At 56.0% G+C, this 57,671-nt stretch carries 41 protein-coding genes and 1 riboswitch (1 of these 42 cut by a window edge); of the genes, 22 read left to right on the top strand and 19 right to left on the bottom strand.

The genetic code is table 11. From position 1 onward, the window contains the following. The 5 genes from OGV83_RS08905 to bcsE all read right to left on the bottom strand — a co-directional run. Window positions 1–1,272 carry the 5' portion of an aromatic amino acid transport family protein gene (locus OGV83_RS08905; protein ID WP_110493675.1) on the bottom strand. It extends 27 nt beyond the left edge of the window, so the window shows 1,272 of its 1,299 coding nt (coding positions 1–1,272); it begins with the start codon at window positions 1,270–1,272; its stop codon lies beyond the left edge, outside the window. A gap of 115 nt (window positions 1,273–1,387) precedes the next feature. Beyond that, window positions 1,388–2,584: a methionine gamma-lyase gene (megL, locus tag OGV83_RS08900; RefSeq protein WP_115181000.1), complete on the bottom strand. Its 1,197-nt coding sequence runs from the start codon at window positions 2,582–2,584 to the stop codon at window positions 1,388–1,390. 282 nt (window positions 2,585–2,866) lie between these two features. Beyond that, window positions 2,867–4,546: a cellulose biosynthesis protein BcsG gene (gene bcsG, locus OGV83_RS08895; RefSeq protein WP_049009740.1), complete on the bottom strand. Its 1,680-nt coding sequence runs from the start codon at window positions 4,544–4,546 to the stop codon at window positions 2,867–2,869. After that, entirely contained in the window at window positions 4,543–4,734 is a 192-nt protein-coding gene (gene bcsF / locus OGV83_RS08890) for a cellulose biosynthesis protein BcsF (protein WP_012135666.1), read from the bottom strand. Before bcsF ends, bcsG begins: the two co-directional genes overlap by 4 nt. Continuing rightward, window positions 4,731–6,290, bottom strand: coding sequence for a cellulose biosynthesis c-di-GMP-binding protein BcsE (gene bcsE, locus OGV83_RS08885; protein WP_071259270.1), 1,560 nt, complete (start codon window positions 6,288–6,290; stop codon window positions 4,731–4,733). The genes bcsF and bcsE overlap by 4 nt, the downstream gene beginning before the upstream one ends. A gap of 290 nt (window positions 6,291–6,580) precedes the next feature. Between bcsE and bcsR the strand changes: the two genes are divergently transcribed. The 9 genes from bcsR to OGV83_RS08840 all read left to right on the top strand — a co-directional run bounded on the left by bcsR (window position 6,581) and on the right by OGV83_RS08840 (window position 22,592). Continuing rightward, window positions 6,581–6,775: a cellulose biosynthesis protein BcsR gene (gene bcsR / locus OGV83_RS08880; protein WP_012135663.1), complete on the top strand. Its 195-nt coding sequence runs from the start codon at window positions 6,581–6,583 to the stop codon at window positions 6,773–6,775. An 11-nt stretch (window positions 6,776–6,786) separates the two neighbouring features. Next, window positions 6,787–7,539: a cellulose biosynthesis protein BcsQ gene (gene bcsQ / locus OGV83_RS08875; protein ID WP_012135662.1), complete on the top strand. Its 753-nt coding sequence runs from the start codon at window positions 6,787–6,789 to the stop codon at window positions 7,537–7,539. After that, window positions 7,536–10,142, top strand: a complete 2,607-nt coding sequence (bcsA, locus tag OGV83_RS08870) for a UDP-forming cellulose synthase catalytic subunit (protein WP_012135661.1) — start codon at window positions 7,536–7,538, stop codon at window positions 10,140–10,142. The genes bcsQ and bcsA overlap by 4 nt, the downstream gene beginning before the upstream one ends. Window positions 10,143–10,152: 10 nt before the next feature. Then, on the top strand, window positions 10,153–12,504 hold the full coding sequence (bcsB, locus tag OGV83_RS08865; RefSeq protein ID WP_286463447.1) for a cellulose biosynthesis cyclic di-GMP-binding regulatory protein BcsB: 2,352 nt from the start codon (window positions 10,153–10,155) through the stop codon (window positions 12,502–12,504). Window positions 12,505–12,507: 3 nt separating this feature from the next. Beyond that, entirely contained in the window at window positions 12,508–13,617 is a 1,110-nt protein-coding gene (gene bcsZ, locus OGV83_RS08860) for a cellulose synthase complex periplasmic endoglucanase BcsZ (protein WP_080750344.1), read from the top strand. Next, on the top strand, window positions 13,599–17,183 hold the full coding sequence (gene bcsC / locus OGV83_RS08855) for a cellulose synthase complex outer membrane protein BcsC (RefSeq protein ID WP_286463445.1): 3,585 nt from the start codon (window positions 13,599–13,601) through the stop codon (window positions 17,181–17,183). The genes bcsZ and bcsC overlap by 19 nt, the downstream gene beginning before the upstream one ends. Before the next feature lie 245 nt (window positions 17,184–17,428). Then, on the top strand, window positions 17,429–19,435 hold the full coding sequence (hmsP, locus tag OGV83_RS08850; protein WP_024131042.1) for a biofilm formation regulator HmsP: 2,007 nt from the start codon (window positions 17,429–17,431) through the stop codon (window positions 19,433–19,435). A 157-nt stretch (window positions 19,436–19,592) separates the two neighbouring features. Continuing rightward, window positions 19,593–20,879 carry a C4-dicarboxylate transporter DctC gene (gene dctA / locus OGV83_RS08845; RefSeq protein ID WP_012135654.1) on the top strand — a complete coding sequence of 429 codons (1,287 nt, stop codon included), beginning with the start codon at window positions 19,593–19,595 and terminating at the stop codon, window positions 20,877–20,879. A gap of 219 nt (window positions 20,880–21,098) precedes the next feature. Continuing rightward, on the top strand, window positions 21,099–22,592 hold the full coding sequence (locus tag OGV83_RS08840; protein WP_115181005.1) for a M16 family metallopeptidase: 1,494 nt from the start codon (window positions 21,099–21,101) through the stop codon (window positions 22,590–22,592). A gap of 86 nt (window positions 22,593–22,678) precedes the next feature. Here the strand turns inward: OGV83_RS08840 and kdgK are convergent, their stop codons facing one another. Continuing rightward, complete coding sequence (kdgK, locus tag OGV83_RS08835) at window positions 22,679–23,608, bottom strand: 2-dehydro-3-deoxygluconokinase (RefSeq protein ID WP_049011537.1); 930 nt, start codon at window positions 23,606–23,608, stop codon at window positions 22,679–22,681. Window positions 23,609–23,840: 232 nt separating this feature from the next. Between kdgK and pdeH the strand changes: the two genes are divergently transcribed. Together pdeH and OGV83_RS08825 are read left to right on the top strand one after the other, a co-directional pair. Further along, window positions 23,841–24,608, top strand: a complete 768-nt coding sequence (pdeH, locus tag OGV83_RS08830; protein ID WP_012135651.1) for a cyclic-guanylate-specific phosphodiesterase — start codon at window positions 23,841–23,843, stop codon at window positions 24,606–24,608. 121 nt (window positions 24,609–24,729) lie between these two features. Further along, window positions 24,730–26,787, top strand: a complete 2,058-nt coding sequence (locus OGV83_RS08825) for an AsmA family protein (protein ID WP_110493680.1) — start codon at window positions 24,730–24,732, stop codon at window positions 26,785–26,787. 59 nt (window positions 26,788–26,846) lie between these two features. Here OGV83_RS08825 and OGV83_RS08820 read toward each other — a convergent pair whose 3' ends face one another. The 3 genes from OGV83_RS08820 to OGV83_RS08810 form a co-directional block, all read right to left on the bottom strand. Then, window positions 26,847–28,169, bottom strand: coding sequence for an MFS transporter (locus tag OGV83_RS08820; protein WP_049011539.1), 1,323 nt, complete (start codon window positions 28,167–28,169; stop codon window positions 26,847–26,849). Window positions 28,170–28,471: 302 nt separating this feature from the next. Beyond that, complete coding sequence (gene yhjD / locus OGV83_RS08815; protein ID WP_012135646.1) at window positions 28,472–29,500, bottom strand: inner membrane protein YhjD; 1,029 nt, start codon at window positions 29,498–29,500, stop codon at window positions 28,472–28,474. A gap of 47 nt (window positions 29,501–29,547) precedes the next feature. Further along, window positions 29,548–30,447 (bottom strand): LysR family transcriptional regulator, encoded by a 900-nt coding sequence (locus OGV83_RS08810; protein WP_047460427.1) that lies wholly within the window; start codon window positions 30,445–30,447, stop codon window positions 29,548–29,550. Window positions 30,448–30,566: 119 nt separating this feature from the next. Between OGV83_RS08810 and OGV83_RS08805 the strand changes: the two genes are divergently transcribed. Further along, window positions 30,567–31,325, top strand: a complete 759-nt coding sequence (locus OGV83_RS08805) for an SDR family NAD(P)-dependent oxidoreductase (protein ID WP_110493681.1) — start codon at window positions 30,567–30,569, stop codon at window positions 31,323–31,325. Window positions 31,326–31,606: 281 nt separating this feature from the next. Next, a complete protein-coding gene (locus OGV83_RS08800) occupies window positions 31,607–33,196 on the top strand; it encodes an STY4199 family HEPN domain-containing protein (RefSeq protein ID WP_248622786.1) in 1,590 nt (529 codons plus the stop codon). Window positions 33,197–33,201: 5 nt separating this feature from the next. On the opposite strand, the gene OGV83_RS08795 is transcribed toward OGV83_RS08800, so the two are convergent. Next, a complete protein-coding gene (locus OGV83_RS08795; protein WP_012135642.1) occupies window positions 33,202–34,851 on the bottom strand; it encodes an alpha,alpha-trehalase in 1,650 nt (549 codons plus the stop codon). 427 nt (window positions 34,852–35,278) lie between these two features. Between OGV83_RS08795 and OGV83_RS08790 the strand changes: the two genes are divergently transcribed. Continuing rightward, window positions 35,279–36,673, top strand: coding sequence for a cytochrome-c peroxidase (locus OGV83_RS08790; protein ID WP_047460433.1), 1,395 nt, complete (start codon window positions 35,279–35,281; stop codon window positions 36,671–36,673). A 157-nt stretch (window positions 36,674–36,830) separates the two neighbouring features. Here the strand turns inward: OGV83_RS08790 and gorA are convergent, their stop codons facing one another. Continuing rightward, window positions 36,831–38,183 carry a glutathione-disulfide reductase gene (gene gorA, locus OGV83_RS08785; RefSeq protein ID WP_047460436.1) on the bottom strand — a complete coding sequence of 451 codons (1,353 nt, stop codon included), beginning with the start codon at window positions 38,181–38,183 and terminating at the stop codon, window positions 36,831–36,833. A 104-nt stretch (window positions 38,184–38,287) separates the two neighbouring features. Further along, window positions 38,288–39,130: a 23S rRNA (adenine(2030)-N(6))-methyltransferase RlmJ gene (locus tag OGV83_RS08780; RefSeq protein ID WP_012135639.1), complete on the bottom strand. Its 843-nt coding sequence runs from the start codon at window positions 39,128–39,130 to the stop codon at window positions 38,288–38,290. Between the two features lie 206 nt (window positions 39,131–39,336). On the opposite strand from OGV83_RS08780, the gene prlC reads away from it, so the two are divergent. Both prlC and rsmJ read left to right on the top strand, forming a co-directional pair. Next, a complete protein-coding gene (gene prlC, locus OGV83_RS08775) occupies window positions 39,337–41,379 on the top strand; it encodes an oligopeptidase A (RefSeq protein ID WP_286463443.1) in 2,043 nt (680 codons plus the stop codon). Between the two features lie 8 nt (window positions 41,380–41,387). After that, window positions 41,388–42,146, top strand: coding sequence for a 16S rRNA (guanine(1516)-N(2))-methyltransferase RsmJ (rsmJ, locus tag OGV83_RS08770; RefSeq protein WP_012135636.1), 759 nt, complete (start codon window positions 41,388–41,390; stop codon window positions 42,144–42,146). Between the two features lie 73 nt (window positions 42,147–42,219). On the opposite strand, the gene OGV83_RS08765 is transcribed toward rsmJ, so the two are convergent. Next, the gene (locus OGV83_RS08765) at window positions 42,220–43,422 is read right to left on the bottom strand and encodes an NAD(P)/FAD-dependent oxidoreductase (RefSeq protein WP_286463441.1); all 1,203 of its coding nucleotides are present in this window, start codon (window positions 43,420–43,422) and stop codon (window positions 42,220–42,222) included. A gap of 233 nt (window positions 43,423–43,655) precedes the next feature. Here OGV83_RS08765 and OGV83_RS08760 point away from each other — a divergent pair, with 233 nt between their 5' ends. Then, complete coding sequence (locus tag OGV83_RS08760) at window positions 43,656–44,159, top strand: RrF2 family transcriptional regulator (RefSeq protein WP_012135633.1); 504 nt, start codon at window positions 43,656–43,658, stop codon at window positions 44,157–44,159. Window positions 44,160–44,224: 65 nt separating this feature from the next. Here the strand turns inward: OGV83_RS08760 and nadS are convergent, their stop codons facing one another. From nadS to uspA, 4 genes are all read right to left on the bottom strand, one after another. Then, a complete protein-coding gene (gene nadS, locus OGV83_RS08755; protein WP_058668245.1) occupies window positions 44,225–44,512 on the bottom strand; it encodes a NadS family protein in 288 nt (95 codons plus the stop codon). Continuing rightward, complete coding sequence (locus OGV83_RS08750) at window positions 44,509–44,850, bottom strand: type II toxin-antitoxin system RelE/ParE family toxin (RefSeq protein ID WP_048902455.1); 342 nt, start codon at window positions 44,848–44,850, stop codon at window positions 44,509–44,511. Before OGV83_RS08750 ends, nadS begins: the two co-directional genes overlap by 4 nt. 110 nt (window positions 44,851–44,960) lie before the next feature. Further along, window positions 44,961–46,433 (bottom strand): dipeptide/tripeptide permease DtpB, encoded by a 1,473-nt coding sequence (gene dtpB / locus OGV83_RS08745; protein ID WP_047460450.1) that lies wholly within the window; start codon window positions 46,431–46,433, stop codon window positions 44,961–44,963. 298 nt (window positions 46,434–46,731) lie between these two features. Then, window positions 46,732–47,166 (bottom strand): universal stress protein UspA, encoded by a 435-nt coding sequence (gene uspA / locus OGV83_RS08740; RefSeq protein ID WP_000323571.1) that lies wholly within the window; start codon window positions 47,164–47,166, stop codon window positions 46,732–46,734. Between the two features lie 391 nt (window positions 47,167–47,557). On the opposite strand from uspA, the gene uspB reads away from it, so the two are divergent. Further along, entirely contained in the window at window positions 47,558–47,893 is a 336-nt protein-coding gene (uspB, locus tag OGV83_RS08735) for a universal stress protein UspB (protein ID WP_012135627.1), read from the top strand. 142 nt (window positions 47,894–48,035) lie between these two features. Here uspB and pitA read toward each other — a convergent pair whose 3' ends face one another. After that, the gene (gene pitA, locus OGV83_RS08730; RefSeq protein WP_012135626.1) at window positions 48,036–49,532 is read right to left on the bottom strand and encodes an inorganic phosphate transporter PitA; all 1,497 of its coding nucleotides are present in this window, start codon (window positions 49,530–49,532) and stop codon (window positions 48,036–48,038) included. Between the two features lie 230 nt (window positions 49,533–49,762). Here pitA and OGV83_RS08725 point away from each other — a divergent pair, with 230 nt between their 5' ends. Next, window positions 49,763–50,956: a BaiN/RdsA family NAD(P)/FAD-dependent oxidoreductase gene (locus OGV83_RS08725; protein WP_047460455.1), complete on the top strand. Its 1,194-nt coding sequence runs from the start codon at window positions 49,763–49,765 to the stop codon at window positions 50,954–50,956. 37 nt (window positions 50,957–50,993) lie between these two features. Here the strand turns inward: OGV83_RS08725 and OGV83_RS08720 are convergent, their stop codons facing one another. After that, complete coding sequence (locus tag OGV83_RS08720) at window positions 50,994–52,007, bottom strand: magnesium transporter (RefSeq protein ID WP_049011520.1); 1,014 nt, start codon at window positions 52,005–52,007, stop codon at window positions 50,994–50,996. 56 nt (window positions 52,008–52,063) lie between these two features. Next, window positions 52,064–52,247: riboswitch (M-box (ykoK) riboswitch) on the bottom strand. Between the two features lie 413 nt (window positions 52,248–52,660). Here OGV83_RS08720 and OGV83_RS08715 point away from each other — a divergent pair. The 3 genes from OGV83_RS08715 to OGV83_RS08705 are packed head-to-tail and all read left to right on the top strand — an operon-like array spanning window position 52,661 to window position 57,596. Beyond that, the gene (locus tag OGV83_RS08715; protein WP_012135621.1) at window positions 52,661–53,728 is read left to right on the top strand and encodes an HlyD family secretion protein; all 1,068 of its coding nucleotides are present in this window, start codon (window positions 52,661–52,663) and stop codon (window positions 53,726–53,728) included. Beyond that, window positions 53,725–56,472, top strand: a complete 2,748-nt coding sequence (gene rbbA / locus OGV83_RS08710) for a ribosome-associated ATPase/putative transporter RbbA (protein ID WP_286463440.1) — start codon at window positions 53,725–53,727, stop codon at window positions 56,470–56,472. The genes OGV83_RS08715 and rbbA overlap by 4 nt, the downstream gene beginning before the upstream one ends. Then, entirely contained in the window at window positions 56,472–57,596 is a 1,125-nt protein-coding gene (locus OGV83_RS08705) for an ABC transporter permease (protein ID WP_049011518.1), read from the top strand. Before rbbA ends, OGV83_RS08705 begins: the two co-directional genes overlap by 1 nt. Window positions 57,597–57,671 lie beyond the last annotated feature (75 nt).

The raw sequence follows: 57,671 nt of genomic DNA, 5'->3' as shown, positions 1-57,671 counted from the left end.
CAGGCACAGCAAAATCCCATACAGCAGAATCAGCCAGGTTTTCAGGCCGCGCAGTTTTTCCAGTTGCGTGACTTTATAGATCAGGAAAAAAGGGATGATGCACGACACAATGCCGTACAGCGGGCTACCCAACTGGAAGAACACCAGCACCGAGACGCGGAACGATACCCAAATGACCAGCGTGATAACGATAAAGGTACAGATGCCAAGCGTCAGCGCCAGCGGATTGATCTTCTCCACGTCGATAACCCGACTCAGCACGTTGAGAATGATGCCCTTAATCGCTTCATGAAAGCCCAGGTAAATACCGAAGAAGGCGGTGAGAACCGCAAAGATATTCAGTACCGTTGAGGTGAAATGAATGATCTGTCCGGGAATGACCTGCGCAGCCAATGCCAGCGCGGAGATATTCTGCTCAAAGGCGGAAACGGCTTCTTCGTGGCTGATGGAGAAGGTAAACGAAAACGAGAAGAACAGGATCACGGCAATCAGCGTGATATAGCTGATGCGGTGGGTACGAATTGCCATGCGCGTCGCCAGCACCCTGTCGGCTTCTCGTTTGCGGTAGGCAATGTTCATCGGGTTCAGCACCTGAATAAACACCGCCGAGAAAAAACAGAAGGGGACGGTGAGCAGCACATCGCGGAAGAAGACCGACGCCTGCGGGAAGGCCGTAATATTGCTGAAGTTCCAGTGCGGAATCATCGCGAAACCGAAGATCAGGATGATGCCTACTTTCACCACCACCATAGGGCCGGAGATTTTAAACAGCAGCTTTTCTCCACCGGAGGCGATAGCGACCAGTACGGCGAAGATCGCCACTTTATAGAGGATGGACTGCGAGAGATCGGCATCGGTCAGACCGAAAGTTTTAATGTACGACGCGCTGTCGAAAACCACGGATAAAGAGTAGATAAAAATGCCGTGGATAATCATCAAAAAGTAGATCACGCCGAGGAAGACGCCCCAGTTTTTCCCCAGGTAATGACTGATAATATCGGTGTAGTCATTACAGGTTTCACTTTCTGATAACGTCTTTAAGTAAATATCCTGCACGATATAGGTTGCGGGGTAGGCGATAATAAACGCGGTGATAAAGACCCAAATTCCTTTTAGCCCAATCTGTACCGGCATTAGCACCGTTCCGGCGCCAATGGCCATGCCGATACATAACAGCACCCAGCCAAAATCGTATTTCGTAAACGGTAGTTTTCCTGAGAACGCTGCGGTGGTCGCTTTACTGTTGCTTAATTGTAATGTGTTGTCCTGCATAGAGCCCCCTGCCCAAAATACGCGTCACCCCGGGAAGGATGATGCGTATAGCCAGGCCGTTGTGCCTTGATTCTCAACAGCCGGAGCCGACGCAGGCCAGCTCCGACCGTAATGGTCAGAATGTCGCCTTTCTGATGGCGTGTTCAAGGTCGTTAATAATATCTTCTGGATCTTCAAGACCCACAGAAAGACGGATAAGCCCGTCGGTAATACCTGCTTTAAGCCGTTCCTCTGGCGCAACAGGCGAATGTGTCATAGACGCAGGGTGCTGAATGAGGGTTTCGGTATCACCGAGACTGACCGCGAGGAGGCACAATTCTACCGAATTGATCATGCGTCTGCCAGCCTCCAGGCCACCCGCGATTTCGAAGCTGATAATGCCGCCGGGCAGGCTCATCTGGCGTCTGCCAAGTTCATACTGCGGGTGCGAAGGAAGCCCCGGATACCAGACGTGGGTAATCTTCGGATGGCTTTCCAGGAAACGGGCGATTTTCAGCGCGTTCTCGCAGTGGCGTTCCATGCGAATCCCCAGCGTCTTCACGCCGCGCAGCGTCAGCCAGGCGTTAAAGGGGCTCATGCAGCCGCCGGTGATATCCTTCAGCCCGATAAACCGCGCCTGATCGACAAACTCCTGCTTGCCGACGATGACTCCGCCAATAACATCCCCGTGTCCGTTGATGTATTTCGTGACGCTGTGAACCACGATATCGGCTCCCTGGAGCAGGGGTTGCTGGCAGTACGGCGACATAAAGGTGTTATCCACAACCAACAGCACGCCCCGCTGATGGGCGATCCCGGCGACCGTTTCGATATCGACCAGGGAGAGCGTTGGGTTGGCGGGCGTTTCGATGTACACCACTTTGGTTTCCGGGCGGATGGCTTCGCGGATCTCATCCGGGTTGGCGGCATTAACGAAACTCACGTCAATACCGAACTTCGGTATGCTGTGCGACAAAAATGCGTGCGTGCAGCCATAAATCGCGCTGGCTGAGACAATGTGATCGCCCTGCTCACAGAGCGTCAGCAGCGTGGTGGTGATGGCGGAAATACCGGACGCGGTCGCCAGCGCCGCTTCGCCTCTTTCCAGTACCGCCAGCTTTTTCTCCAGCGCGTCCGTCGTGGGGTTGCCCAGGCGGGTGTAAATGTACCCGGACTCTTCGAGCGCAAAGCGGGCGGCCCCCTGTTCGGCGCTGTCGAAAACAAACGTCGACGTCTGGAAGATTGGCGTACTGAGCGCGCCAGTTGAAGGATCGGGTTGTTGCCCCGCGTGAACGATCTGGGTGTTGAATCCGTAAGTACGACAGTCAGACATGATATCTCCTTTGATTCGGAACAGAACAGCTCACACTCAAATAGCAATCGCTGTGCCAGAAAAGGAGTTTTTATATATCAACGAGTTAGTGGGTTTCGTTTTTTACGGGTCGTCAGAAAAGTTGCCAGCTGGCAAGAATCTTTCCAGCGTGTTGCGGCGCTTGCGCGAGTTTTGCCGGATGGCGACGAAAGCGTCTTATCCGGCCTACAAATCGGCATAATTTCAGGAGATTGTGCCTGACCTGTAGGCCTGATAAGCGTAGCGCCATCAGGCCTTTTTCGTTTACTGCGGATAAGGCACCCAGTCGCCGCCGTTCAGACGCACATACGGTTTACCCTGATACTGGATAACCACCGCGTTGGCGTTTTCAGCGACCGGCGCGGTCTGCGGCAACCCACGGGTGAGCTGATCCCAGTTGACGTTGTCTTCGACAAACAGTTTGCCATCAAGGGCGCGCACCACCAGTTCGGAAATCGCCAGGTAGCTGCTCGGCTGGTCAATCTCAATCGATGCGCCCTGATGAGGCGTTTTCATACCGAAGAATTTCACCGCTGCCGGTACGTTGGTGATAGACGGGCTGGGGATGTCGCGTAGCCCGGAAACCTGCATTCTGTCGCCTTTGAGCGCGCCGCCGTGTTCCGGGACCATCACCACCATCACTTTACGGCCCGATTTCTCCAGTTCGGTAAAGAAGGCGTCCAGCTCATCGAACAGCTTTTGCGCGCGAATTTTGTAATCCGCCGTTTTGCTGACGCCAGGGAAGTGGTTCCCGTCGTGCAGCGGCAGCGTGTTATAGAACGTTGCGCTACGCGAGTTCTGATCTTTCTCGGTGGTTTCCAGCCAGCGATTGAGCACGGCGGTGTCGTCATAAACCGGAGAACCGTCAAAGCCCAGCAGCGTGACGGGCAGCCCTTTTTGATCCATCAGCTCCGTCTGCATACCGCCATTCTCACGTACTTCTTTCAGGAAGCCGCCGAATTCGCCGTTATGACCCATCATCAAATGCTGCGTGAAGCCCAGCTTCGACAGGTTATCAAACAGGTAGCAGTCGTTGCCTGCCGGTTGATACAGATTCGTGTGCGACGACTGGCCGCAGCTGGCGCGCAGCAGGCGGATCGCCGCCGGGCCGCTGTAGGAGGTGGCGGAGTTAAAGTGCTTAAACAGAATATCGAAATGCGACCATAACGGATGTGACATCAGGCCTGCGGCTTCAACATCAGACCACGAGAGGGAACAGATGTTGATCACCAGCAGTTCAAACGGCTGCGCATCGGCCGGCAGCGCCGTCGGGAACGGCGTTTTTCGTTTTTCTTCCGCGTTATAGAAGGTGTTCAGCCACGCGTTCAGATTGGCTGAGGTCGGAGGTGCGGTCTGCGCCGGGATATCGCCGACCACCGGGGTGTCTCCTGCCGTTGCGACCGTCGCCGCCGCAGAGCCGCCGGTGGTCGTCACCGTGTCGGTCGGCTGGCCGCCAGGCCACAGCGTAAAGACTGGCCCTGTCAGCGTCAGCACGTTCAGCCAGATCATAATGGCGACAACAAAAAGAGTGACCCGAATCCACTGCGATAAAAACAGCCAGGCGACGAGCAGCACAAACACGGCGCCGATCATTTGCCAGTTGATAAAGCGAGTCACCAGATCGAGCATATAGTCCGCGCTAAAACCCGCGACCTGCGAGCCCTGACTGATAATGCTTTGTGGGCCAGGCAGCCAGGTGTCATGCCAGAAAAGCGCAAAGCCGATTGGGATAGCGACCCAATGGCGCAGGCGGTGCAGGCTGAGTTTGGGGACTGGCATTAACAAAAAGGCCATGAAGACCAGGTTCTGCAACGGATGGAAGTTGAGATATCCCGCCCAGAGCAGGCCAAACTTTACCAGAAAGTAGAAATTCCAGCCCGCAAGGCCGCGCCAGTATTGCCAGAGTGGTGAAGGCATGGATGAGGTTTGAGTATGCTGAGTCATTTTTTGTCTGCCTTGACGTTTGTTGCACGGCGCAAGGTTCCGGCGGGTTTTACATAACGGGGTCTGGCGAATAACAGTCGGGCTGTGTTACGGATGCGGCGAAGCGAATGGCGCGCCAGATAGCCCAGAGGAAAAAAGATCAGCGCGCAAAAGACGATGATCTGGATGATATCGTTGACGTTCATCATTGTGGGCGCTCCACGCTGTCATCCAGCAGTCGTAAGGGTTCGGGAATACGTCGCCAGACCCGCCCGTCATGCTCGGCATTGAGCACAGGGTTCGGCCCCTGAGTCAGCGGCAGCGGTGTGCCCCACAGTTCAGGCGACAGCAGGCGCATTTGCACGAGTTCAGCGCTGATTTGGTTATCTTCGAACCAGACCATGCGGTTGGAAAAGATATCGCCGGTCGGCAGCGGGAAGATATGGTTCAGCGCAGTGTCCAGATCGTTGACCCGACAGAATGATAAAAACAGCACCAGCCGGTTGCCGCCGATAGTCATGATATCGCCGGTACGGTTTGGGCGGCAGAGCGTCAGCGCCTGCTCGATGCGGATACCCGGCACCGGGCGCAATGCGACCATCACGCCTTTCCCGTCAGCGGGCAGCAGCGTGTTGCTCATCATGTTATGTACGGCTTCGCAGAAGACGTCCCATGTCTGGAAACCGCGCAGCTTCATGGGCTGCGTCATCGACAGGAGTGTGGCGATCTCTTCCGGGACGTAGCGGCTGAATTGCTGTCCCTGCACGCTTTCAATCAGCGTCAGGCAGCGGGAAAGCGGCGCATTCCACGGAATAACCATATTCGCGCCGCAGCCTAATAGCAGTCGCTCGTCGGTTGCCCGCAAACTGGCGAGATTTTCGCGGACGATAATTTTCAGCGCGCTTCCGCGCTGGCGGCGCAGCGTATGGATATTTCGCGCCATGGGTTCGATTTGGCTATTTTGCGTCAGGGAGAAGATGATCGTCGCCGCCTGCGCAGTTCGCGCCTCGTTGAACAAGGTTTGGTTATTATCAAAAAGCGCCCAGTGTTCCGACAGCGGCGGAGCGCCTTCAAGAACGGTGATATTGCTGAGGATGCGTTTTTCGTCGCTGCGCGGCTGGATGTTTGCCTCTTCCTTGTGGGCCAGCTCCCAGTGCGCATCTTTATGGCGCAGCGTCAGTTGTTGCCGGGCGCTGACCCCTTTTTCGCTGCACCAGAACGCGATGTCGAACAGATGCTGGTCGCCCTGAAAACGTAAGCTGGCAAGGCCGAAAAGCGAACGATACTCCCCCATCAACAGGGAGAACTGTTTGTCATTATTATTTCCAGGGTTAATAACCAGAAGCGAACAGTGATGGAACCGGGTCCATTTATTCATTTTTTCCAGCCACTGATGAAGGCGTTCCCCTGATATATTTTGCCAGGCGTTATTCGCGCAAAGGAGAATGAAAAAGTAATGTGTAGGATCAACAGAACAAAGCAAATCGCGGGGCAAGAAGTATAACCCCTTTTCAGAATCCGGCATTGAAAATAACTGGATTTTTTCCGGGCCGTGAGATTCATCTAATTTGATTAATTCACCCGGATCGCTGCCCATACAAATGACCGCGACTTTCGCGTTCCCTGCCTGCGAGGCAATCGTTTGATTCACCAGGCTGATGGCATCTTCATTGCGATCAGCGTCAACCCACCAGACACCGCCGGCAGGCATGTGGCGTAGTTCATCCCATAATGATGAGATGCCGATAGAAAATACGGGGTCCACAGCGTCCCTCTTGTCGCTATTTTATCTGTTTATCAGTTTACTAGCGAAAGCTCAGAAATAAACCTAACATTGAAATTAAAACACATCAGATTTAGCATATGAATCAATTCGGCGGGCAGGAAGCCTTGCGACCTCGGTCATGGTGTTTTCTTTACTCTTACAGTTTGCGTAACGGAAAGGCGAGAAATGAACGATCCCCTGCATTGAAGATTAACAGTGAAGAGGGGGGGATGCTGCCAGAAAAATTGTCTGAAGCATGGTGAGTATATTCAAAAGGGACACAATACAGAATGTATAACAACAACGAACCTGACTCTCAGTTTGATTCAGCATTGGGCTATACCTTTCAAAATGATTTTCTGGCGTTAAGTCAGGCTTTCTCCTTGCCCGAAATAGACTATACCGATATTTCCCAACGCGAACAGCTGGCTGCGGCGATTAAACGTTGGCCTTTATTGGCTGAATTTGCGCAACAACCATCATAAGGGAGTCAGGGATGTCCATTCTGGGATTGCAGGGCGTGCGCGGCGGTGTAGGCACCACATCAATCACTTCGGCGCTCGCCTGGGCGCTGCAAATACTCGGGGAAAATGTGCTGGTCGTTGATGCCAGCCCCGATAACCTGCTGCGTATGTCATTCAATGTCGATTTTGCCCATCGCGACGGCTGGGCCAGGGCGCTGCTGGACGGTAAAGACTGGCGCGATGCCGGACTGCGTTATACCACCCAGCTCGATCTGCTGCCGTTCGGACAGCTTACGGTGGAAGAGCGGGAGAATCCTCAGGAATGGGCGGAAAAGCTGGGAGCTATTTGCGCTGGCCTGCGCGAACTGAAAGAGAGCCGACGCTATTCGTGGATTTTGCTGGATCTTCCCCACGGCGTCTCACCGCTGACGCAACAGTTGGTCAGTCTCTGCGATCATACGCTGGCGGTGGTAAAAGCGGACACCAATTGCCATATCCGGCTGCATCAACAGGCGCTGCCCACGGGCGCGCATATTCTGATTAACGATTTACGCATTGCCAGCCAGTTGCAGGACGATCTGTACCAGGTCTGGCTGCAAAGCCAGCGTCGTTTGCTGCCGATGGTGATCCATCGCGATGAAGCGATGGCGGAGTGTATGGCTTCGAAACAGCCGCTGGGCGAGTACCGTGGCGATTCGCTGGCGGCAGAAGAGGTGCTGACGCTGGCGAACTGGTGTTTGCTGCACTATGCGGGCAATCGCGCCCCTGCCGGGAGCGCATCATGAACATCCTGACCCGGTGGCTTCTCATTCCGCCGGTCGGCGCACGCCTGAGCGAGCGCTATCAGGGGTATCGCCGTCATGGCGCGTCGCCGTTCAGTGCGATGCTGGGCTGCCTGTGGGTGATTCTGGCGTGGACTTTTATTCCGCTTGAGCATCCGCGCTGGCAGCGCATTCGCGCGCAGCATAAAGCGCTCTATCCGCACATTAACGCCAACCGACCGCGTCCGCTGGACCCGGCCCGCTATGCCATTCAAACGCTCTGGTTGATGGCCTTCTCGCCGCGTAAAGAGAAGAAGGTCGAACCGCGCTGGCGGTCGCTCTCCCGCCTGCTGGGCGTGCGCGGTCGCTATCATCAGTGGATGGACACGCTGCCCGACCGCGTCAGTAAAAAGACCACGCACCTGGAAAGCGAAAAAGAGCTGGGCCATCTTAGCAACGGGGTGCGCCGCTTTATCCTCGGCGTCATCGTCACTTTTTCCCTGATTCTGGCGATCATCTGTATTACCCAGCCGTTTAACCCGCTGTCGCAGTTTATCTTCCTGATACTGCTGTGGGGCGTCGCGCTGCTGGTGCGGCGGATACCGGGGCGTTTCTCCGCCCTGATGCTGATTGTGCTGTCGCTGACGGTGTCATGCCGTTATATCTGGTGGCGCTATACCTCGACGTTAAACTGGGATGACCCGCTGAGCCTGGTTTGTGGGCTGATTTTGCTGTTTGCGGAAACCTACGCCTGGATTGTCCTGGTGCTGGGGTATTTCCAGGTCGTCTGGCCGCTTAACCGTCAGCCCGTGCCGCTACCGAAAGAGATGGCGCAGTGGCCGACGGTGGACATTTTTATTCCGACTTACAACGAAGACCTCAGCGTGGTGAAAAACACCGTTTACGCCTCGTTGGGCATCGACTGGCCGAAAGACAAGCTGAGCATCTGGATTCTTGACGACGGTGGGCGCGAAGAGTTCCGCCAGTTTGCCCAGACCGTCGGCGTACAGTATATCGCCCGTACCACGCATGAGCACGCCAAGGCCGGCAACATCAATAACGCGCTGAAATACGCGAAAGGCGAGTTTGTCTCGATTTTTGACTGCGACCATGTCCCGACACGCTCGTTCCTGCAAATGACGATGGGCTGGTTCCTGAAAGAGAAAAAGCTCGCCATGATGCAGACGCCGCACCACTTTTTCTCGCCGGACCCGTTTGAACGCAACCTCGGTCGTTTCCGTAAAACGCCGAACGAAGGCACGCTGTTTTATGGGCTGGTGCAGGATGGCAACGACATGTGGGATGCCACGTTCTTCTGCGGATCGTGCGCGGTGATTCGCCGTAAACCGCTGGATGAGATTGGCGGCATTGCCGTTGAGACCGTGACCGAAGATGCGCATACCTCGCTGCGCTTGCACCGTCGTGGCTACACCTCGGCCTATATGCGCATTCCACAGGCGGCAGGTCTGGCGACGGAAAGCCTGTCCGCGCACATCGGGCAGCGTATTCGCTGGGCGCGCGGCATGGTGCAAATCTTCCGTCTGGATAACCCGCTGTTCGGCAAAGGCTTAAAGCTGGCGCAGCGTCTGTGTTACGTCAACGCCATGTTCCACTTTTTATCGGGCATTCCACGGCTCATCTTCCTGACGGCGCCGCTGGCTTTCCTGCTGCTGCACGCCTATATCATCTATGCGCCCGCGCTGATGATTGCGCTGTTTGTGTTGCCGCACATGATTCACGCCAGCCTCACCAACTCGAAGATTCAGGGGAAATATCGCCACTCCTTCTGGAGTGAAATCTACGAAACGGTGCTGGCCTGGTATATCGCGCCGCCGACGATGGTGGCGCTGATCAACCCGCATAAAGGGAAATTCAACGTTACCGCGAAAGGCGGGCTGGTAGAGGAAGAGTATGTCGATTGGGTGATTTCCCGGCCCTATATCTTTCTGGTGCTGCTCAACCTGCTGGGGGTCGTGGTGGGCGTCTGGCGTTACTACTACGGCCCCGCCAACGAAATACTCACGGTGATCGTCAGTCTGGTGTGGGTTTTCTATAACCTGATCATTCTGGGTGGCGCGGTGGCGGTCTCTGTGGAAAGTAAGCAGGTACGCCGGGCGCACCGCGTTGAAATCTCCATGCCGGCGGCCATTGCCCGTGAAGATGGCCACCTGTTCTCATGCACCGTGCATGACTTCTCCGACGGCGGCTTGGGGATTCGGATCAACGGGCAGGCGCAGGTGCTGGAAGGGCAAAAGGTTAATTTATTGCTTAAACGCGGCCAGCAAGAGTACGTCTTTCCTACTCAGGTCGTGCGCGTGCTGGGCAATGAGGTCGGGCTGCAATTGCTGCCGATGACCACGAAACAACATATCGACTTTGTGCAGTGCACATTTGCCCGCGCGGATACGTGGGCGCTCTGGCAGGACAGCTTCCCGGAAGACAAACCGCTGGAAAGCCTGCTGGATATTCTGAAGCTGGGCTTCCGTGGCTACCGCCATCTTGCGGAATTTGCTCCGTCTTCCGTCAAAGTAATTTTCCGTTCTCTGACGACGCTGGTTTCCTGGATTGTGTCGTTTATTCCGCGTCGCCCGGAGCGGCAGCCGGATCAGGTGATGGCTCAACAATGATGATAACGCGATGAAAAGAAAACTTTCCTGGGTTTATGCAGTGGCTATGGGGATAAGCGCTTTCCCCACTTTCATGACGAATGCGACGCCTGCAACGCAACCATTGATCAATGCTGAGCCAGCGCAAGCGCCGACAGCGCCTGCGCCAGAAACGCCGGAGCAGCCGGTCGGCCAGGTAATGCCGGGCGTGCCGGGCGCCGATGCGCCCGTGGTGGCGCAAAACGGGCCTTCCCGCGATGTGAAGCTGACCTTCGCGCAAATCGCGCCGCCGCCGGGCAGTATGGTGCTGCGTGGCGTGAACCCGAATGGCAGCATTGAGTTCGGTATGCGCAGCGATGAGGTGGTGTCGAAAGCGATGCTGAACCTGGAATACACCCCGTCGCCGTCGTTGCTGCCGATCCAGTCGCAGCTGAAGGTCTACCTCAATGATGAGCTGATGGGCGTGTTGCCGGTCACGAAAGAGCAACTGGGCAAAAAGACGCTGGCCCAGATGCCGATCAACCCGCTCTTTATCACCGATTTTAACCGCGTGCGGCTGGAGTTCGTCGGGCACTATCGTGATGTCTGCGAAAACCCGGCCAGCAGTACGCTCTGGCTGGATGTTGGCCGCAGTAGCGTGCTGGATCTGACGTACCAGACCCTGCCGGTGAAAAACGATCTGTCGCACTTCCCGGTGCCGTTCTTCGATCCGCGGGACAACCGCCAGGTTACGCTGCCTGTGGTCTTTGCCGGTTCGCCGGATCTGATGCAGCAGCAGGCGGCATCCATTGTCTCTTCATGGTTCGGTTCGCGCGCAGGCTGGCGCGGCCAGCATTTCCCGGTGATGTACAACACGCTGCCGGATCGTAATGCCATCGTCTTTGCCACGAACAACAAGCGCCCTGATTTCCTGCGCGATCATCCGCCGGTAAAAGCGCCGGTGATTGAGATGATCAGCCACCCGGACAACCCATATGTGAAGCTGCTGGTGGTCTTTGGCCGCGACGATAACGATCTGTTGCAGGCGGCGAAAGGCATTGCGCAAGGGAATATTCTGTTCCGTGGCGACAGCGTGGTGGTGGATGAGGTGAAGCCTCTGCTGGCGCGTAAACCTTATGATGCGCCGAACTGGGTACGTACTGACCGTGCGGTGACGTTCGGCGAGCTGAAAACCTATAAAGAGCAGCTCCAGTCCACCGGGCTGGAACCTGCGGCGATTTCGCTGTCGCTGAATCTGCCGCCGGATCTCTATCTGCTGCGCAGCAACGGTATTGATATGAACCTCAACTACCGTTACACCACGCCGCCGAGCAAAGACAGCTCGCGTATGGATATCAGCCTGAACGATCAGTTCCTGCAAGCGTTCAGCCTGAACAGCACCCAGGAAAGCAATCGCCTGCTGCTGCGTTTGCCGGTATTGCAGGGGCTGATTGACGGTAAAACGGACGTGTCGATCCCGGCGCTGAAGCTGGGGGCGATGAACCAGCTGCGCTTTGACTTCCAGTACATGAACCCGATGCCGGGCGGCTCGGTGGATAATTGCGTGACGTTCCAGCCGGTACAAAACCATGTGGTGATTGGCGACGACTCCACCATTGATTTCTCGAAATATTATCACTTTATCGCGATGCCGGACCTGCGTGCCTTCGCCAATGCGGGCTTCCCGTTCAGCCGGATGGCTGACCTTTCAGAAACCATTGCCGTGATGCCGAAAAACCCGAACGAAGCGCAGATGGAAACGCTGCTGGATGTGACCGGGACGATTGGCGCGCAGACCGGTTTCCCGTCGATTAACCTGAATATCACCGACGATAGCCGCCAGATTCAGGGTAAAGACGCGGATATTATGGTGATCGGGACAATCCCCGACGCACTGAAAGATGACAAACGCATCGACCTGCTGGTACAGGCGACGCAAAGCTGGGTGAACACACCGATGCGCCAGACGACCTTCCCGAGCATCATGCCGGATGAGGCCGACCGCGCGCCGGATGCGAAATCTACCATCACCTCTGCTGGCGCGATGGCGGCGGTAGTGGGCTTCCAGTCACCGTTCAACGACCAGCGTAGCGTGGTGGCGCTGCTGGCAGACAGCCCGCGCGGGTATGAACTGCTGACCGAAGCGATGAACGACAGCGGAAAACGCGCCGCCATGTTTGGCTCCGTGTCGGTGATCCGCGAGTCTGGCGTCAACAGCCTGCGGGTGGGCGATATTTACTACGTAGGGCATTTACCGTGGTTCGAACGCCTCTGGTACGCGTTATCGAATCATCCGGTGCTGCTGGCGATACTGGCGGCGGTTAGCGTCGTGCTGTTGGCCTGGGTTCTGTGGCGTCTGCTGCGCATTATCAGCCGTCGTCGACTCGATCCCGATAACGAGTAATCGATGATGAACGCGCTGCGTGGATGGATGTTAACTGCCCTGATGCTGGCGACCGTCAGCGTGCAGGCGGCCTGTACGTGGCCGGCATGGATACAGTTCAAAAAGGACTATATCAGTCAGGAAGGACGGGTGATTGACCCCAGCGACGCGCGCAAAATCACGACGTCGGAAGGGCAAAGCTATGCGCTGTTCTTTGCCCTCGCCGCCAACGATCGTCCGGCATTTGACCTGATCCTCGACTGGACGCAAAACAACCTGGCGCAGGGTTCCTTACAGGCGCATCTGCCTGCCTGGCTGTGGGGGCAGAAAGACCCCTCGACCTGGGAGGTGCTGGATGCAAACTCCGCTTCCGACGGCGATATCTGGATGGCCTGGTCGCTGCTGGAAGCCGGGCGCTTATGGAAAACGTCGCGTTATACCGACACTGGCGCCGCGCTGCTAAAACGCATTGCGCGTGAAGAGGTGGTAACGGTGCCGGGGCTGGGGTCAATGCTGCTGCCGGGGAACGTGGGTTTTGCGGAAAAGACGCGCTGGCGCTTTAACCCGAGCTATTTACCCCCGCAACTGGCGCAATATTTTACCCGCTTTGGCGCGCCCTGGACCACGCTGCGTGAAACCAATATGCGTTTGCTGATGGAAACCGCCCCGAAAGGGTTTTCGCCGGACTGGGTGCGCTATGAAAAAGACAAAGGCTGGCAGCTGAAACCGGAAAAAACGCTGGTCAGCAGTTACGATGCCATCCGCGTTTATTTATGGGCGGGGATGATGCACGACGGCGATCCGCAAAAAGCGCGGCTGCTGACGCGCCTGAAACCGATGGCGACGCTGACGACAAAAAACGGCGTTCCGCCAGAGAAGGTGGATGTCGCCAGTGGTAAAGCCCAGGGCGACGGGCCGGTGGGCTTTTCGGCTTCTTTATTGCCTTTCCTGCAAAACCGCGATGCTCAGGCGGTGCAGCGACAGCGCGTGGCGGATAATTTTCCCGGTAGCGATGCCTACTATAGCTATGTGCTAACGCTTTTCGGACAAGGATGGGATCAGCATCGTTTTCGCTTCACCGCTAAAGGTGAATTACTACCTGACTGGGGCCAGGAATGCGCAAGTTCAAATTAAGTCTCATCGATCTCATTTTGCCGGGTGGCGGTAACGCCTTATCCGGCCTACGGGATGCCGCTGATTGTAGGCCGGATAAGACGCTAAAGCGTCGCCATCGGGCAGTGCTCGGCCTGACGCTCGGCATCGCCTGGATGCCGTTCGCCGAGGCGGCGCCTTCCGCGCAACAGCAGTTGCTGCAACAGGTTCGGTTAGGCGAAGCCTCGCACCGTGAGGATTTGGTGCGCCAGTCGCTTTATCGCCTGGAACTGATCGACCCGAACAACCCGGAAGTGGTCGCCGCCCGGTTTCGCTACCTGCTGCGCCAGGGCGACAATGACGGGGCGCAGAAACAGCTCGACAGGCTTTCCCAGTTAGCGCCGAGTTCCAGCGCGTATCAGTCCTCCCGCACGACGATGATGCTTTCCACGCCGGAAGGACGCCAGTCCTTGCAGGAGGCGCGTTTACAGGCGACCACCGGTCATACCGAAGAAGCGATTGCCGCTTACGACGCGCTGTTTAAAGGTCATCCGCCGCAAGGCGATCTGGCGGTGGAATACTGGACGACGGTGGCAAAATCTCCCGCGAGACGTAACGAGGCGATTAATCAGCTTAAAAGAATTAACGCCAGTACGCCGGGCAATACCGCCCTGCAAAACACGCTGGCGCAGTTGCTGTTTGACGGCGGGCGACGCGATGAGGGATTTGCCGTATTAGAGCAGATGGCGAAATCCAGCGACGGGCGCACGACGGCTTCCGCTCTCTGGTATCAGCAGATTAAAGATCTGCCTGCCAGCGACGCCAGCGTAAAAGCGCTGCAAAAATACCTGACGGTGTTTAGCGAAGGCGACAGCGTCAATGCCGCGCGCAGCAAGTTGAGTGAACAGCAGCAACAGCTTTCCGACCCGGCGTTCAGAGCCAGAGCGCAAGGCCTGGCGGCGGTGGAAGCCGGACAGGGCGGGAAAGCCGTAACGGAATTGCAGCAGGCGGTAAGCGCGGATCACCGCGACAGCGAAGCCGTCGGCGCGCTGGGGCAGGCCTATTCGCAGCGCGGCGATCGTGCCCGCGCGGTGGCGCAGTTCCAGAAAGCGCTGGCGATGGACCCGAACAGCAGCAGTCGCGGCAAATGGGAAAGCCTGCTGAAGGTAAACCGCTACTGGCTGGCGATTCAGCAGGGCGACGCCGCGCTGAAAGCGAATAACCCGGACCAGGCGGAACGCCTCTACCGGCAGGCCAGGAGCATCGACAATACCGACAGCTATGCCGTGCTGGGGCTGGGCGACGTGGCGATGGCGCGTAAAGATTATCCCGCCGCCGAGCGCTACTATCAGCAGACGCTGCGAATGGACAGCGGCAACAGCAACGCCGTGCGCGGCCTGGCGAATATCTATCGTCAGCAGTCCCCGGAGAAAGCCTCGGCGTTTATCGCGTCGCTCTCCAGTCGTCAGCGGCAAAGTATTGATGATATTGAGCGTAGCCTTGAAAACGACCGGCTGGCGCAGCAGGCCGAAGCGCTGGAAAACCAGGGGAACTGGGCGCAGGCGGCGGAACTGCATCGTCGCAGGCTGGCGCTGGACCCCGGCAGCGTCTGGGTAACGTATCGTTTGTCCCGCGATCTGTGGAACGCCGGGCAGCGCAGCCAGGCTGATGCGCAAATGCGCGCGCTGGCGCGTCAGAAACCGAACGACCCGGATCAGGTGTATGCCTATGGGCTGTACCTCGCGGGCAACGATCAGGATCGCGCGGCGATGGCGCATATCAATAATCTGCCGCGTAGCCAGTGGAACAGTAACATTCAGGAACTGGCGGACAGGCTGCAAAATAATCAGGTGCAGGAAACCGCCAGCCGCCTGCGTGATAGCGGCAAAGAGTGGGAAGCGGAAACGCTGCTTCGCCAGCAGCCCGCCTCTACGCGCATTGATTTAACCCTTGCCGACTGGGCGCAGCAGCGGCGCGATTATTCTTCGGCGCGCGCCGCCTATGATGCGGTTCTGGCGCGGGAGCCGGGTAATGTCGATGCCCGACTTGGCCTGACGGAAGTCTATATTGCGCAGGGCGATAACGCGGCGGCGCGGGCGGAACTGGCGAAACTTCCCGCCCCGGCAACCGGGGAGCCGCTGTCCATCAATATGCAGCGCCGTATGGCGCGAGCCCAGGCGCAGCTGGGCGATACCGTCGCGGCGCAGCAGACCTTCAACACGATTGTGCCGCAGGCGAAGTCACAGCCGCCTTCTATGGAAACTGCGATGGTGCTGCGCGACGCGGCGGGCTTTCAGGCGCAAAACGGTGAACCGCAGCAGGCGCTTGAGACGTACAAAGACGCGATGGTGGCTTCCGGCATTACGCCGACCCGCCCGCAGGATAATGACACCTTTACTCGCCTGACCCGTAATGACGCGAAAGATGACTGGTTAAAACGCGGCGTGCGCAGCGATGCGGCGGATTTATATCGACAGCAGGATCTGAACGTCACGCTGGAGCATGATTACTGGGGATCGAGCGGCACCGGCGGCTACTCCGATCTGAAAGCGCATACCACCATGTTCCAGGTTGACGCGCCGTTGTCAGATGGCCGGATGTTCTTCCGTGCTGACCTGGTGAACGTGGATGTCGGCAGTTTCTCGACCCATGCGGACGGCACCTGGGACAAGAACTGGGGCACCTGTACGCTGCATGACTGTAGCGGCAACCGCAGCCAGTCTGATACCGGCACGAGCGTGGCGGTCGGCTGGAAAAACGAGACCTGGAGCTGGGATATCGGGACCACGCCGATGGGCTTTAACGTTGTCGATGTGGTTGGCGGCGTGAGCTACAGCAATGATATCGGGCCGCTGGGCTATACGCTGAACGCGCACCGTCGGCCAATCTCCAGTTCTCTGCTGGCCTTCGGCGGGCAGAAAGACGCGCCGAGCAACACGGGCACAAAATGGGGCGGCGTGCGTGCGGACGGCGGCGGTGTGAGCCTGAGCTATGACAAAGGTGAAGCCAACGGCGTCTGGGCTTCGCTGAGCGGCGATCAACTGACCGGTAAGAACGTCGCGGATAACTGGCGCGTGCGCTGGATGACGGGCTATTACTATAAAATCATCAATGAGAATAACCGTCGCGTCACCGTCGGCCTGAACAATATGATCTGGCACTACGACAAAGACCTGAGCGGGTATTCGCTGGGGCATGGCGGTTATTACAGTCCGCAGGAGTATGTGTCGTTCGCCGTGCCGGTGATGTGGCGGCAGCGTACGGAAAACTGGTCGTGGGAGCTGGGCGGTTCGGTATCCTGGTCGCATTCACGCACCAAAACCATGCCGCGTTATCCGCTGATGAATTTGATCCCGACGGATTACCGCGAAGAGGCGGCCACGCAGACGAATGGCGGCGGCAGCAGCCAGGGCTTTGGTTATACGGCGCGGGCGCTGATCGAGCGACGGGTGACGTCTAACTGGTTCCTCGGAACGGCAATTGATATTCAGGAAGCGAAGGATTATACGCCGAGCCATTTCCTGCTGTATGTGCGTTATTCCGCTGCGGGATGGCAGGGCGATATGGATTTACCGCCGCAGCCGCTGGTGCCGTACGCGGACTGGTAAGCGCCGAACGCCTGATGGCGACGCGTTCGCGTCTTATCAGGCCTACAACTCGCTCTTTCGTAGGCCGGATAAGGCGGTCACGCCGCCATCCGGCAAGGTGCGCTTTCTGTAGGCCGGATAAGGCGGTTACGCCGCCATCCGGCACTGATGATTCAGAAAAGTCCTTTTCAGATACGGCCTCTCTTTATGTCTGCGCGATCGGGTATACTCTGGCGGCAGCCTGGGGATAGTCATGGAGAGTCAATTTGCGCGTCAGCCGCTCGTTAACAATTAAGCAGATGGCAATGGTTGCGGCCGTTGTCCTGGTGTTTGTATTTATTTTTTGCACCGTTTTGCTGTTTCATTTAGTACAGCAGAACCGCTATAACACGGCTACGCAACTGGAAAGTATCGCCCGTTCTGTCCGCGAACCGCTGTCCGCCGCAATCCTGAAAGCGGATATCCCTGAAGCGGAAACCATCCTGGCGCGCATTCAGCCTGCGGGCGTGGTCAGCCGCGCCGACGTGGTGCTGCCGAACCAATTCCAGGCGCTACGAATGAGTTTTATTCCTGAGCGCTCCGTCCCGGTGACGGTGACGCGTCTGTTTGAACTGCCGGTGCAGATCTCGCTGCCGGTCTATTCCCTTGAGCGGCCAGCCAACCCACAGCCGCTGGCGTATCTGGTGCTCCAGGCGGACTCGTTCCGCATGTATAAGTTCGTGATGAGCACACTCTCGACGTTAGTGACCATTTACTTACTTTTATCGCTGATGCTGACGGTGGCGATAACCTGGTGTATGAACCGCCTGATTGTGCATCCTCTACGCAAAATCGCCCGGGAGCTTAACGATATCCCGCCGCAGGAGCTGACAGGCCATCAGCTGGCGCTGCCGCGTCTGCATCATGACGATGAGATCGGTATGCTGGTGCGTAGCTACAACCTGAATCAGCAGATTGCCCAGCGTCACAGCATTGAGCAAAACGATCATGCGATGCGCTTTCCGGTTTCCGAGCTCCCCAACAAGGCTTTTCTGATGGGGCTTCTGGAACAGGTTGTGACGCGTCAGCAGACGACGGCGTTAATGATTGTCACCTGTGAAACGCTGCGCGATACCGCAGGCGTGCTCAAAGAGACGCAGCGGGAAATCCTGTTGCTTACGCTGGTGGAAAAACTGAAATCGGTGCTGGCGCCGCGAATGGTGCTGACGCAGGTAAGCGGCTTTGATTTCGCCATCATCGCGCACGGCGTAAAAGAACCGTGGCACGCGATTACGTTAGGTCAGCAAGTGCTCACTGTCATTAATGAACGGCTGCCGATCGAAAGCATCCAGCTGCGCCCCAGTTGCAGCATTGGGGTGGCGATGTTTTACGGCGACCTGACGGCTGAGGCGCTTTATGGTCGCGCCGTCTCCGCCGCCTTTACCGCCCGCCGCAAAGGTAAAAATCAGATTCAGTTCTTTGACCCGGCGCAGATGGAAGCCGCGCAGCAGAGATTGACGGAAGAGAGCGATATTCTCAACGCGCTGGATAACCACCAGTTCGCCATCTGGCTGCAACCGCAGGTGGAGATGTCCAGCGGTAAGGTCCTGAGCGCAGAAGCATTATTACGCGTGCAGCAGCCGGATGGCAGTTGGGAACTCCCGGAAGGGTTAATTGACCGTATCGAATCCTGCGGTCTGATGGTGACGGTCGGGTACTGGGTGCTGGAAGAGTCCTGTCGCCAGCTTTCCGCCTGGCAGGAGCGCGGCGTGATGATGCCGCTCTCGGTGAATCTTTCCGCATTGCAGCTCATGCACCCGAATATGGTGTCGGATCTGCTGGAGCTGCTAAGCCGCTATCGTATTCAGCCGGATACATTGATTCTGGAAGTAACGGAAAGCCGACGCATCGACGACCCGCATGCCGCCGTCGCCATCCTGCGCCCGCTGCGCAGCGCGGGCGTACGCATCGCGCTGGATGACTTTGGTATGGGATACGCAGGGTTGCGTCAGCTTCAGCACATGAAATCGCTGCCGGTCGATATACTAAAAATCGACAAAATGTTTGTTGAGGGATTGCCGGAGGATGACAGCATGGTTACGGCGATTATCCTGATGGCGCGCAGCCTTAACCTGAAAATGATTGCGGAAGGCGTGGAGACCGAAGCGCAGCGCGACTGGCTGGCGCAGGCAGGGGTGGACGTGGCGCAAGGTTTCTTGTTTGCCCGCGCGGTTCCGCCGGATGTGTTTGAAGAACGTTACCTGAAGAACGCGCAGCCTGATTACAAAACTTAAAAAAGGTCAGACTTGTGCGAGCCAGCTCAAAGTTTTTAACATTTTTGTTTCAATTATGATCCAGGTGCATTTCTGTCATGTTGTGTGGGTGTTATTTTAAGGCCGCAGGTTAACCATAACCTTACAAGACCTGTGGTTTTTACTTCAAGGACACCCTATGAAAACCTCTCTGTTCAAAAGCCTTTACTTTCAGGTCCTGACAGCAATTGCCATTGGTATCCTCCTTGGCCATTACTACCCTGAATTAGGCGCACAAATGAAACCGCTTGGCGACGCGTTCGTTAAGCTGATTAAGATGGTCATCGCACCGGTTATCTTCTGTACTGTCGTTACCGGCATTGCAGGTATGGAAAGCATGAAAGCGGTGGGCCGCACCGGTGCGGTTGCGCTGCTTTACTTTGAGATTGTCAGTACGATTGCGCTGATCATTGGTCTCATTATCGTCAACGTCGTTCAGCCTGGCTCCGGGATGAACGTCGATCCGGCGACGCTGGATGCTAAAGCGGTGGCGATCTACGCCGAACAAGCAAAAGACCAGGGAATCGTGGGCTTCCTGATGGATATCATCCCGGGCAGCGTCATCGGCGCGTTCGCCAGCGGTAATATCCTACAGGTTCTGCTGTTTGCGGTGATGTTCGGCTTTGCGCTGCATCGTCTGGGCAGCAAAGGCCAGCTGATTTTCAACGTGATTGAAAGCTTCTCGCAGGTCATTTTCGGCATCATCAACATGATCATGCGCCTGGCGCCTATCGGTGCTTTCGGTGCAATGGCCTTTACTATCGGTAAATACGGCGTGGGTACGCTGGTGCAGTTGGGGCAGCTGATTGTCTGCTTCTACATCACCTGTATTCTGTTCGTGGTGGTGGTGCTTGGCTCGATTGCCCGCGCAGCTGGCTTCAGCATTTTTAAATTTATCCGCTACATCCGTGAAGAACTGCTGATTGTGCTGGGGACGTCCTCCTCCGAATCCGTGTTGCCGCGTATGCTGGATAAGATGGAAAAGCTGGGCTGCCGTAAGTCGGTGGTGGGGCTGGTTATTCCCACAGGCTACTCGTTTAACCTGGACGGAACCTCGATCTATCTGACGATGGCGGCGGTGTTTATCGCCCAGGCGACCAACAGTCATATGGATATCTTCCATCAGGTAACTCTGCTGGTGGTGCTGCTGCTCTCCTCGAAAGGGGCGGCCGGGGTAACGGGGAGCGGATTTATCGTGCTGGCTGCGACGATCTCTGCGGTGGGCCACTTACCGGTTGCGGGTCTGGCGCTGATCCTCGGTATCGACCGCTTTATGTCTGAAGCCCGCGCGCTGACCAACCTGGTCGGTAACGGCGTGGCAACGGTCGTTGTGGCGAAGTGGGTGAAAGAACTGGACCACAAAAAGCTGGATGATGTGCTGAATAATCGTGCGCCTGATGGCAAAACGCACGAATTATCCTCTTAATCTCACCTCTTATGCCCGCAGTCCCTTCCAGGACTGCGGGTGTTTGCGCATAATTGACCCCTGCACCCGAATCACTCAACATGTGGCTTCGGGATTTTTTCACTTCTGGCGTGACATTTTTATGTTCGCGCGGTCTAACACGAAGTGTTTTTAACGTCATATTCAGATAAGCCTTCCAGGCTGTCTTTTTATTACCAGGATTGTTGATCAGGGGTTTACATGCAGGGCACAAAAATTCGACTCTTAGCGGGCAGTCTGCTGATGATGGCTACTGTCGGCTATGTGCAGGCAGATGCGCTCCAGCCTGACCCGGCATGGCAACAGGGGACGCTGGCAAATGGATTACAGTGGCAAGTATTAGCTACCCCGCAGCGCCCAAGCGATCGTATTGAGGTTCGTCTGCTGGTCAATACCGGTTCGCTCACCGAAAGTACGCAACAGAGCGGTTTCAGCCATGCCATTCCCCGTATCGCGCTGACGCAAAGCGGCGGCCTTGAGGCCGCGCAAGCACGTTCACTCTGGCAGCAGGGCTTTGACCCCAAACGCCCTGTGCCGCCCGTTATCGTTTCTTATGATTCCACGTTATATAACCTCAGCCTGCCCAACACCCGTAACGATCTGCTAAAAGAGGCGCTCTCTTATCTGGCGCATACCTCCGGCAAACTGTCCATCACGCCAGAGACAGTTGCGCATGCAGTCAATAGTGAAGATATGGTTGCCACCTGGCCTATGGACACCAAAGAGGGCTGGTGGCGCTATCGTCTGAAAGGGTCTGCGCTGTTAGGCCACGATCCGGCCGAGCCGCTGAAACAGCCTGTGGATGTGGAGAAACTTAACGCGTTTTACCAGAAATGGTACACCCCGGACGCGATGACGCTGATTATCGTCGGTAACGTGGACGCGCGTTCGGTTTCTGAGCAGATCAACAAAACTTTCGGCGAGTTGCAAGGCAAGCGTGAAACGCCTGCGCCGGTGCCGACGCTTTCCCCTCTGCGCGCCGAAGCGGTCAGCATTATGACTGACGCCGTGCGCCAGGATCGTCTCTCCATCATGTGGGATACGCCGTGGCAGCCCATTCGCGAGTCTGCCGCGCTGCTGCGCTACTGGCAGGCGGATTTAGCCCGTGAAGCCCTGTTCTGGCATGTTCAGCAGGCGCTCAGCAAGAACAACGCCAAAGAGATTGGTCTCGGCTTTGACTGCCGGGTGCTGTTCCTGCGTGCGCAGTGCGCGATCAACGTTGAATCCCCCGGCGATAAGCTGAATCTGAACCTGGGGCTGGTGGCGCGTGAACTGGCGAAAGTCCGTGATAACGGCTTGCCGGAAGAGGAGTTTAACGCGCTGGTGGCGCAGAAGAATCTGGAGTTGCAGAAGCTGTTCGCCACTTATGCGCGTACCGATACCGATATCTTGATCAGCCAACGGATGCGCTCGTTGCAAAATCAGGTGGTCGATATTGCCCCGGAACAGTACCAGCGTTTACGGCAGAACTTCCTGAATAACCTGACCGTTGAGATGTTGAATCAAAACCTGCGTCAGCAGCTATCGCAAGATATGGCGTTGATTCTGCTTCAGCCGAAGGGCGAACCGGAGCTGAATATGAAGGACCTACAGGCGACGTGGGATCAAATCATGGCGCCAGTGACAGCAGCAGCAACAAGCGCAGAAACCGATGATGTCCACCCGGAAGTCACGGATATCCCGGCTGCGCAGTAGCAGTAGGCCGGATAAGGCGGTCACGGCCGCCATCCGGCGAGAATGTCATGCCCGATGGCGCTACGCTTATCCGGCCTACAGTGCGGTTATTGCGGCATCGCATCGCGCGGGATAATCGCCCCGCGATGCTGAATGACCGTGCTGGCGGTCAGGTGCCCGCGCTGTGCGGCCCCGGCAGCGTCGCCGCCGGTTAAACGTATTGCCAGATACCCGGCGCTAAAGGAGTCGCCCGCTGCGGTGGTGTCGATCACTTTCTCTTTTGGCAATTTCACCGCCGGAACGTCAATCACCTCTTCGCCTTTGATGGAAACCAGGCAGGAATCTGCGCCGCGTTTCACCACCACTTCCTGGACGCCTGCGTCGTGCGTGCGGGCAATGACCTCGGCAACCGGCTTTTCACCCCACAACGCGTCTTCATCATCCAGCGTCAGGAACGCGATATCCGTGCATTCCAGCATCTGCTGATATACCTGCTGCGTCTCTTCTTTGCTTGCCCACAGGCGCGGACGATAGTTGTTGTCAAAAATGACTTTCCCGCCGTTGGCGCGGCATTCGCGCATCAGCGACAGTAATTTATCGCGGCTGGACGGGCTTAAAATGGCAAGGCTGATCCCGCTCAGGTAGAGGTAGTCGAAGGTCGCCAGCTCTTCGCAGATTGCCGCAGACTGCTCGCTCTCCAGCCAGAATTTCGCTGCCGCCTCGTTGCGCCAGTAATAAAAAGTGCGTTCGCCAGTGCTGTCCGTCTCGATGTAATAGAGGCCCGGTAGACGGTTTTCCATGCGCTGCGTGAGGGAGGTATCGACATTTTCGCCTTGCCATGAATCCAGCATTTGCTGGCTGAAGCTGTCAGTGCCCAGCGCCGTCACGTAGTGTACGGACAAGGCCGCAGAATCGACCTGACGGGCGATGTAAACGGATGTATTCAACGTGTCGCCACCGAAACCGCGCTGAACGTCTGCGCCTTTCTGTGACAGCTCAATCATGCATTCGCCAATCACGGCAATCTTTTTGGACATAGTCGTGAACCTGCTCTGAAAAAAATTAGCGTTAGTGTGCGCTGTGGTGTATTCAGCGGTCAACTATATTAAAACATCGTTCCATTATTTTTTTGAGCCAACGCGTATTCTGTGTTGATTTTTGTCATGCTGTTTCTATTTTGCGGGACGCTGAACATAAAGTTCTTTGCCAGAGCGCCGATAACCTTTGACGAGTCCGGGCAGTCACACTCTCATTAACAGGACATCTGAGATGATAAAGCAGGTTATCCAGCAGCTAAGCATTCCTGAGGCAAGCATTGAAAGCTTGCAGGAGCGGCGCTTTTGGTTGCAGTGCGAACGTGCTTACACTTATCAGCCAATCTACCAGACCAACGGGCGATTGATGGCCGTGGAACTGCTGACGGTTGTGGTACACCCGGATAACCCTTCCCGGCGCGTTGCCCCGGATCGCTATTTTGCCGAACTGGCGGTAAGACACCGCGTGGATGTGGTGAAAGAACAGCTCCAGTTTCTGGAGCAGAAAGCCGATTTTTTCATGCGTCATGACCTGCTGGCCTCGGTCAATGTCGATGGCCCGACGCTGATCGCGATGCGTCAGCAGCCAGAGGTATTGAAAACGATTGAGCGCCTGCCCTGGCTGCGATTCGAACTGGTGGAACATATTCGTTTACCGAAAGACTCTTCGTTCGCCTCAATGTGTGAATTCGGCCCGCTCTGGCTGGATGATTTCGGCACCGGCATGGCGAATTTCTCTGCCCTGAGCGAAGTGCGTTACGACTACATCAAAGTGGCGCGGGATCTGTTTGTGATGCTGCGCCAGACGCCGGAAGGGCGAAACCTCTTTACGCTGCTGCTGCAACTGATGAACCGCTATTGCCGAGGCGTTATCGTCGAAGGCGTGGAAACGCTGGAAGAGTGGCGCGATGTACAACGTTCGCCCGCTTTCGCGGCGCAGGGGTATTTTCTGTCGCGTCCTGTTCCGCTGGAGAACCTTGAACAGGTGATCCTGATGCTGTAATACCCGCTGTTTCCCGGAATGGCGCGTCTTTCACGCGGTATTCCAGGACGCAGCCTGCCTCCCTTTTCCGTCTGCTGGACTATCTTTAGGACTGGCAAGGAAAGAAGTGAGGAAGTAAAACATGACGAAAGCAGGCAAAATAACCGCTGCCATATCAGGGACTTTGTTGTTGTTGATCGTCGTACTCATCGTCCTGATTGCGACATTTGACTGGAATCGCCTCAAACCGACCATCAACCAGAAAGTCTCTACAGAACTCAACCGGCCATTCGCCATTCGCGGCGATCTGGGCGTGGTGTGGGAACGTCAAAAACAGGAAACCGGCTGGCGAAGCTGGGTGCCCTGGCCGCACGTTCATGCCGAAGACATTATCCTCGGCAATCCGCCGGATATCCCCGAAGTCACGATGGTGCATCTCCCGCGCGTTGAAGCCACGTTGGCGCCACTGGCGTTGCTGACCAAAACCGTCTGGCTGCCGTGGATCAAACTGGTGAAGCCTGACGCCCGCCTTATCCGCCTCTCGGAGAAAAACAATAACTGGACCTTCACTCTTGCGGCTGACGAGAAAAACGATCCCAATGCGCAGCCGTCCGCCTGGTCGTTCCGTCTGGATACGATTTTGTTCGATCAGGGGCGCATCGCCATTGACGATAAGGTCAGCAAAGCCGATATCGAGATCCTGGTTGATCCGCTGGGTAAACCACTGCCTTTTAGCGAAGTCACGGGAGCCAAAAGCAACAACGACAACAACGTGGGGGATTATGTTTTCGGCCTTAAGGCGCAGGGGCGTTATAACGGGGAACCGCTGACCGGCACGGGCAAAATTGGCGGTATGCTGGCGTTACGCAGTGAAGGCGCGCCTTTCCCGGTGCAGGCTGATTTCCGCTCGGGCAATACTCGCGTGGCCTTTGCCGGGGTGGTCAACGATCCGCTGAACATGGGCGGCGTCGATCTCCAGCTTAAGTTTTCCGGCGACTCGCTGGGCGAATTGTACGACCTGACCGGCGTACTGCTGCCGGACACGCCGCCGTTTGAAACGGACGGTCGCCTGGTGGCGAAAATCGATACGGAGACATCCTCAGTTTTTGACTACCGCAATTTTAATGGCCGCATCGGCGACAGCGATATTCACGGCTCTCTTGCTTACACCACCGGCAAGCCGCGCCCCAAACTGGAAGGGGATGTGGAGTCGCGCCAGCTTCGCCTGGCTGACCTGGGGCCGCTGATCGGCGTGGATTCCGGGAAGGGGGCGCAGCAGTCGAAACGCGCCGAGCAAAGCAAGGGTGAAAAGAGCATCCAGCCTGCCGACAAAGTGCTGCCTTATGACCGCTTTGAAACCGATAAATGGGACGTGATGGATGCCGACGTACGCTTTAAGGGCGGGCGCATTGAGCACGGCAGCAGCCTGCCGGTCAGCGATCTCTCTACCCATATCATCCTGAAAAATGCCGATTTACGTTTGCAGCCGCTGAAATTTGGCCTGGCAGGCGGCAGCATTGTCTCCAGCATTCATCTGGAAGGGGATAAAAAGCCGATGCAGGGAAGGGCGAATATCCAGGCGCGTCGTCTTAAACTGAAAGCGCTGATGCCGGATGTCGAACTGATGCAGAAAACATTGGGCGAAATGAACGGTGACGCGGATATCCGGGGAAGCGGCAATTCAGTGGCGGCGCTGTTAGGTAACAGTAATGGCAACCTGAAGTTGCTGATGAACGATGGCGTGATCAGCCGCAACCTGATGGAGATTGTCGGCCTGAACGTGGGTAACTTTATTGTCGGGCAGATATTTGGCGACGATGAGGTACGGGTCAACTGCGCGGCGGCTAATCTTGACATCGTTAATGGCGTTGCGCGCCCGCAAATCTTTGCTTTTGATACGGAAAATGCGCTGGTTAACGTCACCGGAACCGCGAGTTTCGCCTCTGAGCAACTGGATTTAACCATCGATCCAGAGAGCAAAGGGATTCGCATTATTACGCTGCGTTCGCCGCTGTATGTGCGCGGGTCGTTTAAAAACCCGCAGGCGGGGGTGAAAGCCGGGCCGCTGATCGCGCGAGGCGCGGTCGCTGCGGCGCTGGCGACGTTAGTCACGCCTGCCGCCGCGCTTCTGGCGTTGATTTCCCCGTCAGAAGGCGATGCGAATCAGTGTCGGACGATTTTGTCGCAGATGAAGAAATGATGATAGTGCCGGATGGCGGTGTAAACACCTTATCCGGCCTATGGGTGATGGCGGTCAAATCACAACGACTGGTGGCGCGTTTCATGGGTCAACAGCAGCGCAATCAGCGTCAGGGCGGCCATTGACGCCAGATAAGTGCCGACCGCCGCCAGACCGTAGTTCCCCTGCAACCATGCGGCAATATATGGCGCTACGGACGCGCCAAGAATTGACGACACGTTATACGAGAAGGACGCGCCGGTGTAGCGAACTTCTGTCGGGAACAGCTCCGGCAACAGCGCGCCCATCGGGCCGAAGGTCAGCCCCATCAGACTCAGCCCCAGCAGCAGGAAAACGAATATCAATGCCGGATTACCGGAACCGAGCAACGGTTTAAAGGCAAACAGCGCGAACAGAATGATCATTGTCGTGATAATGACCATGCTCTTACGGCGACCAAAAGCGTCTGCCAGCAGGCCCGCAACCGGCACCATCACGCCAAAGCCGATCACCGCCAGCATCAACATCCACAACACCTCGTTACGCGGTAAACCGAGCCCCGCAGGAGCGGCTGCGGTACTGTACGTCATGGAATAGACCGTCATGATGTAGAACAGCGTATAGGTCGCCAGCATGATGAATGTCCCGAGTACCGTTACGCGTACGTGCCGGGTCAGCAGGGTGCCCAGCGGGATTTTCACCTGCTTTTTCGCCGCAGCGACCTTAGCGAATACCGGTGTTTCATGCAGCGAGACGCGGACGTACAGGCCGATAATGACCAGCACCGCAGAGAAAATGAACGGTAAACGCCAGCCCCAGGTCATGAACTGCTCATCGGTCAGCAGCCAGGAGAGGAGCAGGAACGTGCCGTTGGCGAAGAAGAAGCCGATAGGCGCGCCAAGCTGCGGGAAAGAGCCGTACAGCGCGCGCTTGCGCGGCGGGGCGTTTTCGGTCGCCAGCAGCGCCGCGCCGCCCCATTCTCCGCCGAGACCCAGACCCTGGCCAAAGCGCGCCAGCGCCAGCAGCAGCGGGGCGAAAATGCCAATGGTGGCATAGCCCGGCAGCAGGCCGATCACGACGGTGGAGATCCCCATCGTCAGCAATGACGCCACCAGCGTCACTTTACGCCCGACGCGGTCGCCGAAGTGGCCGAATAGCGCAGAGCCAATTGGGCGCGCGACAAAGGCGATGGCGAAGGTGGCGAGGGACTGAAGCGTTGCCGCTGCCGGATCGCCCTGCGGGAAGAAAATATGGGGGAACACGATTACCGCGGCAGTCGCGTAAATGTAGAAGTCGAAGAACTCAATGGCGGTGCCGATGAGGGAGGCAACGACGACTTTATTGCGCGAGTTTACCGGAACGTGTTCCTGTTCGTTGTCGAGTGTGGTGGCGGTTGCTTGCATAGTATTTTCTTATTTTTTGGCGAACGAACGGCCATATTACGCACAGCAAAAGCGACATTTCAATCTGTAACAAAGCGGGATTTTGCTCAAATAATGGTCAAAAAGGGGATAATGTTTAGACCTGCGATTTCACGTCTATGAAATGCTTCACACAATTTTAAACTTAGATGATAAAACTGGTTTTAGGTTAAATAAAAGTTACGGTCTGGATTTATATGCTGCAATGCGTGCCGTATAAGGCGTAGCGACCTGCCGGGCGGTAGGCCGGATAAGCATCGCGCCATCCGGCATCAAATGATGAACTAGCGGTGGGTTTTCCCTGGCATACGCGGGTCGTCTTTGTATTCGGCGGTGGCTATCCAGGCCGCGCAAAACAGCGTCAGGCGGGCAAAGAAGTAGAAGAACGCCATCAGGCCAAGCACGGAACCGAATGCGGCGCCGGACGGGGATTTCACCAGGGAAGGCAGCGTGTAGGTCATGATGATTTTGATCACCTCAAAACCGATCGCGGCGATAAACGTACCGCGAATCAATGCCTTCTTGCGCGGTCGATGGCGCGGTAGCCGCCAGAAAATCCAGAAGAACAGCAGGTAGTTGGCGAAAATCGAAATGGCCAGCCCAATCAACCGCCAGGCGGGTTTTAGCCACTCAATGCTGTCGAGATACAGCGCGGAGATAATCATCTGCTGCGCAGAACCGGCAATCGAGGTAATGGACAGCGTGATAATCAGCGCAACCAACAGCCCAATCAGCGAGACAAAATCGCGCAGGTATTTTATCCAGATTTTTTCCTGATCCTGCGGGGTGCGCTCCCACACGTCCCGAGACTGGGCGCGAATCGCTTCACGCAGGTTGCCCATCCAGTTGATCCCGGAATAGAGCGCAATGCCCAGCCCCACCAGGCCGACGGTGGTTCGCTGCTGAACGGCGGTGTTGATGGTGCTTTTCAGCGTGGACGCCAGCGTAGGGTCGCTGACGTTCATCAGGATTTTATTGAAGATGTCCTCTAACAGCGTGGGATGTGACGCGAGAATAAAACCGGCGGCGGCAAACGACACCATCAGGACAGGGATCATCGACAGAAACGAGAAATAGGTGATAGCGGCGCCAAACTGGTTGCCCAGCCGATCGTTAAAACGCTCTGCGGCGCGGATCAGGTGGGCAATCACCGGCTGACGCTGGATTCTCGCTGCCGTCGTGGAGACCGTTTTGAGCGCCTGGGTGGCCTTGTTGTTTGTTTCTGGTTCGTCACGATCGTGCGTCTCCACTTTGGGCACCGGCGCATGGTCGAGTTCCTGAATAGGGCGTTTTACGTCTTTTTCCTGCGTCATCAGGTCGATAGTCCTTCTTTTGTTAACTCTCAGAACAGTATAGCGTGTCAGTCCACGTAGTCTTTCATTACGCCGGTCAGCCACTCCATAAACAGGTGTACCCGGCGGGAGAGGTTGCGGCGATGCGGGTAGAGCAGGGACACCGGCATTGGGTCAGCGCGATACTGCGGCAGGATCTCGATGAGCGTCCCGGCGCGCAATGCCTCACGAACGCCGATGCGCGGCACCTGAATGATTCCCAGCCCCGCCAGGCAGGCGGCATGGTAGGTCTCGGTGCTGTTGACCGTCAGAATGCCGCCGGTTTTAATCCACTGCGTGCCGTTTGCCGTTGCCACTTCGAAGCCTTGCGGGCGCGTGCCCAGATTGACGGAATAATGAACCACCGCATGCGAGGCCAGATCGTCCAGACCTTCTGGGTAGCCAAAACGCGCCAGATACTGCGGGCTGGCGCAGTTAATGACCGACAGCTTTCCCAACGGGCGGGCGATCAACCCGGAATCTTTTAGCGTCCCGACCCGCACTACGCAGTCGAACCCTTCCCGTATCAAATCCACCAGGCGATCGCTGCTGCTGAGTTCCAGCTCAATACCCGGATATTGCTGTAAAAACGCGGGCAGGCGCGGTATCACCAGGTTCTTGGCGACCCCAACCGGCATATCGACCCGCAGCTTGCCGCTGATGCTGGCCGGGTCGTGCTGGAATAAACCGTCCAGCTCGTCCAGGTTCGTCAGCAGATCTTTCGCACGTTCGTAATACACCATTCCGTCCTGAGTAAGCTGAACCCGCCGGGTGGTGCGGTGCAGCAACTGCGTGCCGAGGTGGTTTTCCAGCGCCTGTATCTGGCGGGATACGCTACCTTTAGGAAGGCCTGATGTTTCGGCGGCGCGGGAAAAACTCTCCAGTTCAGCGACGCGAATGAACAACTGCATTGCGTGAATTTTATCCATCGCGAGGTCCCGGTGTTGTTCTGAATGAAACAGTGAAGCGCATTTCGCTACATTTATTGTTTTTCTAACACCTAATAAGCTCTTTCTCAATCTTCACAACACCTGAAATGAGGTTTCTTATGACGCAACGTATCGCATTAGTGACCGGCGGCAGCCGAGGGCTCGGTAAAAACGCGGCGCTTAAGCTGGCGAACAAAGGAATCGGGATCATTCTGACGTGGAACAGCAATGAAAAAGAGGCGCAGCAGGTCGTGCATGAAATTACGCAATCAGGCGGGAAAGCCGCAGCATTGCAGTTGAATGTCGGGGATATTTCGGGATTCCCGGCGTTTGTTGAAAAGGTGCGGGAAACCCTGAAAACGGAGTGGCAGCGTGATTCGTTTGATTATTTATTGAACAATGCCGGAATCGGCATCAACGCGCCGTATTCGACCTTCACTGAAGCGCAGTTTGACCAGCTTTTGAACATTCAGTTTAAAGGGCCGTTTTTCCTGACTCAGGGGCTGTTACCCCTGCTGAAGAATGGCGGCAGGATCCTCAATGTGTCGACGGGGCTGGCCCGTTTTGCGTTGCCTGGCTACAGCGCTTATGCCGCGATGAAGGGGGCGATGGAAGTGCTGACGCGTTATCAGGCAAAAGAGCTGGGCGAACGCGGCATCACCGTGAACATTATTGCGCCGGGAGCCATTGAAACTGATTTTGGCGGCGGCAATGTGCGGGACAATGAACAACTGAATGCGTATATCGCGTCACAAACCGCCCTGGGACGGGTTGGTTTGCCGGACGATATTGGTGATGCCATCGCCGCGTTGCTCAGCGATGAACTGGGCTGGATGACCGCGCAGCGTATCGAAGTGTCGGGCGGCATGTTCTTATAATCAGGATGATAATATTAAGCGGGTGGTTTACACCCGCAACATTAATTTAGATTAAGGATAAACTTATTTCAGGAACGCTGTTTTATTCCTGACGTTAATTTTAATATTCCGCGATGACTGTTCATCGACTTCTCTTTATTTCCCTCGCCGCCCACAATAAATTTCTCAACCTTTGCGTTGTAGTCACTGTAATGCCAAAAAAATCTGTTATATCTATCAAAACAGATAATTAAAATAATATTAAAAGCCTTCTTTATGGAGGGGCTTTTTTAGGGAAGATCATGACGAATAACGCTTCGCAGGCGATGCATTCGCCTTTTGAACACTGTCTGGGCATCATCCGTCAGGCGTCAGTGGAGATCCTGCTGCTGCTGGGCGTACATGTTGCGGAAGGAAAAGAACCGCGCTGGTTTATGGAACAACTGGATCAAGCCCGCCTTAATTTAGGCGGCTGGAGCGTGGTGGCAAAAAAATTACATATAAACGATGCGCAACTGAGCCAGTTTATGCTGCATTTGCGACATCTCCAGCAGTATGTTCCGCAATATGACAGCGGGAAGGATGTCAGTGAAAACCAACTGCTTGCCGCCCTGCGTTTTGTGGCGTCGTTGGAACAACTGCGCCAGCGGCAGCCGCTTCTCACTTATCAGACTGATATTGATGCAGGCAATCAGGACGCGCAAATACAGGCCCGGCGTCAGCTGCGGGCGATTGAACTCACGCTGAAAGCGCTTATTTCGCAGGTGTGGCCGGATCGTCATCAGTTGAATAGCTACCTGAAGCTGCATTTTGGCGCCGATCGTCTGCGACGCTGGTTAAAACTCAGCGAAGGACAGGATGCGCTCAGCGCGATGCTGTTCAGCGAGCTGGCATTGATGGTGGTCGATAAAAAGTCGTTTGCCCGTCACTATTCCGCATTTTTCAAAGACGCGTCTGCGCTGACGCTGTTTGTTGAGCCGCGTACGACCCTGCGTATGTTCCTTGAAGATTGCCGTCAGGCGCGTAACGGCATCATCGCCGGGCAGCCGCTCAGTTCCGTGCAGTTGTCGCTACTGGATTGTCAGTTCCGCCAGATCACCCGCTCGGTACAGCGGGCGTTTAATGAAAAACGCACCCGCATAAATCCGGCTTCGTTTATGGCGTCCGATGAGGGCGTGGTGGAGAAATTCTGGGAGGAGGCGCGAGAAAAAGACGCGCTGGCGGGGGGAGATAACCAGGAAATTGGCGAGAGTATTGAACCGCCTCACAAGCGACAGCAGCGGACGGCTGAAGAGCGTGAGCAGCTGATTTCCGGGGTGTTGTGGGGTGCGGTTGGTACAATGGTGTTGGCGATTCTGGTGGGGGCGTTTTGGTTGTTCAGCTCGCCGCCTCCTTCTGCCGCGCCCGTACAACGCGACGAGGTCATGCAGGATGACGCCCGGCTTGAGGCGCCCTCCGCGCGGGAAACCATGAGCCGCATGGGGATCACCTGGGACCCGTTTAATATGCGCTCGGCGATCGACCGTAATGATACGCGCGTTACGGCGTTGTTCTTACAGGGCGGGATGAACTGGCAGCTGGCCTGGACCGAACAGGCGTTTTCGGCGGGCAATGCCGATGTGCTGCAACTGCTGCTACGCTACCCTTCGCTGATGGATGAGGTAAAACCCTGCCGACGCTTCCTGATGTCGCTGAGCCACGCCATGCTGAACGGAGCGTCGCTGACGTCGCTGCATAAAAAGTATCTGCAAAGTTTTTGTACCGTTCCGGCGGTGGTGATGCGCCAGCAGCATGATATGGAGCAGGCCCGGCTGCGTGTTCAGGCCGAGCCCAGCGTGGAAAACAAAAAATGGTTAAAGATTCAGACCTCCATTTATAACGTGATTCGGTAACGCCGCTATGGTTCGCCGTATAAACCAATCAAACGGCGAACCACGCCATTGGTCCAGCCAAACCCATCCTGCAACGGATATTCCCCGCCGCCCCCTTCACGCGGCGTGCCGCAGGCAATATGGTACTTTTCGATCAGTTTATGGTGCTGCTGGTAAAAAATATTGACGGTTTTTAACCAGTTGCGGGCAATTTCATCCCCCAGCATATCGTCGCCGTACAGCTTGAAGCCCTGGATTGCCATCCACTGTAGCGGCGCCCAGCCGTTAGGCTTATCCCATTGCTCGCCGGTTTCATACTCCGTCGCCATGATCCCGCCAGGCGTCAGCAGGCGGCTGCGAACGGCGTTAGCGAGGCGGTCTGCCTGCTCGTGAGTCGCCATGCCGACGTACAGCGGCACGATACTGGCGGCGGAAAAGAGCGCCATTTGCTCGCGCCGCCAGTCGTAATCCCGATAGCAGCCATTCTCGTCATCCCACAGATAGCGGTTTACGGCGGCGCGGCGATCGCTGGCTTTCTGGCGAAATGCCGCTTCGGTTTCACGATCGCCTTTCAGGGCGGAAATGTTGGCTATCGCGCTCTCCAGTTTGTAGAGGAAAGCGTTCAGGTCGATGGGGATGAACTGGGTTGTGCGGATGCTGGCCAGCCGGCTTGCATCGCGCAGCCAGCGTGATGAGTAATCCCAACCGGAGGCCGCACCGGCACGGAGATCCCGGTATACCTCATTGGCCGGGCGACCCGAATGTTTGGCGGTTTCCACATCCTCCAGCCACGATTCGTCGCGGGGCGTGTCGCGATCGTCCCAGTAGCGGTTGAGCAGGGAACCGTCCGGCATTCTGATGACATGGCGATAGGCCTGGTTGAGCACCAGAGATTCCGCGCCGTCCATCCAGAAGGCGTACTCCATTTTCAGATGATCCAGATAGCGCCGCGCCCCGCGCACGCCATCCTCTTCGAACAGTTCGACCATCAGCGCAAAGACCGGTGGCTGCGAGCGGCTCAAATAATATGTGCGGTTTCCGTTGGGGATGTGGCCGTAATTCTCAATCATCCACGCGAAGTTGTCTGCCATACATTTCAGCAGGTCTTCCCGGCCGCTTTCCGCCAGGCCCAGCATGGTGAAATAGGAGTCCCAGTAGTAGGTTTCGCTAAAACGTCCGCCCGGCACGATATAGGATTGCGGCAGCGCCAGCAGCGAGGACCAGGGAATGTGATCCTGCGGCTCACGCGTCAGCACCGGCCAGAGCTGATCGATATGCTCTTTCAGTGAGTTTTCCGGGTTGGAGACATATTCACTGGACCAGGTTTCCGGTAGCCAGAAGTGATTTTCAACAAAGCGCAGCAGGTCAAAGTCGCGGTGTCGTCTGACTTTACGGTAGCGGATCAGAATATCCAGCGGGTCCATTTTCGGCGCGCAGTCGGGGAAAGTTTTACTGTCGGCAAAAAGCCGGGATGATTGCACATGCTCGAACAGCTCAAGATAGCGATCGGCTGGGGTAAGGGCGTCGGAGGCGGGTAGCCCCTCAATCATCTCAGGTTCCGGTTCTGCCTCGATCATTTCATCCAGCTTTAACTCGCACGGATCCGTTTCATAAAGCAGATCGATTTCGATCGTTAATTCGTCGGATGGGGCGGGGTGTAATTTCTGGTTGAGCATAATGAGAAGGACCTCCGGATTGCGTCGTAAATGATACGGGTGTTGCCCGGCTGTCTATTAAGCGTAGACATTCGCTTCGGTATATGAGGTGCAAACTGTGCGATAGATCACGCTTTGTTAATGCGTGAAAAAGAGTCTTTAAATATAGATTACTGATAATAATATAAAAAATATGGAATAGCCGTAACAGGAAGATTTTCACTTTCAGAACATTCGATTGCAACGAGTTATGAATACCGACGCCGAAAGACCCTGCTTATAATAGGGAGAAGCTATCTTATCGATAGTTTATCCCCATGTAATTGCTTGATACTTATCAAAAACCCTTCGCCTGTATTTCCTATGATGGCTATGTCTAATAAAGACATACGCCTGATTTATGTTCATCTTCTGGGCCATAATATCTCACTATAGTGAGGGTAAAATAATGAAAATCATTACCCGTCTTACCGCGATAGCCATAGCAGGCATTGCGATTTGTTATTTAGGATTATCTGGTTACGTCTGGTATCACGATAATCAACGTAGTAAAGAAGCTGATGTGCAAGCCTCAACGCTGGAAGACAATAATAAAATCCTGGGTTTTTTACGGGAAAAGGGATGCGATTATTGTCATACCCCCTCTGCTGAACTGCCTTTTTATTCCTCTTTTCCCGTTGCTAAGCAGTTGATGAATTATGACATTCAACTGGGCTATAAATCTTTCAACCTTGAAGCAGTACGCGCCGCGTTGGTCGCGGATAAACCCGTCACGCAAAGCGATCTGAATAAGATTGAATGGGTGATGCAGTACGAAACAATGCCGCCAACGCGCTATACCGCGCTGCACTGGGCCGGTAAGGTCAGTGATACGGAGCGGGAGGAGATTCTCGGCTGGATCGCTAAACAGCGCGAGCGTTACTACGCCAGCGCGGATACGGCGGCGGCGCATCGTAATGAGCCGGTTCAGCCTGTCCCCGAAAAACTGCCGGTTGACGATCAAAAAGTCGCACTGGGTTTTACCCTCTACCACGATGCCCGTTTATCGGGTGACAGCACCATCTCCTGCGCGCATTGCCATGCGCTGAATGCGGGCGGCGTGGACGGCAGGAAAACCTCCATCGGCGTGGGCGGTGCGGTAGGGCCAATCAACGCGCCAACGGTGTTCAACTCGATCTTTAACGTTGAGCAATTCTGGGATGGTCGCGCGCCGACGTTGCAGGCGCAGGCTGGCGGGCCGCCGTTAAACCCGATTGAAATGGCCTCTAAATCCTGGGATGAAATCATTGGGAAACTCGATAAAGACCCGGTGCTAAAACAGCAGTTCACGGCGATATATCCGCAGGGCTTCAGCGGAGAAGCGATTACGGATGCCATTGCCGAGTTTGAGAAGACGCTGATTACGCCAAATTCGCCTTTCGATAAGTGGTTACGAGGGGATGAAAATGCGCTGACGGCGCAGCAGAAACATGGCTATGAGCTGTTCAAAGAGAATAAATGTGCGACCTGTCACGGCGGTATTATTCTCGGTGGGCGTTCCTTCGAGCCGTTGGGTCTGAAGAAAGACTTTAATTTCGGCGAAATTACCGCTGCGGACATTGGACGTATGAACGTCACCAATGAAGTTCGCGATAAATTGCGTCAGAAAGTGCCAGGATTACGTAACGTTGCGCTGACCGCGCCGTATTTCCACCGGGGGGATGTGCCAACCCTCGACGGAGCGGTGAAACTGATGTTGCGTTATCAGGTGGGGAAAGAGATTCCGCAGAAAGATATTGATGATATCGTCGCATTCCTGGAAAGCCTGAACGGGGTGTATACGCCGTATATGCAAGGAAAATAAAAGAATGCCGGATGACGGCTGAGGTTCCTATCGGGCCTACGGAAAACCGCACGCGTAGGCCCGATAAGCATAGCGCCATCGGGCATGGTGCCAGATGGCGACGTAAACGCCTTATCCGGCCGACAGGATCGTCACACCATCCGGCGCTTATCGACGATTAACGCATTGTCACGAACTCTTCCGCCGCCGTTGGGTGAATCGCCACGGTGTTGTCGAAGTCTTTCTTGGTGGCGCCCATTTTCAGTGCGACCGCGAAGCCCTGCAACATTTCATCCATCCCGAAGCCGATGCCGTGAATACCGACAATCTTCTCGTCTTCGCCGACGCATACCAGCTTCATGCGGCAGGGCTGACGGTGAGAGGTCACCGCAGTGTACATGGCTGTGAACGATGATTTGTACACTTTCACCTGGTCGTCGCCGTACTGTTCGCGCGCCTGCGGTTCGGTCAGGCCCACGGTGCCGATCGGCGGGTGGCTAAAGACCACGGTCGGAATATTGCTGTAGTCCAGATGCTCGTTCGGCTTGTTGTTGAACAAACGTTCGGAGAGACGACGACCCGCCGCCACGGCGACTGGCGTCAGCTCAACCGCACCGGTGTTATCGCCCACCGCATAAATACCTTCCACGCTGGTATTCTGGAATTTATCGACGACGATGTACCCTTTTTCGTTGGTTTTCACGCCAGTGGCGGCAAGGTTAACGTTGTCGGTTGCCGGTTCGCGGCCAATCGCCCAAATCAGGCAATCCACCGTTTCGCTGCGACCGTCTTCCAGTTGCAGGGTCAGGCTGCCGTCGGCGTTTTTCACCACCGCTTTCGGGATCGCGTGGGTGTGAAGCGTCGGGCCTTCCGTGTTCATCACTTCAACCAGCGTTTCGGTGATCATCGGGTCAAAGCTGCGCAGCGGCGCGTGTTTACGCACGAACAGGTGCGTTTGGGCGCCCAGGCCGTTAATCACGCCAGCCAGTTCTACGGCGATGTAACCCGCGCCGACCACCGCAACGCGCTCCGGCAGCGCAGGCAGCGCAAAGAAACCGTCGGAGTCGATACCGTATTCCGTACCCGGAATGGACGGATGGCTCGGGCGACCGCCGGTGGCGATCAGAATGTGATCGGCGGTGATCGTTTCCCCATTCACTTCAAGGGTTCTGGCATCCACGAAGCGGGCGAAGCCTTTGATCACATCCACGTTATTTTTACCCAGCACGTTGTCGTACGAGGTGTGAATACGGTCGATATAGGCCGTGCGGCTGGCAATCAGCGTGTCCCAGTTGAATGCGTTGATGGTGGTGTCAAAGCCGTAGTCCGGGCCGTACATATGGATCGCTTCGCGAATCTGCGCGGCATGCCACATCACTTTTTTAGGGACGCAACCGACGTTGACGCAGGTGCCGCCCAGCTCTTTGGCTTCAATCAACGCACATTTCTGACCGTACATAGCGGCACGGTTAATCGAGGCAATACCGCCGCTTCCGCCGCCGATCGCGATGTAATCATAGTGTTTGGTCATGACCGCTCCTTCATGTTCATTGTAGGGCGAATGAGCGCAATGCCATTCGCCAAAATATTCGCGATTGTATACCTGGAATTAAAAGGTTCCACCGATGGCTGTGATTACTCTGGCACGATCCAGCTGACGGAAGCGTGCCCGGTGCCCGCTGGAACCAGCTTGCTGTGCAGCCACGGCAGCACGTTGTTCATCTGCTGTTCCAGCTTCCACGGCGGGTTAATGACAATCATGCCAGAGGCGGTCATGCCCCGCTGGTCGCTGTCCGGGCGTACTGCCAGCTCAATTTGCAGGATTTTGCGGATTCCAGTGTCTTCCAGGTCGTGAATCATGCGTTTAATTTGCTGGCGTAACACCACCGGATACCACAGCGCATAGGTGCCGGTAGCAAAGCGCTTATACCCTTCGCTGATGCCGCTGACGACCGCCTGATAATCGGTTTTCATTTCGTAAGGCGGGTCGATGAGGATCAGGCCGCGACGCGAAACCGGCGGCAGTTTGGACTTCAACTGCATATAGCCGTCGGCACGCTCCACGCGGGCGCGGCTGTCTTTTTGAAACTCAGAACGCAGCAGCGGAAAATCGCTTGAATGCAGCTCCGTCAGTTGCAGGCTGTCCTGCTCACGCAGCAGCTGGCGGGCGATGAGCGGGGAACCCGGGTAGTAACGCAGTTGCCCGTTACGGTTAAAGTGCTCTACCACGCCGATATAAGGCTCCAGCTCGGCCGGTAAATCGTCCTGCTGCCAGATGCGGGCGATCCCTTCCATATATTCACCGGTGCGTTCGGCGTGTTCGCCGCTCAGCTGATAACGGCCAGCGCCAGCGTGCGTGTCCAGATAAAGAAACGGTTTCTCTTTCTCTTTGAGCGACTCGATAATCAGGCTCTGAACAGTGTGTTTGAGGACGTCGGCGTGGTTGCCAGCGTGAAAGCTGTGGCGATAACTGAGCATGGGTAATTAAATTCCGCTGAAATAGACGATTTGTCACAGTTTACAGCAGAAAAGGGCAGATTACCCGTAGGCCGGTAAGCGCAGCGCTACCGGGTATTTTTCCGCTACGCTCGCCATTGAAATTCACTACACTTACCCCCATCTGAAACAAATATGCACAGCGCCGGATGCGCGCTTCATTCACCTCATTCAACAGGACAGCGCTTATGACCAATCCATTACTGACGCCTTTCTCGCTACCGCCGTTTTCCCAAATCCAGCCTGAGCATGTGGTGCCTGCCGTGACAAAGGCGCTGAATGACTGCCGTGAAAACGTGGAGCGGGTAGTGGCGCAGGGCGCGCCGTACACCTGGGAAAATCTCTGCCAGCCGCTGGCGGAAGTGGACGACGTGCTGGGGCGCATTTTCTCTCCGGTCAGCCACCTGAATTCCGTTAAAAACAGCCCGGAACTGCGCGAAGCCTATGAGCAGACGCTGCCGCTGCTGTCTGAATACAGCACCTGGGTTGGTCAGCACGAGGGTCTGTACAATGCGTACCGCGACCTGCGCGACGGCGACCATTACGCGACCCTGAACCTCGCGCAGAAAAAAGCGGTTGATAACGCGCTGCGCGATTTTGAGCTTTCCGGTATTGGTCTGCCGAAGGAAAAACAGCAGCGCTATGGTGAAATCGCCACTCGCCTGTCCGAGCTGGGTAATCAGTACAGCAACAACGTGCTCGACGCCACGATGGGCTGGACGAAGTTAGTGACTGACGATGCGGAACTGGCGGGTATGCCGGAAAGCGCTCTGGCCGCCGCGAAAGCGCAGGCGGAAGCGAAAGAACAGGAAGGCTGGCTGCTGACGCTGGATATTCCAAGCTATCTGCCGGTGATGACCTACTGCGACAACCCGGTATTGCGTGAAGAGATGTACCGCGCCTATGTGACGCGCGCCTCCGATCAGGGGCCGAACGCGGGTAAATGGGACAACAGCCCGGTGATGGAAGAGATCCTCGCGCTGCGTCATGAACTGGCGCAACTGCTGGGTTTCGACAGCTATGCCTTTAAATCGCTCGCCACCAAAATGGCGGAAAACCCGCAGCAGGTGCTGGATTTCTTAACCGATCTGGCGAAACGCGCGCGTCCGCAGGGCGAGAAAGAACTGGCGCAACTGCGCGCCTTCGCGAAAGCGACGTTCGGCGTCGATGAACTGCAACCGTGGGACATCGCGTACTACAGCGAGAAACAGAAGCAGCACCTTTACAGCATCAGCGATGAGCAACTGCGCCCGTACTTCCCGGAAAACAAAGCCGTGAACGGCCTGTTTGAAGTGGTACAACGCATTTACGGCATTACGGCCAGAGAGCGTAACGATGTGGATGTCTGGCATCCCGACGTGCGCTTCTTCGAGCTGTATGACGAAAACAACGAACTGCGCGGCAGCTTCTACCTCGATCTGTATGCGCGTGAGCACAAGCGTGGCGGGGCGTGGATGGATGACTGCGTCGGCCAGATGCGCAAAGCCGATGGCTCGCTGCAAAAACCGGTCGCCTACCTGACCTGTAACTTTAACCGTCCGGTTAACGGTAAACCGGCGCTGTTCACGCATGATGAAGTGATCACCCTGTTCCACGAGTTCGGCCACGGTCTGCACCACATGCTGACCCGCATCGAAACGGCGGGCGTTTCCGGCATCAGCGGCGTGCCGTGGGATGCGGTCGAACTGCCGAGCCAGTTTATGGAAAACTGGTGCTGGGAGCCGGACGCGCTGGCGTTTATCTCCGGTCACTACGAGACCGGCGAACCGCTGCCGAAGGAACTGCTGGATAAAATGCTGGCGGCGAAGAACTACCAGGCGGCGCTGTTTATTCTGCGTCAGCTGGAGTTTGGCCTGTTCGACTTCCGTCTGCATGCGGAATTTAACCCGGAACAAGGGGCGAAAATTCTGGAGACGCTTTCTGAGATCAAAAAACAGGTCGCCGTGGTGCCGGGGCCGTCATGGGGTCGCTTCCCGCACGCCTTCAGCCATATTTTCGCCGGGGGATATGCGGCAGGTTACTACAGCTATCTGTGGGCCGATGTACTGGCGGCGGATGCCTTCTCGCGCTTTGAGGAAGAAGGCATTTTCAACCGCGATACCGGGCAGTCGTTCCTCGACAACATCCTGACGCGCGGCGGTTCGGAAGAGCCGATGGAGCTGTTCAAGCGCTTCCGTGGCCGTGAACCGCAGCTGGACGCGATGCTGACGCACTACGGCATTAAAGGCTGATAGCGTACGTGAAGATCTGCTTAGTTGATGAAACAGGCGCCGGAGACGGCGCCTTATCTGTTCTTGCCGCCCGCTGGGGGTTAGAGCATGACGAAAACAACCCGATGGCGCTGGTGCTGACGACTGCGCATCTGGAACTGCGTAAGCGCGATGAGCCGAAGCTTGGCGGCATCTTTGTCGATTTTGTCGGCGGGGCGATGGCCCATCGCCGCAAGTTCGGCGGCGGTCGCGGCGAAGCGGTCGCGAAAGCGGTCGGCATTAAAGGCGATTACCTGCCGGATGTGGTCGATGCGACGGCGGGACTGGGGCGCGATGCTTTTGTGCTGGCTTCCGTGGGGTGTCGAGTGCGCATGCTGGAGCGCAACCCGGTGGTCGCGGCGTTGCTGGATGACGGTCTGGCGCGCGGGTATGCCGACCCGGAAATCGGCCCGTGGTTGCAGGAACGCTTGCAGTTGATTCATGCCTCCAGCCTGACGGCGCTGACGGATATCACGCCGCGCCCGCAGGTGGTTTATCTCGATCCGATGTTCCCGCATAAGCAGAAAAGCGCATTGGTGAAAAAAGAGATGCGGGTGTTTCAGTCGCTGGTTGGGCCGGATCTTGATGCTGATGGTTTGCTGGCGCCAGCGCGCCAGCTGGCGACCAAACGGGTCGTAGTGAAGCGCCCGGATTACGCGCCACCGTTAGCGGATATCGCCACGCCGAACGCGGTTGTCACCAAAGGCCACCGGTTTGATATTTATACCGGTACGGCATTGGTGGAGTAACGAATTGCCCGATGGCGCTTCGCTTATCGGGCCTACGGTTCATGCAGGGTATGCCGCCATCCGGCAATGCTGACTAAACAAACGGCGCCAGCGGATCGGCAATCTCAAACGCCACGGCTCTGTCGGCCTTCGGTGGATAGATCAGCTCGCTGACAATCGACAGCTTGAGTTTTTTCGCTTCCGCACGCGTCAGTTTTACCTGCTGATCCCAGCCTTCGGTGTAGACCGCGCCCCATGCGCCAAGATCCAGACAGGTGACATAGTTTTCCTGACGATACGGCAGAGGAGCGACCTCCAGCAGGTCAGCGGCCGCGTTATTCCCGGCAAACTTGCCCAGCAGAATAGCGTGCTGGCAGGTCATTAACGCATGATTGCCTTTGTCATCGGTTGCGGCGTACGCCACATCGCCAGTGGCATAAATGTCATCGTGACCCACCACCTGAAGCTGAGCGTTCACATGTAAACGCCCCTGACGGTCGCGCGGAGCGTCAATCTGCCCGGTCAGATCGTTCGCCTGAACGCCGACGGTCCAGATGACGGTTTGCGACGCGATGGTTTGCCCGCCTTTCAGCGTGATGCCCGTTGCGTCTACGCTTTCCACTTCCGTATTCACCAGCCACTCCACGCCCAGCTCTGCCGACGCTTCGATAATCACGTTGCGCAGTTCTTCGCTGTAGCGAGCGCCAGGCTGCGGGCCGCGTTCAACTACGACTACTCTGGTCTTAGCATCAGCGCCGAGAATATCACGCAAACGGCCAGGCAACTCCAGCGCCATCTCGATCCCGGTAAAGCCGCCGCCGCAAACAACAACGGTATTGCGCGCGTCGCTTTCTTCTTTGTTCGCCAGATCCTTCAGGTGCTGCTCCAGTACGGCGGCGCTTTCCAGTTGATCCAGATCGAACGCATGCGCATCTGCGCCCGTTACGAGTGAACGGTTAACGTGGCTGCCGCTTGCCAGAATCAAACGGTCGTAGCGATGTAAGTGCGTTTTGCCGGAGGCATCTGCCCAGCTCACCTCTTTTGAGTCGGGAAGGATCTGCGCAACCGTCCCGCGCAGGAAGTTGACGCCGGTTTCGTCGAACAGCGGTTGCAGGGGAGCGACCAGCGTCTGGACGGCATTTTCATAAAAGCGAGGGCGTACGCGAAGCTCGGGTTGTGGGGCGATAACGGTGATATCAATTGTGTCATTCTGGTGTTTATCTGCCAGACGGGCGGCGCTCAGCGCGGCCCACATCCCGGAAAAACCTGCACCAACGATCAGAATTTGTTTACGCATTTAGGTTGCACTCAATGTTAACGATGAAGTTATTTACTCGGATTTTATTAGTCGTAGTTAATGAATGCAATGTCATTTGTGCGATCCGGTGGAAAATGATCCAGATCTGGTGGTTATCATTATGATAAATAATGAATTAAATTTTAATTTCTAATGTGCTGTGGTTCTCTGTCTGGCAAGCGCCTGTCGAAAAAGCTACAATAACTCAGAATTATTTTGGCTGAGATAAGAGCATGGCATTCTACAGTTCCGGGGTTGAGTACGGCATCCATAGCCTGATGTGTATGGTGGACAGCAAAGGCGACGCCCGCGATATGAGCGTTCGCGAAATTGCTGACCTGCAAAGCGTGCCCTACGACTATCTGGCCAAGATTTTTACCCGTCTGTCGAAAGCGGGCCTGGTGCGCAGCATCGAAGGCAAAGGCGGTGGTTTTCAGCTCGCCAGGCCTGCCGAACACATCACGGTGCTGGATGTGGTCAACGCCATTGACGGTGACAAGCGCATCTTTGAATGCCGTGAAATTCGCCAGCGTCTGGCTGTTTTTGATGAGCAGCCTCCGGCGTGGGCCTGCGAAGGTATCTGCGGCGTGCGCTCGGTAATGGACATGGCGCAGCAGCGTATGGAAGAAGCGTTAGGGCAGCATACCATTCTCGATCTGGCGCGTAAGATGTACCGCAAAGCGCCAGAGACCTTTGTGGTTGAAGTGCAGGAATGGATTGACGCGCGTAAAGGGTAAATGCCCGAACGCAGGCCGGATGCGGCTATGTCCGATAGCGCTGTGCTTATCGGACTATGTTGCGATTAGACTGTTTTGAAAAGATTAACCATCTCTGGATTACGCTCTATCACCCGAAGAACCTTAAGATAAGTTCCGGTAGGGATACGCCTCTTCTGCTCCCAGGCCTGAATCAGGGAAGATGAGACGCCTATTGCCTGTGCAAACTCATTCTGCTTCATATTGGCTTTCTTCCTGATAGCTTTGACATCTGGAAGTTCATATCGGGTGATTCGGGCAGCAGGTTTGCGACCCTGGCTGATTTCAACGGCCTCGCTTGCAGATTCCATCAGATCTTTAAAGAAATCGTTCATAACGAGCCCTCTTTTAGTTGGTGAATGATGGATTTGAGGGCGTTTTTTTCTTCGCCGCTCAGACTATCCTTTTTGTTCTTAGGGTAAGCCATGAAAAGCCAGATACGCCCTTCGCTATTTTGAAAATAGTAAATACTACGAATCCCGCCGCTTTTTCCCTTACAGTGGCTTGCTGGAGCAAAACGAACTTTCCTGCAACCACCTGTACCCTGAATTAAATCACCTTCCAGCGGGTTTATAATGAGCATTTCCTGAAATGCGCGATATTCATCCTCGGTGAGCAGAGCTTCCCGCTGGCGGGCAAAGACAGAAGTCTCAATAAATTCAATGTAGTTCATGGTCATGTCCGTCCATGATGACCTGTTTGTTTAAATTATACTCTTACATAGTAAGAGTTAACAGATAAAAAACCGCGATGTTACTCGCGGTCAGAACTAAAAGTTGACGCTTATTTACTGCTATCCGGCGTATTAATCATCCGGTTCAACCACGGCACCATAATTGCCATCACAACGGTGACCGCCAGTGTGACGAGGCCTATTTTGCTGAACACGCCGGTGTAGATAGGCAGCGTCTGGAGCGGGTCGGTGATGTTTTCTGGTACGGCGGTGAAGGTTGCGACATAGCCGCCCAGCAGGAAAGCCGCCGCCTGCGTCAGGAACCACATCCCGAGAATAAAGCCCATCAGGTGCTGAGGCACCAGCGCGGCAACCATTGCCAGCCCCAGGGCGCTAATCAGCAACTCACCCAGACTCTGGAACAGGTACACCAGCACGATAAACCACGGTGAAGTCAGCCCCTGCGCATCGGCGAACCACATGCCTGCGGCGGCGGCGGTCAAAAAGCCCAGCGAACAGAGGAACATGCCCAGCGTAAACTTCATCGGCATGGTCAGATCTTTGCCTTTGCTCCCCAGACGCGTGTAAATCGCCGCCAGTACCGGGCTGGCAACCACCACCCAGAACGGGTTCAGCGCCTGGAAGCTGACCGGGTTAATGGTAAAACCGAGAATATCGTGATGTACGTTATTGATTGCGAAGAAATTCAGCGATGTAGGCATCTGTGCGTACAGAATATAAAACAGCACCGCTTCAAGCATCAGGATAAAAGCGACGAACATTTTGTTGCGTCCGGTTTTATCCAGACGAAACGCTTCACGGAAGAAGAAAATGATGACCACAATCGACAGGACGATCAGCACCAGGTTGGCGATTTTTACGTTATGCATCAGCCAGGCGCAGAGGAAAATCATGGCGACGGTGCCGATCAGTACGGCGAGCAGATTACGGAAGCTCAGCGGCTTATGGTCTGGCTCTGAACCGATATCTTTCACCATACCGCGACAGGCGAAGTAGACCAGCAGCGCGACAATCAACCCGGCGCCGCACAGGTTATAGGTAACGGCATAGCCGAATTTGTCGGCGATGACCGGGGCGAGGGAGAGCGACAGCAGCGACCCGATGTTAATCGACATATAAAACAGGGTGAACGCGCCGTCCAGACGGGGGTCTTTGGGCAGGTAACACTTGGACAGCAGGCTCGCAGGGTTGGCTTTAAACAGCCCGTTACCGACGGCAATCGTCCCCAGCGCGATAAAAATCAGGTTCGGTTTCAGTAACGATAACCCGGTCATGAAGTAGCCGATCGCCAGGACAATCGCCCCCAGTACCAGGGTACGTTTAGTTCCCAGCAGGTGATCGCCAACGTAGCCGCCAATGGATATCAGGCCGTACACCAGTGCGGCAAATGCGCCAAAGGTGATAAATGCCTGTTCCTGAGAGAAGCCAAGCTGTTTAACAAAGAAAACCGCCAGGATGCCCTGGACGCCGTAATAGCCGAATCGTTCCCATAATTCTACAAAAAAGATCATGAAGAACGGACGGGGTTGCTGTAGCAAGCCCGTAGGTGCAGTTGTATTCATATTCCTTCGCCTTTCAATGCCATCCCGAAAAGTATGAACGCGTATGCCAAAACGCGCCGAAAAAGTCTGACTCTGTTATAGACTGCGGTCATTAACCGAATGAATAGATTATTATAGAGATAGTTTTCGATCTAATTAGTTGATCACACTAATTATGATTTGTGGTCTGGAATGTTGTACTGGAATGCGTTCGAGGGAAGGCATAAACAAAAACGCCCGCATTGGCGGGCGCTGTGTATATCGGGCTGATGAATGCCTGGCCGGATAAGGCGTCAGCCGCCATCCGGCACAACAGAACTTACTCTTCTTCGTCGCGCAGCGGAACAATCAGCATGTCGACATGCACGGTATTAATCAGCTGGCGTGCTGAAGACATCAGTTTGCTCCAGAAGTCCTGATGATGACCACAAACGACCAGATCCATATCGTATTTTTTGATCGCGTCAACCAGTACCTGACCCAGATCGCCGCTGCCGCTCAGGGTTTCGGTGATAGGGTAACCGGCATTGGTGGAAAGTTCGGTCAGCGCATGGTGTGTTTCTTCAGAGATGCGTTTTTGCATATCGCCCAGATTCACGTCGATCAGGCCGGTGTACAGGTCAGAGTAATTGACATCAACGTGGATAAGAGAGACTTTCGCGTTGTAAGGACGCGCCATTGAAACCGCTTTTTCTACCAGAACTTTACTTTCCGGGGAAAGGTCAACCGCGATGAGAATGTGTTTGTAAGCCATAGTGTTACTCCTTCCATAAGTTGTCGATGACTAGCCAGCTAGCGTTTCTTGTGCCGCCGCGTCACCCGCGTCCTGCGAACTACAGCGCGGGGCTAGCCCAGCCGAGAAGTGAATGTAAAGACTATCCTTACATTATAGCGACCTGGATAATCCGTCAATCCGCCTTGCTTGCCAATCAGTTAAACAAAATTTTCAGTTAATTGCATTGATAGCGGTTAACCTTCTGGCAAAAAAATTAACTGATCTCCTACACTATTTAATAGAGCCGTTCGGATGCAGGGCACTGGCGTGAACGGTTTAGCAGGACTCTTTCACTGAACTGTCTGGCTGAGTATCGGGGGAGCGGTAGTCCCGGAGAGGAGCTCCGTGGGCGGGTCGCCGGGGAGGAGGTATGATAAGCACCGTCGCATTATTCTGGGCTTTATGTGTCGTTTGCATTGTTAATATGGCGCGCTATTTCTCATCGTTACGCGCGCTGTTAGTGGTACTGCGTGGTTGCGATCCATTGCTCTACCAATATGTGGATGGAGGTGGCTTCTTTACCTCACATGGTCAACCCAACAAACAGATGCGTCTGGTGTGGTATATCTACGCGCAACGTTATCGCGATCACCACGATGATGAATTCATCCGCCGTTGTGAACGCGTTCGCGGCCAGTTCATCCTCACCAGCGCATTATGCGGTCTGGTGCTGATCAGTATGGTTGCGCTGTTGATTTGGCACTGAGCAAAAAAAGCGGGTCAGTTTCCTGACCCGCTCAATACGGTTGATTCTGCATTCCTTTGCCTGATGGCGCGTCGCTTTAAGGCCTACGTGCTGCGTTTTTGTAGGCCGGATAAGGCATCGCCGCCATCCGGCACGGTCGCGCTTAGATAATCTTTAGCGAGATCCAGTACAGCACGCCGGACAGAATAATCGCCGCTGGCAGGGTAAACACCCAGGCCATCAGAATGCTGGTGACCGTTTTGCGCTGTAGACCGCCACCGTCCACAACCATTGTCCCCGCGACGGAGGAAGAAAGGACGTGCGTGGTGGATACCGGCATACCGGTGTAGCTGGCGAGACCGATAGAGACTGCGGCCGTCATCTGCGCCGACATCCCTTGCGCATAGGTCATGCCTTTCTTACCAATCTTCTCACCGATGGTGGTCGCCACGCGGCGCCAGCCGATCATGGTGCCAATACCCAGCGCCAGCGCGACGGCCATGATTATCCAGATCGGCGCGTACTCAATGGTGCTCAGCATATCGGTTTTCAGTTTTTTCAGCAGACGCTGGTCGTCATTGCTTACGCCAGGCAGCTTCACGACTTTATCGGTCGTGTCGGAGATGCACAGCATAATGCGACGCAGCTGGCTACGCTGGTCAACGCTTAACGTGTCGTAGCTTTCCAGATTCGCCAGCATACCTTTCGCGCGATCAAGCGCATTGATGGTATTCGCCGGGTGGCAGTGGAACTCTGCGGGTTCTGTCGCGCCCGGTTCCGGTGCGGGAATCAGTTGATCCACGCCGGTGACTTTTTTCAGCAGATCAGGGTGCTGCTGGAAGTACGTTTCGACGTTGTTGATGGCGTCGCGGGTACGGGTAATTTCATAGCCGGATGCGTTCATATTGACGACGAAGCCCGCAGGCGCCACGCCAATCAGAACCAGCATGACCAGACCAATGCCTTTCTGACCATCGTTAGCGCCATGAGAGAACGCCACGCCGATAGCCGAGAGGATAAGTGCGATACGCGTCCAGAATGGCGGCTTTTTCTTACCGTCTTTCTTTTCACGTTCAGCAGGGGTCAGGTGGATACGTGCGCGCTTTTTAGTGCCGCTCCAGTAGCGACGCAGCAAAAAGATCAGACCGCCAGCAAACACCAGGCCTACGATAGGGGAGACAATCAGTGACCCAAAGATATTGATAACTTTAGGTATATTTAGCGCATCCACCACTGAAGTGCCGGTCATCATTGCATTGGTTAAACCGATACCAATGATGGCGCCAATCAGCGTATGGGAACTGGAGGCAGGCAGACCAAAGTACCATGTACCGAGGTTCCAGATAATGGCCGCCAGCAACATAGAGAACACCATAGCGAGGCCATGTGCGGAACCCATGTTAAGCAGCAAATCCGTAGGCAACATATGCACGATGGCATAGGCTACACTCAGACCGCCCAGTAGAACGCCAAAGAAGTTAAAGACCGCAGCCATAACAACCGCCAGTTGCGAACGCATCGCACGGGTATAAATCACGGTTGCCACTGCGTTGGCTGTATCATGGAAGCCGTTAATCGCTTCGTAGAACAGCACAAAAGCCAGAGCAAGCAATAATAAAAGCCCGGTATGTAAATCCAGGCCAGCAAACAAATGTAGCATAGGACGTTACGCCATTTTGAGGACATGAACGCGGCGCATTATCAGTGACTTTCGCGGCGCGGGCAAAGTGAAATATAGACTTTTTTTGATATAACGCCTGCTTAATGTCATGCCACTAAAGAATTATCTTATAGAATTCAATTAAATACTCATATCCATTGATTTTGTCGCTGGTGCGACCACTGAGGAATCTTTACAATTCACGCCCTGTTTTCAGAGAGGATCGCAAAGTGGAAAGGTTTGATGCCGTTATTATAGGCGCTGGCGCGGCGGGTATGTTCTGTGCGGCGCAGGCCGGTCAGGCGGGTCGCCGCGTGCTGCTCATCGATAATGGTAAAAAACCGGGGCGTAAGATCCTGATGTCCGGCGGCGGACGCTGCAACTTCACGAATCTGTATGTCGAACCTGCTGCCTATCTGAGCCAGAACCCCCATTTCTGCAAATCGGCGCTGGCGCGTTACACCCAGTGGGACTTTATCGATCTGGTGGGCAAACACGGCATCGCCTGGCATGAAAAAACGCTCGGCCAGCTGTTCTGCGACGACTCTGCGCAGCAAATTGTCGATATGCTGGTGGCGGAATGCGCAAAGGGCAACGTGACGATGCGCCTGCGCAGCGAAGTGCTCAGCATTGCGCGTGATGACGAAGGGTTTACCCTGGAACTGAACGGCATGACGGTCGCAGCGAAAAAAGTGGTGATCGCCACGGGCGGCCTCTCCATGCCGGGTCTGGGCGCGTCGCCGTTGGGTTATAAAATTGCCGAACAGTTTGGTCTGGACGTCCTGCCGACCCGCGCCGGGCTGGTGCCCTTCACGTTGCATAAACCGCTGCTGGAGCAGCTTCAGGTGTTATCCGGCGTTTCGGTGCCTGCGGTGATCGCGGCGCAGGACGGTACGGTATTCCGTGAAAATCTGCTCTTTACCCACCGTGGGCTGTCAGGCCCGGCGGTTTTACAGATTTCGAGTTTCTGGCAGCCCGGCGAATTTGTCAGCATCAATTTGCTGCCGGAGGTCGATCCTGATGATTTCCTCAATGAACAACGTTGCGCGCACCCGAATCAAAGCCTGAAAAATACGCTGGCGATGCAGTTGCCGAAGCGCCTGGTGGAATGTTTACAGCAGCTTGGGCAGATCCCGGATGTTTCCCTGAAACAGTTGAACGCACGCGAGCAGCAGGCGCTGATTGAAACGCTGACCGAATGGCGCGTACAGCCTAACGGTACGGAAGGCTATCGCACGGCGGAAGTGACGCTTGGCGGCGTGAACACCGATGAACTTTCTTCGCGCACGATGGAGGCCCGAAAAGTGCCGGGACTTTATTTTATCGGCGAGGTGATGGATGTCACCGGTTGGCTGGGGGGCTATAACTTCCAGTGGGCCTGGTCGAGCGCGTGGGCATGCGCGCAGGCGCTGAGCGAAGGATAACGGGTTTGCCCGACCAGAGAGCGGTCGGGCGCAGTTGTCAGTTCAGGCCAAGAAAATACTGGGCGATTTTAAAGTAGATAATCAGTCCGGTGCCGTCGATCAGCGTGGCGATAAACGGCGCAGAGACCACCGCAGGGTCGATGCCGATGCGCTTGAGCACCATCGGGATCACCGATGACACCACCGCGCTCCACAGCGTAATGCATACCAGCGTCAGGCTGACGATCAGCGTGATTTCCACGCCGATACCCATCATCCAGGCGCGCAGACAACCCGCCAGGCCCAGCGTTATGGCGATCAGCAGCGAGGTCGACGCCTCTTTGCGAATGACCCGCCCCATGTCGCGCAGCCGCACTTCGCCCAGCGCCATTGCGCGCACCAGCGTAGAGGTTATTTGCGTGCCGCTGTTGCCGCCGGTGCCAATCAGCAGGGGGATGAAGAAGGCCAGCGCAATCGCTGACTCCAGCGCCTCTTCGAAATGTTGCAGTACGCTACTGGTATAGGCTTCCGCCACAAACAGCAACAGCAGCCACACAGAACGTTTCTTCCACAGCGTCCACGGGCTGATGTCCAGATACGGTTTCTCCAGCGGCAGCGTCGCCCCCTGGCGCTGCACGTCTTCAGTGACGTCATCTTCCAGAAGATGGGCAATCTCTTTTTCCATCAGGCAGCCGACCAGCTCGCCTTTATCGACGACCGGCACCAGATCGAGCTGGCGTTCGGTCAGCTCGGCAATGATGTGTGGACGTTCGTCGTCGGGTTTGACGCGAAACAGGCAACTGTCCATTAAGGCGCGGATAGATTGCGCCGTGTCGCTTGCCTGCAAAAGTTTCTTGATGGATAAAACCCCGCGCAGCTGTTTTTCCGCAACCACAAACACCTGGCCGGGAATATCATCTGAGGTGAGTTGCGACACAAAGAATTCACGCGCCTCATGAACGCTGAGATGATCCGGCAGCGTAATAAAATCGGTACGCATATATTGCGCGATAGCATCGCCGTCAAAAGCCGGAGCCGGGTGATGTGCGTTGCAAACGTGGATGGATGACATTGATGTAATTCCCTATAAAAAGCTCTCATAGGGGCGAACAAGACAGGATGAGCACAGGCAGATCCCTACGTCCTGGTTTTAGCACTGCACAACGTATCTGCCCGATAGTGATATCGTCAGAAGTTACCTTGGCAACACCTTGATTCGATGGATGCCTGTATTTCCCTGAGTGGTCTCTCTCGATACCAGCAGGGCGGTAACTTATATTTGTGCAGGAGCCTCGCCATAACGAGATCGATAAAATGAGCCGCCAGTATAGAGAATGTTAACCATTCACAATGTTTATAATTTAGATGGTTTATCAACGGTTGATATACCACATCGTCTCTCTGCCAATAAAAGCCAGCGAAACCCATTAAAGAATGAAGTGAATAGACATCACGGGTATTGGTGTTAGTATTTCATTGATAGTACATATGAGTATGCGTGTTTCATTTACGGCCAGGAACGCTGATGATGACAACATTAGTACCCGTTTTTCGAGCATTTCCGTCATTCACTTTCCTTTACGGCGAGCGCCGCGCTGACGCCTGCATGCCGTCTGGCCATTTTCTTTTTTTCCTTCTTATCCCGGATGGAATATCCCGCTGAACATGTGTTCGGGGGTGTTGTGACACGCATTGTTGGCTAACAGGGATCACGGCGGGTCGGATATGGACAAAATAAAGCGTCATCTGGTGTGGTGGAGTGTTGGCATCCTGGTGGCAATAGCAGCCGTAGCGTGGTGGATGCTACGTCCTGCTGGCGTACCGGATGGCTTTGCCGCCAGCAACGGCAGAATTGAGGCAACAGAAGTCGATATTGCCACCAAAATCGCCGGTCGAATTGACACCATTCTGGTGTCGGAAGGGCAGTTTGTGCGCCAGGGCGAGGTGCTGGCGAAGATGGACACCCGCGTGTTGCAGGAACAGCGGCTGGAAGCCATCGCGCAAATCAAAGAGGCTGAAAGCGCGGTTGCCGCCGCGCGCGCCCTGCTGGAGCAACGCCAGAGCGAAACGCGCGCCGCCCAGTCGGTGGTGAAGCAGCGTGAAGCCGAGCTGGATTCGGTCTCCAAACGTCATGTGCGTTCCCGCTCGCTGTCGCAGCGCGGTGCGGTTTCCGCTCAACAGCTGGATGACGATCGCGCCGCTGCCGAAAGCGCTCGCGCCGCGCTGGAATCCGCCAAAGCCCAGGTCTCTGCGACGAAAGCGGCGATTGAAGCGGCCCGCACCAGCATTATTCAGGCGCAGACCCGCGTAGACGCGGCGCAGGCTACCGAGCGACGCATTGTGGCGGACATCGATGACAGTGAATTAAAAGCGCCGCGAGATGGCCGCGTCCAGTACCGCGTTGCCGAACCGGGAGAGGTGCTGTCTGCGGGCGGTCGGGTGCTGAATATGGTCGATCTCAGCGATGTCTACATGACCTTCTTCCTGCCGACCGAGCAGGCCGGCCTGTTGAAAATTGGCGGAGAAGCGCGCCTGGTGCTGGATGCCGCGCCCAGCCTGCGCATTCCGGCCACCATCAGTTTTGTCGCCAGCGTCGCGCAGTTCACGCCGAAAACCGTCGAAACCAGCGATGAACGGCTGAAGCTGATGTTCCGCGTGAAGGCGCGTATCCCGCCAGCGCTGTTACAGCAGCATCTGGAATACGTTAAAACCGGTTTGCCGGGTATGGCATGGGTGCGGCTGGATGAACAGCGCCCCTGGCCTGACGATCTGGCGGTGAGGCTGCCGCAATGACGAACCTGGCGCGTCTTCCCATTCCTCCCGTGGCGCACCTTGACGGCGTGAGTCAGCATTACGGGGCAACGGTGGCGCTGAACAACATCACGCTGGATATCCCAGCTCGCTGTATGGTGGGGCTGATTGGCCCGGACGGCGTCGGTAAGTCGAGCCTGCTATCACTTATCTCCGGCGCGCGCGTTATCGAGCAGGGCAATGTGCGGGTGCTGGGCGGCGACATGCGCGACGCGACGCACCGCCGCGATGTCTGCCCACGGATAGCCTGGATGCCGCAGGGGCTGGGAAAGAACCTCTACCATACGCTGTCGGTATATGAGAACGTCGATTTCTTCGCGCGTCTCTTCGGGCATGATAAAGCGGAGCGTGAAGCGCGAATTACCGATCTGCTGAACAGCACCGGGCTGGCGCCGTTTCGCGATCGCCCGGCGGGGAAGCTCTCGGGCGGCATGAAACAAAAACTGGGGCTGTGCTGCGCGCTGATCCATGACCCGGAACTGCTGATTCTTGACGAGCCTACCACCGGGGTTGACCCGCTTTCCCGCGCCCAGTTCTGGGCGTTGATCGACAGCATTCGTCAGCGCCAGACTAACATGAGCGTGCTGGTCGCCACGGCCTATATGGAAGAAGCCGAGCGTTTCGACTGGCTGGTGGCGATGAACGCAGGTGAAGTGATGGCGACGGGCAGTGCGCAAGAACTGCGGGACAAAACCGGCAGCGCCACGCTGGAGCAGGCGTTTATCGCCCTGTTGCCAGAGGCGCAGCGCCAGGCGCACAAACCCGTTGTTATCCCGCCTTATGATGCGACGCAGGAAGAGATCGCCATTGAGGCGAAAGATCTGACCATGCGGTTTGGCAATTTCGTCGCCGTCGATCACGTCAATTTCCGCATCCCGCGCGGAGAGATTTTTGGTTTTCTGGGATCGAACGGCTGCGGCAAGTCCACCACCATGAAAATGCTCACCGGGCTGCTGCCTGCCAGCGAAGGGGAAGCCTGGCTGTTCGGACAGTCGGTTGACCCGAAGGATATTGAAACCCGCCGCCGGGTGGGTTACATGTCGCAGGCGTTTTCACTCTACAGCGAGCTGACCGTGCGGCAAAACCTGGAGCTACATGCCCGCCTGTTCCACATCCCGGACGCAGAGATTCCGCAGCGCGTAGCGCAGATGAGCGAGCGTTTTATGCTCTCTGACGTCGAAGATATGCTGCCGGAGGCGCTGCCGCTCGGTATTCGCCAGCGCTTGTCGCTGGCGGTGGCGGTGATCCATCGCCCGGAAATGCTGATTCTGGATGAGCCGACCTCCGGCGTGGACCCGGTCGCCAGGGATATGTTCTGGCAGTTGATGGTGGATCTGTCGCGCCAGGATAAGGTGACCATTTTTATCTCCACCCACTTTATGAACGAAGCGGAACGCTGTGACCGCATGTCGCTGATGCACGCCGGAAAGGTGCTTGCCAGCGGCACGCCGCAGGAACTGGTAGAGCGGCGGGGCGCTGCCAGTCTTGAAGAGGCGTTTATCTCCTGGTTACAGGAAGCCGCAGGGCCAGCGCCAGTATCACCGCTGCCGCCAGCGGACGCGCCAGACGCGCATAAAACGGGTAAACCGCCGCGCCAGGGCTTTAGTCTGCGACGCCTGTTCAGCTACAGCCGCCGTGAAGCGCTGGAGCTGCGCCGCGATCCGGTACGATCAACGCTGGCCTTGCTGGGGACGGTCATTTTGATGCTGATCATGGGCTACGGTATCAGCATGGATGTGGAAAACCTGCGCTTTGCCGTGCTCGATCGCGATCGAACCGTCAGCAGCCAGGCCTGGTCGTTGAACCTGGCGGGGTCTCGCTATTTTATCGAGCAGCCGCCGCTCACCAGTTATGACGATCTTGACCGGCGTATGCGCTCGGGCGAGGTGGCGGTCGCGATAGAACTTCCGCCCAATTTTGGACGGGATATCGCCCGCGGCACGCCGGTGCAGATTGGCGTGTGGGTAGATGGCGCAATGCCCAGTCGCGCGGAAACGGTAAGGGGATACGTACAGGCGATGCACCAGAGCTGGCTACAGGATGTGGCGAGCCGTCAGCCGAACGCCAGCAGCCAGGGCGGGCTGATGACTATTGAAACACGCTATCGCTACAACCCGGATGTGAAAAGCCTGCCAGCGATTGTGCCGGCGGTAATTCCGCTGCTGTTGATGATGATCCCGTCAATGCTCAGCGCCCTGAGCGTGGTGCGTGAAAAAGAGCTGGGATCGATTATCAACTTGTATGTGACGCCGACCACCCGTAGCGAATTTTTACTCGGTAAACAGTTGCCGTACATCGCGCTGGGGATGCTGAACTTCCTGTTGCTCTGCGCGCTGTCGGTGTTCGTTTTTGGCGTGCCGCATAAGGGCAGCTTCCTGACGCTCACCCTGGCGGCGCTGCTCTACGTCACCATCGCCACCGGAATGGGGCTGCTGATTTCGACGTTTATGAAAAGCCAGATCGCCGCGATTTTCGGCACCTCGATCATTACACTGATCCCGGCGACGCAGTTCTCCGGGATGATCGACCCGGTGGCGTCGCTGGAAGGGCCGGGGAGATGGATCGGCGAGATCTACCCGACCAGCCATTTTCTGACGATCGCGCGCGGTACGTTCTCGAAAGCGCTGGATCTGATGGATCTCTGGCCTCTGTTCGTGCCGTTGGCGATCGCCATTCCGCTGGTGATTGGCCTGAGCGTATTGCTGCTGAAAAAACAGGAGGGGTGATGCGCCGATTACGCAATATTTATAACCTCGGCATCAAAGAGTTACGCAGCCTGCTGGGGGATAAGGCAATGCTGACGCTGATTGTCTTTGCCTTCACGATTTCGGTGTACTCCTCCGCCACCGTTCTGCCGGGTTCGCTGCACCTTGCGCCAATCGCGATTGCCGATATGGACCAGTCTCAGCTGTCGAATCGCATTGTGAACAGCTTCTATCGCCCGTGGTTCCTGCCGCCGGAGATGATCACCGCCGATGAGATGGACGCCGGACTGGATGCCGGACGTTACACCTTTGCCGTCAATATTCCGCCCAATTTCCAACGGGATGTGCTGGCGGGGCGGCAGCCGGATATTCAGGTGAACGTCGATGCGACGCGCATGAGTCAGGCGTTTACCGGCAACAGCTATATCCAGAACATCATCAGCGGCGAGGTGAACAGCTTTGTGGCGCGTTACCGCGACAATAGCGAGCCGCTGGTCTCGCTGGAAACCCGGATGCGCTTCAACCCGAATCTGGACCCGGCATGGTTCGGCGGCGTAATGGCGATTATTAATAACATCACCATGCTGGCGATTGTGCTGACCGGCTCGGCGCTGATCCGCGAGCGGGAGCACGGGACGATTGAACACCTGCTGGTGATGCCGATCACCCCGTTTGAGATCATGATGGCGAAGGTCTGGTCGATGGGGCTGGTGGTGCTGGTGGTTTCCGGGCTGTCGCTGATGCTGATGGTAAAGGGGGCACTCGGCGTGCCGATTGAGGGCTCCATCCCGCTGTTTATGCTGGGTGTCGCGTTAAGCCTGTTCGCCACCACGTCTATCGGCATTTTTATGGGCACCCTGGCGCGTTCGATGCCGCAACTGGGGCTGCTGATGATTCTGGTGCTGCTGCCGTTGCAGATGCTCTCCGGCGGTTCCACGCCGCGTGAAAGTATGCCGCAGATGGTGCAGGACATCATGCTGACGATGCCGACCACTCACTTTGTCAGCCTCGCGCAGGCGATACTTTATCGCGGCGCCGGGTTTGGCATCGTCTGGCCGCAGTTTCTGACGCTGCTGGCGATCGGCAGTGCTTTCTTCCTGATAGCGCTACTGCGTTTCAGAAAGACGATTGGCACGATGGCGTAAACATTATTGCCGGATGGCGGCTGCGCCTTATCCGGCCTACGAACTTATCCGGCCTGTGAACTACCAACGGAAACG

The organism is Citrobacter sp. CK189 (assembly GCF_030333505.1).
In the GTDB taxonomy this organism is placed as follows: Bacteria; Pseudomonadota; Gammaproteobacteria; order Enterobacterales; family Enterobacteriaceae; genus Citrobacter_B; species Citrobacter_B koseri.
This window is presented reverse-complemented; position numbering and strand designations above follow the sequence as displayed.

What these genes read in the sequence shown, in the direction of transcription:
- megL (WP_115181000.1), bottom strand. Translation starts at nt 2,584, where the DNA reads ATGTCTGACTGTCGTACTTACGGATTCAACACCCAGATCGTTCACGCG.
- bcsG (WP_049009740.1), bottom strand. Translation starts at nt 4,546, where the DNA reads ATGACTCAGCATACTCAAACCTCATCCATGCCTTCACCACTCTGGCAA.
- bcsF (WP_012135666.1), bottom strand. Translation starts at nt 4,734, where the DNA reads ATGATGAACGTCAACGATATCATCCAGATCATCGTCTTTTGCGCGCTG.
- bcsR (WP_012135663.1), top strand. Translation starts at nt 6,581, where the DNA reads ATGTATAACAACAACGAACCTGACTCTCAGTTTGATTCAGCATTGGGC.
- bcsQ (WP_012135662.1), top strand. Translation starts at nt 6,787, where the DNA reads ATGTCCATTCTGGGATTGCAGGGCGTGCGCGGCGGTGTAGGCACCACA.
- bcsA (WP_012135661.1), top strand. Translation starts at nt 7,536, where the DNA reads ATGAACATCCTGACCCGGTGGCTTCTCATTCCGCCGGTCGGCGCACGC.
- bcsB (WP_286463447.1), top strand. Translation starts at nt 10,153, where the DNA reads ATGAAAAGAAAACTTTCCTGGGTTTATGCAGTGGCTATGGGGATAAGC.
- bcsZ (WP_080750344.1), top strand. Translation starts at nt 12,508, where the DNA reads ATGATGAACGCGCTGCGTGGATGGATGTTAACTGCCCTGATGCTGGCG.
- bcsC (WP_286463445.1), top strand. Translation starts at nt 13,599, where the DNA reads ATGCGCAAGTTCAAATTAAGTCTCATCGATCTCATTTTGCCGGGTGGC.
- dctA (WP_012135654.1), top strand. Translation starts at nt 19,593, where the DNA reads ATGAAAACCTCTCTGTTCAAAAGCCTTTACTTTCAGGTCCTGACAGCA.
- OGV83_RS08840 (WP_115181005.1), top strand. Translation starts at nt 21,099, where the DNA reads ATGCAGGGCACAAAAATTCGACTCTTAGCGGGCAGTCTGCTGATGATG.
- kdgK (WP_049011537.1), bottom strand. Translation starts at nt 23,608, where the DNA reads ATGTCCAAAAAGATTGCCGTGATTGGCGAATGCATGATTGAGCTGTCA.
- pdeH (WP_012135651.1), top strand. Translation starts at nt 23,841, where the DNA reads ATGATAAAGCAGGTTATCCAGCAGCTAAGCATTCCTGAGGCAAGCATT.
- OGV83_RS08825 (WP_110493680.1), top strand. Translation starts at nt 24,730, where the DNA reads ATGACGAAAGCAGGCAAAATAACCGCTGCCATATCAGGGACTTTGTTG.
- OGV83_RS08820 (WP_049011539.1), bottom strand. Translation starts at nt 28,169, where the DNA reads ATGCAAGCAACCGCCACCACACTCGACAACGAACAGGAACACGTTCCG.
- yhjD (WP_012135646.1), bottom strand. Translation starts at nt 29,500, where the DNA reads ATGACGCAGGAAAAAGACGTAAAACGCCCTATTCAGGAACTCGACCAT.
- OGV83_RS08810 (WP_047460427.1), bottom strand. Translation starts at nt 30,447, where the DNA reads ATGGATAAAATTCACGCAATGCAGTTGTTCATTCGCGTCGCTGAACTG.
- OGV83_RS08805 (WP_110493681.1), top strand. Translation starts at nt 30,567, where the DNA reads ATGACGCAACGTATCGCATTAGTGACCGGCGGCAGCCGAGGGCTCGGT.
- OGV83_RS08800 (WP_248622786.1), top strand. Translation starts at nt 31,607, where the DNA reads ATGACGAATAACGCTTCGCAGGCGATGCATTCGCCTTTTGAACACTGT.
- OGV83_RS08795 (WP_012135642.1), bottom strand. Translation starts at nt 34,851, where the DNA reads ATGCTCAACCAGAAATTACACCCCGCCCCATCCGACGAATTAACGATC.
- OGV83_RS08790 (WP_047460433.1), top strand. Translation starts at nt 35,279, where the DNA reads ATGAAAATCATTACCCGTCTTACCGCGATAGCCATAGCAGGCATTGCG.
- gorA (WP_047460436.1), bottom strand. Translation starts at nt 38,183, where the DNA reads ATGACCAAACACTATGATTACATCGCGATCGGCGGCGGAAGCGGCGGT.
- OGV83_RS08780 (WP_012135639.1), bottom strand. Translation starts at nt 39,130, where the DNA reads ATGCTCAGTTATCGCCACAGCTTTCACGCTGGCAACCACGCCGACGTC.
- prlC (WP_286463443.1), top strand. Translation starts at nt 39,337, where the DNA reads ATGACCAATCCATTACTGACGCCTTTCTCGCTACCGCCGTTTTCCCAA.
- OGV83_RS08765 (WP_286463441.1), bottom strand. Translation starts at nt 43,422, where the DNA reads ATGCGTAAACAAATTCTGATCGTTGGTGCAGGTTTTTCCGGGATGTGG.
- OGV83_RS08760 (WP_012135633.1), top strand. Translation starts at nt 43,656, where the DNA reads ATGGCATTCTACAGTTCCGGGGTTGAGTACGGCATCCATAGCCTGATG.
- nadS (WP_058668245.1), bottom strand. Translation starts at nt 44,512, where the DNA reads ATGAACGATTTCTTTAAAGATCTGATGGAATCTGCAAGCGAGGCCGTT.
- OGV83_RS08750 (WP_048902455.1), bottom strand. Translation starts at nt 44,850, where the DNA reads ATGAACTACATTGAATTTATTGAGACTTCTGTCTTTGCCCGCCAGCGG.
- dtpB (WP_047460450.1), bottom strand. Translation starts at nt 46,433, where the DNA reads ATGAATACAACTGCACCTACGGGCTTGCTACAGCAACCCCGTCCGTTC.
- uspA (WP_000323571.1), bottom strand. Translation starts at nt 47,166, where the DNA reads ATGGCTTACAAACACATTCTCATCGCGGTTGACCTTTCCCCGGAAAGT.
- uspB (WP_012135627.1), top strand. Translation starts at nt 47,558, where the DNA reads ATGATAAGCACCGTCGCATTATTCTGGGCTTTATGTGTCGTTTGCATT.
- pitA (WP_012135626.1), bottom strand. Translation starts at nt 49,532, where the DNA reads ATGCTACATTTGTTTGCTGGCCTGGATTTACATACCGGGCTTTTATTA.
- OGV83_RS08720 (WP_049011520.1), bottom strand. Translation starts at nt 52,007, where the DNA reads ATGTCATCCATCCACGTTTGCAACGCACATCACCCGGCTCCGGCTTTT.
- OGV83_RS08715 (WP_012135621.1), top strand. Translation starts at nt 52,661, where the DNA reads ATGGACAAAATAAAGCGTCATCTGGTGTGGTGGAGTGTTGGCATCCTG.
- rbbA (WP_286463440.1), top strand. Translation starts at nt 53,725, where the DNA reads ATGACGAACCTGGCGCGTCTTCCCATTCCTCCCGTGGCGCACCTTGAC.
- OGV83_RS08705 (WP_049011518.1), top strand. Translation starts at nt 56,472, where the DNA reads ATGCGCCGATTACGCAATATTTATAACCTCGGCATCAAAGAGTTACGC.